General features: G+C 72.5%; 51 protein-coding genes. 15 read left to right on the top strand and 36 right to left on the bottom strand.

Annotated elements, in window-relative coordinates:
* From E1292_RS18690 to E1292_RS51185, 4 genes are all read right to left on the bottom strand, one after another.
* A partial coding sequence (locus tag E1292_RS18690; protein ID WP_132596496.1) for an MFS transporter occupies positions 1-1,157 on the bottom strand: 1,157 nt, incomplete at its 3' end.
* Positions 1,158-1,253: 96 nt separating this feature from the next.
* A complete protein-coding gene (locus E1292_RS18685; RefSeq protein WP_132596495.1) occupies positions 1,254-2,654 on the bottom strand; it encodes an FAD-binding oxidoreductase in 1,401 nt (466 codons plus the stop codon).
* 42 nt (positions 2,655-2,696) lie between these two features.
* Positions 2,697-3,035, bottom strand: a complete 339-nt coding sequence (locus tag E1292_RS18680; protein WP_132596494.1) for a hypothetical protein — start codon at positions 3,033-3,035, stop codon at positions 2,697-2,699.
* 69 nt (positions 3,036-3,104) lie between these two features.
* The gene (locus E1292_RS51185) at positions 3,105-4,004 is read right to left on the bottom strand and encodes a hypothetical protein (protein WP_165974614.1); all 900 of its coding nucleotides are present in this window, start codon (positions 4,002-4,004) and stop codon (positions 3,105-3,107) included.
* 232 nt (positions 4,005-4,236) lie between these two features.
* Here E1292_RS51185 and E1292_RS51180 point away from each other — a divergent pair, with 232 nt between their 5' ends.
* Positions 4,237-5,997: an exo-alpha-sialidase gene (locus tag E1292_RS51180; protein WP_165974613.1), complete on the top strand. Its 1,761-nt coding sequence runs from the start codon at positions 4,237-4,239 to the stop codon at positions 5,995-5,997.
* A 73-nt stretch (positions 5,998-6,070) separates the two neighbouring features.
* Here E1292_RS51180 and E1292_RS18670 read toward each other — a convergent pair whose 3' ends face one another.
* Both E1292_RS18670 and fxlM read right to left on the bottom strand, forming a co-directional pair.
* The gene (locus E1292_RS18670) at positions 6,071-7,009 is read right to left on the bottom strand and encodes a DUF2382 domain-containing protein (protein WP_165974612.1); all 939 of its coding nucleotides are present in this window, start codon (positions 7,007-7,009) and stop codon (positions 6,071-6,073) included.
* A gap of 489 nt (positions 7,010-7,498) precedes the next feature.
* Entirely contained in the window at positions 7,499-8,641 is a 1,143-nt protein-coding gene (gene fxlM, locus E1292_RS18665; protein WP_220446917.1) for a methyltransferase, FxLD system, read from the bottom strand.
* Positions 8,642-8,779: 138 nt separating this feature from the next.
* Between fxlM and E1292_RS18660 the strand changes: the two genes are divergently transcribed.
* Positions 8,780-9,067, top strand: coding sequence for a HesB/IscA family protein (locus tag E1292_RS18660; protein WP_132596490.1), 288 nt, complete (start codon positions 8,780-8,782; stop codon positions 9,065-9,067).
* A gap of 54 nt (positions 9,068-9,121) precedes the next feature.
* Here the strand turns inward: E1292_RS18660 and E1292_RS18655 are convergent, their stop codons facing one another.
* On the bottom strand, positions 9,122-10,102 hold the full coding sequence (locus E1292_RS18655) for an acetylxylan esterase (RefSeq protein ID WP_165974611.1): 981 nt from the start codon (positions 10,100-10,102) through the stop codon (positions 9,122-9,124).
* Between the two features lie 108 nt (positions 10,103-10,210).
* On the opposite strand from E1292_RS18655, the gene E1292_RS18650 reads away from it, so the two are divergent.
* A complete protein-coding gene (locus tag E1292_RS18650) occupies positions 10,211-10,486 on the top strand; it encodes a hypothetical protein (RefSeq protein WP_132596488.1) in 276 nt (91 codons plus the stop codon).
* Between the two features lie 21 nt (positions 10,487-10,507).
* Here E1292_RS18650 and E1292_RS18645 read toward each other — a convergent pair whose 3' ends face one another.
* The 9 genes from E1292_RS18645 to E1292_RS18600 form a co-directional block, all read right to left on the bottom strand.
* Positions 10,508-14,404 (bottom strand): hypothetical protein, encoded by a 3,897-nt coding sequence (locus E1292_RS18645; protein WP_132596487.1) that lies wholly within the window; start codon positions 14,402-14,404, stop codon positions 10,508-10,510.
* A 326-nt stretch (positions 14,405-14,730) separates the two neighbouring features.
* Entirely contained in the window at positions 14,731-15,237 is a 507-nt protein-coding gene (locus E1292_RS18640) for a methyltransferase family protein (protein ID WP_132596486.1), read from the bottom strand.
* Between the two features lie 103 nt (positions 15,238-15,340).
* A complete protein-coding gene (locus E1292_RS18635; RefSeq protein ID WP_220446916.1) occupies positions 15,341-16,381 on the bottom strand; it encodes an ABC transporter ATP-binding protein in 1,041 nt (346 codons plus the stop codon).
* 13 nt (positions 16,382-16,394) lie between these two features.
* Positions 16,395-18,089, bottom strand: coding sequence for an ABC transporter permease (locus tag E1292_RS18630; RefSeq protein WP_132596484.1), 1,695 nt, complete (start codon positions 18,087-18,089; stop codon positions 16,395-16,397).
* The gene (locus tag E1292_RS18625; RefSeq protein WP_132596483.1) at positions 18,089-19,099 is read right to left on the bottom strand and encodes an extracellular solute-binding protein; all 1,011 of its coding nucleotides are present in this window, start codon (positions 19,097-19,099) and stop codon (positions 18,089-18,091) included. Before E1292_RS18625 ends, E1292_RS18630 begins: the two co-directional genes overlap by 1 nt.
* Before the next feature lie 27 nt (positions 19,100-19,126).
* Positions 19,127-20,629 (bottom strand): CehA/McbA family metallohydrolase, encoded by a 1,503-nt coding sequence (locus tag E1292_RS51175; protein WP_165974610.1) that lies wholly within the window; start codon positions 20,627-20,629, stop codon positions 19,127-19,129.
* 98 nt (positions 20,630-20,727) lie between these two features.
* Positions 20,728-21,780, bottom strand: a complete 1,053-nt coding sequence (locus tag E1292_RS18610) for an alpha/beta fold hydrolase (protein ID WP_132596481.1) — start codon at positions 21,778-21,780, stop codon at positions 20,728-20,730.
* Positions 21,781-21,853: 73 nt separating this feature from the next.
* Entirely contained in the window at positions 21,854-22,690 is an 837-nt protein-coding gene (locus tag E1292_RS18605) for an alpha/beta fold hydrolase (RefSeq protein WP_132596480.1), read from the bottom strand.
* Between the two features lie 241 nt (positions 22,691-22,931).
* Entirely contained in the window at positions 22,932-23,594 is a 663-nt protein-coding gene (locus E1292_RS18600) for a TetR/AcrR family transcriptional regulator (protein WP_132596479.1), read from the bottom strand.
* 60 nt (positions 23,595-23,654) lie between these two features.
* Here E1292_RS18600 and E1292_RS54965 point away from each other — a divergent pair, with 60 nt between their 5' ends.
* Together E1292_RS54965 and E1292_RS18590 are read left to right on the top strand one after the other, a co-directional pair.
* Positions 23,655-24,521, top strand: a complete 867-nt coding sequence (locus tag E1292_RS54965) for an NAD(P)-dependent oxidoreductase (RefSeq protein WP_132596478.1) — start codon at positions 23,655-23,657, stop codon at positions 24,519-24,521.
* Positions 24,522-24,612: 91 nt separating this feature from the next.
* Complete coding sequence (locus E1292_RS18590; protein ID WP_132596477.1) at positions 24,613-24,795, top strand: DUF1918 domain-containing protein; 183 nt, start codon at positions 24,613-24,615, stop codon at positions 24,793-24,795.
* Here E1292_RS18590 and E1292_RS18585 read toward each other — a convergent pair whose 3' ends face one another.
* The 3 genes from E1292_RS18585 to E1292_RS18575 form a co-directional block, all read right to left on the bottom strand.
* A complete protein-coding gene (locus E1292_RS18585) occupies positions 24,796-25,323 on the bottom strand; it encodes a type II toxin-antitoxin system prevent-host-death family antitoxin (protein WP_132596476.1) in 528 nt (175 codons plus the stop codon). It abuts the gene before it with no gap.
* A 156-nt stretch (positions 25,324-25,479) separates the two neighbouring features.
* Entirely contained in the window at positions 25,480-26,328 is an 849-nt protein-coding gene (locus tag E1292_RS18580; RefSeq protein WP_132596475.1) for an aldo/keto reductase, read from the bottom strand.
* A gap of 12 nt (positions 26,329-26,340) precedes the next feature.
* Entirely contained in the window at positions 26,341-27,177 is an 837-nt protein-coding gene (locus E1292_RS18575) for a MurR/RpiR family transcriptional regulator (protein WP_132596474.1), read from the bottom strand.
* Between the two features lie 126 nt (positions 27,178-27,303).
* On the opposite strand from E1292_RS18575, the gene E1292_RS18570 reads away from it, so the two are divergent.
* Both E1292_RS18570 and E1292_RS18565 read left to right on the top strand, forming a co-directional pair.
* A complete protein-coding gene (locus E1292_RS18570; RefSeq protein ID WP_132596473.1) occupies positions 27,304-27,843 on the top strand; it encodes a GNAT family N-acetyltransferase in 540 nt (179 codons plus the stop codon).
* A gap of 94 nt (positions 27,844-27,937) precedes the next feature.
* Positions 27,938-28,699 (top strand): SDR family NAD(P)-dependent oxidoreductase, encoded by a 762-nt coding sequence (locus E1292_RS18565; RefSeq protein WP_132596472.1) that lies wholly within the window; start codon positions 27,938-27,940, stop codon positions 28,697-28,699.
* 47 nt (positions 28,700-28,746) lie between these two features.
* Here E1292_RS18565 and E1292_RS18560 read toward each other — a convergent pair whose 3' ends face one another.
* Together E1292_RS18560 and E1292_RS18555 are read right to left on the bottom strand one after the other, a co-directional pair.
* Positions 28,747-29,361 (bottom strand): response regulator, encoded by a 615-nt coding sequence (locus E1292_RS18560; protein ID WP_132596471.1) that lies wholly within the window; start codon positions 29,359-29,361, stop codon positions 28,747-28,749.
* Positions 29,358-30,596, bottom strand: a complete 1,239-nt coding sequence (locus tag E1292_RS18555) for a sensor histidine kinase (RefSeq protein ID WP_246090184.1) — start codon at positions 30,594-30,596, stop codon at positions 29,358-29,360. Before E1292_RS18555 ends, E1292_RS18560 begins: the two co-directional genes overlap by 4 nt.
* A 137-nt stretch (positions 30,597-30,733) precedes the next feature.
* Here E1292_RS18555 and E1292_RS18550 point away from each other — a divergent pair, with 137 nt between their 5' ends.
* Positions 30,734-31,690 carry a CPBP family intramembrane glutamic endopeptidase gene (locus E1292_RS18550; protein WP_132596470.1) on the top strand — a complete coding sequence of 319 codons (957 nt, stop codon included), beginning with the start codon at positions 30,734-30,736 and terminating at the stop codon, positions 31,688-31,690.
* On the opposite strand, the gene E1292_RS18545 is transcribed toward E1292_RS18550, so the two are convergent.
* The 8 genes from E1292_RS18545 to E1292_RS18510 are packed head-to-tail and all read right to left on the bottom strand — an operon-like array spanning position 31,671 to position 40,517.
* The gene (locus tag E1292_RS18545) at positions 31,671-33,113 is read right to left on the bottom strand and encodes an aldehyde dehydrogenase family protein (RefSeq protein WP_132596469.1); all 1,443 of its coding nucleotides are present in this window, start codon (positions 33,111-33,113) and stop codon (positions 31,671-31,673) included. The two genes, E1292_RS18550 and E1292_RS18545, sit on opposite strands and share 20 nt — an antisense overlap.
* Positions 33,110-34,378 carry a P1 family peptidase gene (locus E1292_RS18540; protein WP_132596468.1) on the bottom strand — a complete coding sequence of 423 codons (1,269 nt, stop codon included), beginning with the start codon at positions 34,376-34,378 and terminating at the stop codon, positions 33,110-33,112. The genes E1292_RS18545 and E1292_RS18540 overlap by 4 nt, the downstream gene beginning before the upstream one ends.
* The gene (locus tag E1292_RS18535) at positions 34,378-35,556 is read right to left on the bottom strand and encodes a M20 family metallopeptidase (protein ID WP_246090183.1); all 1,179 of its coding nucleotides are present in this window, start codon (positions 35,554-35,556) and stop codon (positions 34,378-34,380) included. The genes E1292_RS18540 and E1292_RS18535 overlap by 1 nt, the downstream gene beginning before the upstream one ends.
* Positions 35,553-36,353 (bottom strand): ATP-binding cassette domain-containing protein, encoded by an 801-nt coding sequence (locus E1292_RS18530; protein WP_132596467.1) that lies wholly within the window; start codon positions 36,351-36,353, stop codon positions 35,553-35,555. The genes E1292_RS18535 and E1292_RS18530 overlap by 4 nt, the downstream gene beginning before the upstream one ends.
* Positions 36,322-37,254, bottom strand: coding sequence for an ABC transporter ATP-binding protein (locus tag E1292_RS18525; RefSeq protein ID WP_246090182.1), 933 nt, complete (start codon positions 37,252-37,254; stop codon positions 36,322-36,324). Before E1292_RS18525 ends, E1292_RS18530 begins: the two co-directional genes overlap by 32 nt.
* Positions 37,251-38,075 (bottom strand): ABC transporter permease, encoded by an 825-nt coding sequence (locus tag E1292_RS18520; protein WP_132596466.1) that lies wholly within the window; start codon positions 38,073-38,075, stop codon positions 37,251-37,253. The genes E1292_RS18525 and E1292_RS18520 overlap by 4 nt, the downstream gene beginning before the upstream one ends.
* A gap of 13 nt (positions 38,076-38,088) precedes the next feature.
* A complete protein-coding gene (locus E1292_RS18515; RefSeq protein WP_132596465.1) occupies positions 38,089-39,027 on the bottom strand; it encodes an ABC transporter permease in 939 nt (312 codons plus the stop codon).
* Positions 39,024-40,517 (bottom strand): ABC transporter substrate-binding protein, encoded by a 1,494-nt coding sequence (locus E1292_RS18510; RefSeq protein WP_132596464.1) that lies wholly within the window; start codon positions 40,515-40,517, stop codon positions 39,024-39,026. Before E1292_RS18510 ends, E1292_RS18515 begins: the two co-directional genes overlap by 4 nt.
* Before the next feature lie 85 nt (positions 40,518-40,602).
* Here E1292_RS18510 and E1292_RS18505 point away from each other — a divergent pair, with 85 nt between their 5' ends.
* The 4 genes from E1292_RS18505 to E1292_RS18490 all read left to right on the top strand — a co-directional run bounded on the left by E1292_RS18505 (position 40,603) and on the right by E1292_RS18490 (position 43,972).
* On the top strand, positions 40,603-41,349 hold the full coding sequence (locus E1292_RS18505; protein ID WP_132596463.1) for a FadR/GntR family transcriptional regulator: 747 nt from the start codon (positions 40,603-40,605) through the stop codon (positions 41,347-41,349).
* Positions 41,350-41,407: 58 nt separating this feature from the next.
* A complete protein-coding gene (locus E1292_RS18500; RefSeq protein ID WP_132596462.1) occupies positions 41,408-42,373 on the top strand; it encodes an adenylate/guanylate cyclase domain-containing protein in 966 nt (321 codons plus the stop codon).
* A gap of 67 nt (positions 42,374-42,440) precedes the next feature.
* Positions 42,441-42,965 (top strand): SigE family RNA polymerase sigma factor, encoded by a 525-nt coding sequence (locus tag E1292_RS18495; RefSeq protein WP_132596461.1) that lies wholly within the window; start codon positions 42,441-42,443, stop codon positions 42,963-42,965.
* Entirely contained in the window at positions 42,962-43,972 is a 1,011-nt protein-coding gene (locus E1292_RS18490; protein WP_132596460.1) for a hypothetical protein, read from the top strand. Before E1292_RS18495 ends, E1292_RS18490 begins: the two co-directional genes overlap by 4 nt.
* A gap of 44 nt (positions 43,973-44,016) precedes the next feature.
* Here the strand turns inward: E1292_RS18490 and E1292_RS18485 are convergent, their stop codons facing one another.
* Positions 44,017-45,534 (bottom strand): acyl-CoA synthetase, encoded by a 1,518-nt coding sequence (locus E1292_RS18485; protein WP_132596459.1) that lies wholly within the window; start codon positions 45,532-45,534, stop codon positions 44,017-44,019.
* A 218-nt stretch (positions 45,535-45,752) separates the two neighbouring features.
* Here E1292_RS18485 and E1292_RS18480 point away from each other — a divergent pair, with 218 nt between their 5' ends.
* Complete coding sequence (locus E1292_RS18480) at positions 45,753-46,388, top strand: class I SAM-dependent methyltransferase (protein WP_165974609.1); 636 nt, start codon at positions 45,753-45,755, stop codon at positions 46,386-46,388.
* A 1-nt stretch (position 46,389) separates the two neighbouring features.
* On the opposite strand, the gene E1292_RS18475 is transcribed toward E1292_RS18480, so the two are convergent.
* Positions 46,390-47,988: a benzoate-CoA ligase family protein gene (locus E1292_RS18475; RefSeq protein ID WP_132596457.1), complete on the bottom strand. Its 1,599-nt coding sequence runs from the start codon at positions 47,986-47,988 to the stop codon at positions 46,390-46,392.
* Between the two features lie 121 nt (positions 47,989-48,109).
* Between E1292_RS18475 and E1292_RS18470 the strand changes: the two genes are divergently transcribed.
* On the top strand, positions 48,110-48,934 hold the full coding sequence (locus tag E1292_RS18470; protein ID WP_220446914.1) for a PaaX family transcriptional regulator: 825 nt from the start codon (positions 48,110-48,112) through the stop codon (positions 48,932-48,934).
* Between the two features lie 27 nt (positions 48,935-48,961).
* Here the strand turns inward: E1292_RS18470 and boxB are convergent, their stop codons facing one another.
* From boxB to E1292_RS18445, 5 genes are all read right to left on the bottom strand, one after another.
* Complete coding sequence (boxB, locus tag E1292_RS18465) at positions 48,962-50,371, bottom strand: benzoyl-CoA 2,3-epoxidase subunit BoxB (RefSeq protein ID WP_132596456.1); 1,410 nt, start codon at positions 50,369-50,371, stop codon at positions 48,962-48,964.
* A gap of 1 nt (position 50,372) precedes the next feature.
* On the bottom strand, positions 50,373-52,034 hold the full coding sequence (boxC, locus tag E1292_RS18460) for a 2,3-epoxybenzoyl-CoA dihydrolase (protein WP_132596455.1): 1,662 nt from the start codon (positions 52,032-52,034) through the stop codon (positions 50,373-50,375).
* Positions 52,035-52,065: 31 nt separating this feature from the next.
* Positions 52,066-52,926, bottom strand: a complete 861-nt coding sequence (locus E1292_RS18455; RefSeq protein WP_132596454.1) for an amidohydrolase family protein — start codon at positions 52,924-52,926, stop codon at positions 52,066-52,068.
* 98 nt (positions 52,927-53,024) lie between these two features.
* Positions 53,025-53,417: a hypothetical protein gene (locus tag E1292_RS18450; protein ID WP_181958254.1), complete on the bottom strand. Its 393-nt coding sequence runs from the start codon at positions 53,415-53,417 to the stop codon at positions 53,025-53,027.
* Positions 53,418-53,470: 53 nt separating this feature from the next.
* Positions 53,471-54,439: a LysR family transcriptional regulator gene (locus tag E1292_RS18445; protein WP_246090185.1), complete on the bottom strand. Its 969-nt coding sequence runs from the start codon at positions 54,437-54,439 to the stop codon at positions 53,471-53,473.
* A gap of 65 nt (positions 54,440-54,504) precedes the next feature.
* On the opposite strand from E1292_RS18445, the gene E1292_RS18440 reads away from it, so the two are divergent.
* The coding region (locus E1292_RS18440) for an MFS transporter (protein WP_132596452.1) at positions 54,505-55,049 on the top strand (545 nt) is incomplete at its 3' end.

Here is a 55,049-nt window from a genome sequence, read left to right as displayed (position 1 = left end):
GAGGTGCCGGGGGCGAGCGCGCCGACGCCGACCCCGACCACGACGCTGGCGATCAGGCCCCACACGGTGGGCCCTGACTGCGTCAGCACGAGCACGCAGGCGCCGCCGCAGAGCAGGGAGCCCGCGTAGATCAGCCCGTACGGGCCGATGCGCTTGACGAGCCGTCCGGCCAGGAAGCTCGACACGACGACGGCCACCGACGTGGGCGTCAGCCACATGGCCACCTCGAGCATGGGGTAGCCGAGGTGCAGCAGGTAGAGCGGCTGCACGGTCAGCAGCCCGTACGACAGCGCGCCGAAGCCCCAGGTCGCCAGCCAGCCCCAGACGAAGCGGGGCCGCCGCCACAGGGCCAGGTCGATCGCGGGAAGCCGGTGGTGCCTGGCCTGCGCGAGCGCGCCGCCCAGCAGGGCCAGCGCGGCGAGCGCGAGCCACAACACGTCCGTGCCCCAGGCCATCGCCTTGGAGATGGCCAGCACGATGATCGCGATGCCGGCCGCGAGCAGCCAGGCGCCCAGCACGTCAGGGACGCCCTTGGCGCCGGCCCGCCTGCCGGACGGGAGCCAGGCGCAGGCGATCAGCAGCGCGATGCCGATGACGACGTCGGGGATGAACAGCGCCCGCCATCCGACGGAGGCGGCCAGCCAGCCGCCGCCCGCCTGCATGAGCAGGCAGCCGAGGCCGGACGCGGAGCTCCACAACGCGATCGCGCCGCGCCGCTCCGACTCCGGCAGCTCTCCCAGCAGCAAGCCGAGGCTGGCCGGGATCATCGCGGCCGCTCCCGCTCCCTGGACGGCGCGCGCCGCCAGCACGTACGACCAGGGTTCCACGGTGACGGCGGCGATCCCGCCCAGCACGAACACCACAAGGCCGACGGCCAGCACCCGCCGGCGGCCGAACAGGTCGGCCCACCGACCCGCGGTGGCCAGCAGCGCCGCGATCGGGATGAACGCCGCGCTGGTCAGCCAGACCAGGTCACCGAGCGGCATGCCCGCGCCGGCGGGCGTGTACCGCAGCACTCCGACTGCCAGGGTGGTGGCCGTGGTGTCGGCCATCACCGTCAACATGACACCCGCACCGACCAGCCGCAGCATCACGCCGTGACGGCGGTCCGCGCCGGCCGTGCTCGTTCCCCGGACGGCCGCTGGTGACGAACGCACGTGGTCCCTCCCTGTCAATCTTCGGTGTGGATCTTCGGGTTGCCCCGCCGCCTGGCACACTCCGGCTGTGCGGGCGGCGGATCAGGATGGGTGGGGTCAGGCGCCGTACCGGCCGGGCGAGAGCAGGCCGTCCGGGTCGAGCGCCGTCTTGAGCCGGTGCAGCATGCCGAGGCTGGCGGTGCTGGTCTCGGACCAGACGTCGGCGGCCGCGTGGTCGATGTCGGAGCGGTAGATGGCGCAGCCGTTGGCGCGCAGGACGCAGCTGCCGTCGTTGCGGAGCTGGTGTGCCCGGTAGGAGGCGTCGGGCGCCCCGCGGTCGAAGAAGATCTGCATGACGCCGTTGGCCATGTGCCTGCTGACCAGGTTCCACTCGACCATGAGGGCGGTGGTGTGCGCGTCGACGGCCGTCTGCAGGGCGGCCAGGACGTGCTCGGTCTTCCGCGCGTGCATGGGCATCAGCGGCAGCAGCGCGAGGAAGCCCATCGGGCCCTCGTCGATCTGGTCGCAGGAGGTCGTGCCGAGCGCGTTGTGCACGCCCATGCAGGTGGGGACGCCCTGGGACATGAGCGCTCTGGGGTAGAGCGGGTCGCCGGCGTCCACCTCGGCGGCGTCGACCACGCGCAGCGCCTCGGCGCCCTCGACCTCGATCAGCGCCTTGCGCAGCAGCTCCTCGGCCAGTTCGACCGTGGCGTCGCTGCCCATGAGCGGCCCGAGGATGGTGAACAGGCCGGGGTCGACGCCGGCGGGCAGCACCCAGTCGCCGTGGCCGGGCGTGAGCGACAGCTCGCGCACGCGCATCAGTCCCTCCGCCGGGTTGCCGCGCCGCAGGAACCCGGTCATCGCGCCGACCGCGATGCCGACCTGGTCGCGCGGGATGCGGCCGTGCACCAGGGCGATGGTCTGCGGGCGCGGCACGAGCGCGACGGCCATGGCGGTGACGATGCCCAGGTTGTGCTGGACGAACGAGGACGTCAGGTCCGGCCCGGCGACCCGCCCGTGGTAGCGCCCCGCGGGGTCGAGCCCGCCCGTGGTGACGACGCTGCCGTCGGCCAGCACGGCCTCGATCCCGGCGACGTCGTGGACGCGGGAGCGGATGCAGCCGTCGCCGCGGTCGAGCGCGTTGCCGATGACGGAGGTGTCGGCGCACGAGGCGGTGACGTTCAGCATCCATGGGGTGCCGCGCAGCACCTCGGCGAGCTGTGCCTGGGTCACTCCCGGCTCGATGACCGCGAAGCCGGCCTCGAGGTCGAGGCTGCGGACGCGGTTCATGCCGCCGAGGTCGACGACCAGGTTGTCGTCGGTGACCGGCATGGCCGAGCCCATGCCCCAGTTCCTGCCGGTGCTGATCGGGTAGAGGCGGCGCCTGGCCGTCATGGCCTGGCGTACGAGAGCGCGTACCTCGTCGAGCGTGCGCGGCGTCTCGATGCCCGCCAGGGAGCGTGGCTGGTGTCCCCCGACGTCACGCGACCTCAGCTCCGGTCGCGACAGATCCTGCATGACTCTCCTCAAAGATCAGATATCGCTCGATGGGGGCACACTTCAGGCAGTGTGCTGGAGCAGGTCGTCGATGGAGCCGATGGCCTGGTTGGACATCTCCCTGATCTCGAGCAGCCGCTGCTCGACGTACTCGTCGGGCTCGTCGGGGGGGAGGGTGTCGGGAAAGGCGAGCGTGCCGTGCGGCCCGGCCTGCGCGGGGATCTCGTGCAGGCCGTACGGGTGGCGCCGGACGTGCCCAGTGTCTCGGTGCCCGGTGTCTCGGTGCCCGGTGTCTCGGTGCCCGGTGTCTCGGTGCTCGGTGTCTCGGTGGTCGGCGTCTCGGTGGTCGGCGTCTCGGTGGTCGCGCCTGGCGCGGGCGGGAAGGTGCGGGGGGGTTCGCATGACGGGAGCTCTCCTACCGGACTCGTGTGGGGTCTTCCGGGTGACCGCTCGCCGTTGAGCGGATCGAGGTCAGCGTGCGTCCTCCGTACGGCCGAGGTGTTCGGCCCGTGGAGCGGCGGCCGCGCGGGTCACGCGTGGCACGCCGTGGTTGATGACGCTCGCGGCGATGCGGCGTTCCGCCAGCCCCATGTGAGGGCGGCCGACGCCTGGGGTGCTCGGCCGGGCGCCGGCCGAGCCACGGATCATGGTGCTGGCGTGCACCCAGCGGCGCGACTCCGCCAGCACGTCCTGCTGCGCGCGGGGCAGGTCGCGGTGCCGCGCGTACTGCTCGCAGACGGCCCGGGCGAGCACCCGCGCCATGACGAGGTGCTCCTCGCACGCGCGGGCGACCTTCGACTCCAGGCCGGCGACCTGCGCGAGGAGAAGCTGCAGGTGCGGCAGCTCGGAGCTGCGCTCGAATCCGGCGAGCTCGGCCAGCCGCTCCGGCCAGCGCAGCCGCCGCTCGATCGAGGCGCAGACGGCCGTGGCCACCTGCGCGGGCGGCTCGTCGTCCGGGTCCTGCCCGTCGAGCTGCACGGCCCGCTGGGCGGTGTGCTCGAAGTCGGCCAACCGGCGCAGCCCGCTCTGCAGCAGGCGTACGCGGTTGTGCAGGCAGGCGGCGCTCCAGCCGAGGACCAGCAGGCGGTCGGCGTCCGCCTCGCAGTGCCAGCCGACCAGCGCCACTTCCCGGGCCATGCGGTGGTGCAGCACCCACGACTCCGGCGCGGCGCCGGCGTCCACCGGCGTCTCGATCCACACCTGCAACCCGCCGGGCGGCAGGTCGCCGACGCCGATCTCCATGCCCGCGGGGGCCACCCTGGCGCAGATCCGCTGGACCACGCGCTGCTGCGCGGCCGCCTCCGGCGCCACGGGCACCGGGCCTGGCAGCACGCGCTCTGGGGCCACTTGCGCCCTGGGCTCGATGCTCATCTGGGGGCCACCTCCCGACCCGTGGTCTTTCGACCTACGTAAATTCCCACTTAATGGTGCCGCCTCGATCGTCGTCAGACAGGGGTTCCATGTCAACTGTCAGTTTACGAATGGCATGAATCCATCAGCTGTCCCGGCGTTGACCGGCGACTCCCCGCAGGTGAATGCCGGGTTACCGGCGCTGGGTGATCTAGAGTCCGTACCGTTGGCATACGGGGGGAAGGCGGGGCCGGTGCTGGTGCACACAACCATGGTCACGGCCCTGTCGGTGACCATGACGCTGCCCGCCGCGCACACGCCGGCGCCGGCGCGGGCCGGCTACTGCCTGCTGCCCGACCAGCCCGCCGCGAGCGAGGGTTACCTGATCGCCAGTGCTTCCTCACCCGATCTCGTCCATCCCTTTCCGCGGCCGCCCGCGCGGGAGCCGACGGACTCCGAGCGGCTCGACTTCGCCGGCTTCCCGAACGTGTCGGTGCTCGACGTGACCGGCCGCGGCGGCGCTCCGGAGCGAAAGGTGATCGTCACCTACACCACGAACGTCGACGAGGTCGTGACCCTCACCAACGCGGCGGCGATCTCGGACGACGGCGGCGCCGGCTTCGGCCCGCCGAGCCGGACGCCGCTGCGCGAATCGCCCATCGAACTGCACGACGGCCGCTTCTTCGCCACCGAGTACTACCCGGCCAGGACGGGCGAGCACACGGCCGCTCTGGGCGTGCTCACCTCGTCCTCGCTGGACGACGGCGAGAGCTGGCTGCGTTCCGAGGCGACCCTGACCACGCCGGACGACCTGCTGCCGGGCGGGGCCGTGCACGGGACGCCGATCCAGCTCGCCGGCGGCACCATCCTGATCACGCTCTACGCCCGTTACAGCGGCACGGGGGCGTACCAGGCCGAGGTGTACGCCAGCGAGGACGGCGGGAGGACGTTCACGCGGCGCGGGGTGATCGCCACGCCGGCCGAGGGGTTCGCCTACACCGAGGCGGCCGTCGCGCAGACCGTGGACGGCAGCCTGCTGGCCGTGTTGCGCCACGACGGCGGGAAATACTCCACCCTGCGCCAGAGCCGTTCGGTGGACGGCGGACGCACCTGGTCGCCGGCGCGCGAGCTGCGCTTCACCGGCCCCTCCGGCGGCCCCTTCACCGGCGGGGACTGCGTGGTGCGCGGGGTGGCGCCGAGACTGCTGCTGACCCCGGCGGGCGTCCTCGTGCTGAGCGCGGGGCGGCCGGACAACTGGCTGGCCGTGTCCCCCGACGGGCGTGGCGAGGCGTGGCGGGAGCCGCGGGTGACCTACCACAACCGCGACGGCGTCTGGGACACGCACGGATCGTCCGGCTACACCGGCGTGGCCGCCGTCGGCCCGCACCGGCTGATCCAGGTCTTCGACAACTGCAAGCTTCCGGGCGTGCGGCCCGACGGGCTGCTCAACGAGACGGCCTGCCCGGCGCACGGCCGGTTCGAGCACGGAGGCTGGTACGCGATCAAGCGCCGCCTGTTCACCGTGGCCACGCCCGGCCCCGGCCTGCTGGACCTGGCGGCGCTGCGCCGGCGCGGCGACCTCACGCTCGACACCACCATGACGTGGGCCAGCCCATACCGGCCCAGGACACGGCCAACCGCGGCCTTCGACGGCAGCACGGCCTACTGGTCGGGCGCGGTGGCCGCCGGCCGCGGCCGGTACGTCCTGCATTTCGACCGGCCGCACGCCTTCACCCGGATCGGCCTCGGCCTGCGCCCCGGGCATCCGGCCGGAGCCCGCGTGTACATCTCACGGGACGGCCGCTCCTGGGGCGAGCCGGCGCTCACCGTCACCGGGAGAACCGACTACGCGATGCGCTACTCGGAGGTCGAGCGCACGGGCCGGCACGTCAAGATCATCCTCACGCGCACGCGTGACTGCGACCCTGAGATCGGCCGCACGTGCAGCATGCTGAACGAGGTGGAGCTGTACGCGGGCCCGGGCCTGGACGGCACGGAAAAGCCCGGGCGCTGATGCCTCTCACCAGCGACCGGGGCTTTTGCCTGCAAGGTCCGCAGCGGCGCGTCCGGCGCCACTGCCCCGTATGTCACCGTTCCGGGGGAAGGTCACTCCCGCGGCGGCCGAACATCCCGTCGTCGTCCCTGTCGCTGGTCACCCCGTCCTCGTCGATCTCCAGCCGCTCCTTGCGGATCTGGCCCTCGACGGTCTCCTCGTGCTGCACGTCCCGCTTGTGAACGTGGATCCGCTCGACCGGCCTGCTCTCCTTGCCGACGACCGGACGCTCCTCGTGCAGGATCATCTCGCGAGCTTCCTCGCCGATCTCCTGCGTCGCCGTCGCGTCCCCTTCACGGATGGGCTCGCGCTCGATCACGACCTCCTCGCGCGAGAGCGGCACCGTCTCGCGGACGGTCTCGGTGTCGACGTACTTGTGGACGCGGACGCGGCCGGTCTCCCTGCTCTCCTTGCCGATGCGCAACCGCTCTTCCGACCTGGTCATGGAGATGTCGTTCTCGTCGGCGAGGTCGCCGGTGAGCCTCTCGCCGGCGAAGTCCCGCCGGCCCGTCTCCCCCGCGGCGTTTCCTCCGGCCATCCCCTTGCCCGCCGCGCCTCCGGTGATGAGGTCGTCGCGGGGCGCGCCCGCGGGCCCGCCGGACCGCTCCCCCGTGACCGGGGTCCTTCCGGTACGCGGTTCGCCGGCGCGCTGCTGCGGGACACTCGACGGCCGCATGCCGTAGTAGCGGTAGAGGTTGGCCTCCTCGTCGATCGTGAGGCGGTCATCGACGTCGATGTTCGGTGCGCCTTTGATCATCTCCTTGTCGAAGGGGACCCTGATCTCCTCTCCCGAGCGACGGGCGTTGGCCAGAGGCACGAAGGTCTGCTTCATACCGAAAAGCCCGGTGCGTACGGTCACCCACTCCGGCTCGCCCGAGCGATCATTGAGGTAGACCTGGCCCACCTTGCCGATCGACTGACCGTCCGACCCCACCACGTGGCAGTCGAGCAGGTTGCGGATCTCTGTTTCCATTGCCACGACGATCCCCCAATGTGCTCGTCCTGGTTTCAAACAGGATAAATACCCCATATCGCCATAAACCCACGTTTTGTCGGCCAGTTTTTGGCCTCACACAGGCATTACTCAAGAGACACCCCGCGCCCTCCGCGACCGTCCGCACCCCCCTTCGCATGCCCTCCCCTTTCAGGCCGCTCACGCCCCGCACCCATTCACGCCCGCCTCCGTGCCCCCTCCTCGGCCCCATCGCGTACGTGGGCGCCCTCTTGCGTCCGCTCGAGGCCGTGCAAGACCGTCCGAGGCTGCTTGAAGCCGTGCAAGACCGTCCGACGCCATCGTGGGCATTCGTGGCCGTTCGGGGCCACTCGGGGCCACTCGTGGCTGTTCGTGGCCGTTCGAGGCCGTTCGAGGCCGCTCGTGGCGGTTCATGCCCGTTCGTGAGGCGCGTCGGCCGTCGCGGGTGCGTCGGCCGCACTCGGGTTCGGCGGGCGGGCGCGGGAGCCCCTACGGAAAGCTCAGTGCCAGGGTGGTGTGGCGCTTCTCGATGACGGCGGCCCCGCCGCCGGGAGCGGGCCCCTGGTACGCCCGGACGCGCAGCGCGCCCGCGTCCGGGCGACCGGCCGCGTCCCATGCCCGTACGTGCCCGGCCAGGTCGGCCGCCAGTCCGGCGCCGCCGGGTCCGTGGCCGCGAGCCACCAGCGGCCCTTCCTGCACGGCGAGCAGAGCGATGCCACCGTCGCCGAGAATGCCCGCCGTGGCGCCGTATCCCGCGCCCAGCCTGCCGCTCAGCGCGCACCAGCGGGGTTCGTGCAGCGCCAGCCACAACGAGACGCCCAGCCCCGCCATGAACGGCGGCGCGTGCTCGATCACGCCGGTGTCGATCTCGGTGGGCGCGGCCTGTAGCGCGGCCGCCACGTCGCCGACCTCCCGCGGCTCCGGCAGGGTCAGCGTCAGCTCGGGTTCGCGGCGCACCGTCAGGAGAGCCTCCGTGCCGGCGAACGGGCCGCGCATCCGCATGAACCCGCACGGCACCACCGACACGCTCTCCCAGCAGCCCTCAGCGCGTTCCATGGCCACCGACACCTGCACGCCGCGCAGATCGAGCGGCACCACCAGCCGCCCTGCCGGCCCCAGCTGCTCCAGCCAGGCCGGGGCCAGGTCCCAGACGCCCACCGTGGCGATCACGCGGTCGTAGGGAGCGAGCGGCGGGTGCCCCTGGGCGCCGTCGGCGCACACCACCTCGACCTCGGTCGTCCCGGCGGCGGCGAGGTGGCTCCTGGCCTGGGCCACGATGTCGGCGTCGATGTCGACGCTCACCACCCGGCCGCCGGGACCGGTCAGGCGGGCGAGCAGCGCGGCGTTGTAGCCGGTGCCCGCGCCGATCTCCAGCACCCGGTGGCCGGGCAGCACGCCGAGCTGGTCGAGCATGGTCGCCATGATCGCGGGCTGGGAGGACGAGCTGATCGGCCGGCCCTCCGCGTCGCGTTTGGTGACGATGGGCTCGTCGCGGTAGGCGTCCTCGGGGTCGACGCCGGGCACGAAGAGGTGGCGGGGCACCGCGCGGAGCGCGGCGGCCACGGGCTCGCCGACGTGCCGGCGCTCGCGCAGGGCCGCCACCATGCCTTCCCGCAGGGCCGCGAATTCCATGGGCTCCATTGTCCACGGGCGGCGTGCCGCACGCGCCCTTCCTGAGAAGTTGGTAAAGAAATGGTCACGAAGGGTTGAGCCGGAGTGAGGAGGGAAGGGCAGGCAACTCGTGAACGTCGAACGTGAGGAGGAGCCGTAGTGCTCACCCTGACAGCCAACGCAGCCCAGGCGATCCGCGACCTGACCGCGGCCGCGCCCGAGCCCTCCCAGAGCGGGATCCGCATCTCGTCTCAGGGCGAGGGCGCGAGCTCGCTCACCCTTTCCCTGGCCACCGCCCCGGAACCGGCGGACGAGGTGGTCGAGTCGGAAGGAGCTCGGGTCTACCTCGATCCGGTGGCTGCCACTGTGCTGGAGGACAAGTCTCTGGACGCCGGAGCCGACGACCAGGGGAGCGTGTCCTTCCTGGTCACCGAGCAGAGCGCCTGACGCGGCCTCCGCCGTGCCGGACCCGATCGGCGGTCCGGCACGGCGGGCGTCCGCTCAGCCGTCGCCGAGCAGCTTGTCCAGATAGCGCAGCTGCTCCTCGGACTGGAAGCCGCCGCCGCCCTCGTGGCTGTTCCAGGGCCACACCGTGATCTCCTTGGGGCCCTGCCAGTGGTTGTACGCGGCGAACACCGTGGACGGCGGGCACACGTCGTCCATCAACGCCACCGAGTACAACGCCGGGACCCGCCCCCGCGCCGCGAAGTTCAGGCCGTCGAAGTACGACAGCGTGCGGAACACCCGGTCCGCGGTGTCGCGCCGGGTGGCGAGGAAACGCACCAGCTCCTGATACGGATCGCGCCCGGTGATCTCGACGGCCCGCCTGAAGTGGGTCAGGAACGGCACGTCGATGAGCGCGGCCTTGACCGACGGGTGCAGCGCGGCGGTGGCCTGCGCGATGCCGCCGCCCTGGCTGCCGCCCGAGACGATGATGCGCGCGGCGTCGACCGACGGGTGCTCGATCGCCGCGTCCACGGCCCTGACGGCGTCGGTGAAGACACGCCGGTAGTAGTAGTCGTCCGGGTCGAGGATGCCCCGGGTCATCATGCCCGGCGCCTGCGGTCCCGCGCTGCCGTGCGGGTCGCCGGTGGTGCCGGGGCTGCCCACGTTGCCGCCGCCGTGGCCGCGCGTCTCCATCACGAACACGGCGTACCCGGCGGCCGGCCACATCAGGTGGTCCTTGGGGAACCCGCGCCCGCCGCTGTAGCCGATGTAGTGCATCACGCACGGCACCGGGCCGTCCGCGCCCTTCGGCAGCAGGAACCAGCCGTTGATCCGGTGACCGCCCCAGCCGGCGAACGAGACGTCGAACACGTCCACGGCGGCGAAGGGCAGGTCGTACGGGACATATTCGGCGGCCGGGCCGGAGTCCCCGGCCTCGGCCAGGGTACGGGACCAGAACGTGTCGAAGTCGGCGGGCTCGTCGCGGTCGGGGAGGTAGCCGCGGAGTTGCTCAAGGGGCATGTCGAACAGGGGCACGAGGTCTCCAACCTGTAGCGGGATCAATGACATTCCATCGCATAGCACTGGAAAGCGCTATCCCGTCCCCCTTGTTCGAACGCGCCTCCGCCGGGTAGGCGATCAACCGTGACTGAACACGTTGTCGAAGTCCCCTACTCGCACCTCTATCCCGGCCTGGTCCTGGACGCCCCCGCCGGTGCCTTCGACTTCCTCGTGCTGTTCGGGGACGATTCCGAGTCGCGGGCGCAGCTGGTGAGCGACGACACCGGGCGCCCGGTGCTCAGGATGGGCGGCTACATGACGGCCAGGGGCACCGTCATCGAGGAGCGCGTGTGGACCGTACGCGAAAGTGTGCGGCACGGCAACCGCGTCCGGCTGCGCCTGGGCCGCTCCCTCCCCTGACCGCTCCCCCTGGCGTGGGCCTCAGCGAGATTCCGGCCGCGAGGAGTCGCCGCCGGCGTCGCAGGCGCCCGCCCTGGTGTTCGCCACCTTCCACTCCGCGCCCGGGAACGGGCTCATGAAGTGGGTCAGCAGGTCCACCGCGTAGTCCGGCACCTGGCCGCCGGGGTCGAGCAGCGAGACCATCTGGGGCCCGTCGGCGCCGCGCAGGGTGATGGAGTTCTTGCCGCCCCCGGCGACGAAGCCGGGTTTGGCGTCCACTGTCAGGCAGGCCACGCTGAACCCGGCGGCCTTGATCTCCTGCTTGGCCCCGATACGCCTCATCCGCTGGTCGTAGCGGCGCATGGCGAGCGCCTTGGTGCCGCCGATCCGTACCGACTCGTGAAAGAGGTCGTTGCCGATGTCCCTGCCCAGCCTGACGTCCAGGGAGACGTCCGGCCGCAGGTCGACACCGTCGGCGGACAGCTTCAGCCGTCCGTAGTTCCCCTCGAAGGCGGGCGTCACGTAGCCGAGGGCGGGTGGCGCCTTCATCCCGAACGGGATCTTGCCCGGCCTGATCCGCAACCGCGACATGCCCTGCACCGACAGCGCGACGTCGTCGACCGCGCTCTTGCCGAGCCCGAACTGGCCGGCCACCTGGTAGGTGAGGAAGCCCTTGGTGTGCGGGACCTCCTTGCTCACCGCGATGCGCTGCTTGGCGACCGGGTCCATCCGCAGCCCGGCGCGCAGCGTGATGCGGCCGGTGGCGACGGGTTTCGAGACGAGGTTGAGCGACTGGTCGGGGTTCATGCGGATGGTGGTGTCCGAGGCCAGGTTCTTGACCGCGACCGCCACGTCCCCGAGGCGGCCCTTCGGGTCGATCAGGCCGCCTTCCACGCCCAGGTAGCCGTCGAGGGTGTTGACGCCGCCCAGCGCCTTGTACGTGACGGCCGGCACGCTGAACCCGGCGCCCGAGGCGTCGGCGTCCACCCCGAACCGGGCGGGCACGTCGGAGAAACGCAGCTCGCCGGTGCCCTTGCCGGGCAGGGTGACCTTGGCGCTGAGGCGCTCGACGGCCGCGGAGTTCGTCACGCGGATCCGGGTCTTGGCGCCGTACGTGCCCTGGACGGCGACGGCGGCGGGGACCGGGTCGACCGCGACCCTGCCGCGTACCCCGCCCGACTCCGCGTGCACGTCGAGGCTGCCCAGGGTGGCGGCGGGCTCGATGCGGTATCCGGCGTTCACGGCGTTGCCCTTGGCCACGTCGAACGGCCCCAGCGACATGCTGGTGATCTTGGAGGGCAGCCCGGTCAGGGTGGCCCTGGCCTTGATCGGGACGGGTGCCAGCACGCTGCTGGCCAGGTAGACGCCCAGGCTCTCGCGCTTGGGGTTGAACCCGGAGAAGCCGAACGTCTTGCCCGCCAGGTCGACGGAGACCTGCTGGGGCAGCCCGGTCACGTCCAGGTAGCCCTGGAGCCCGTAGCAGCCGCGCTGCGGCGTGCAGAAGGGCCCTGGGGAGCAGCCCTTCGACCCGGTGGCGCAGCCTCCGTCCACCAGGGACACGCCGCCGCCGGGCAGGGCGGGGGCGGCCCGCATGCGGTCGAGCGCCGCGACCTTGCCCAGCCAGGCGCGGGCGCGCACGTCGAGCCGGGAGCCCTCGTACGTGAGCTTGCCGCCTGCGGAGGTGACGGCCAGGCGGCCGGGCGCGGGGCCGAGCGTGCCGATCAGGCCGAAGCGGGTGTCGCCCCGGGTGACGTCGGCGTCGACGGCGAGGGTCTGCTTGGCCGAGCGGAAGTCGGCGGTGAAGCCTTCGGCCGCCGGGGTGAACTCGACGTGTTCGAGGCCGTTGACCAGCACGCTGGCGTCCATGTCGCCGGAGGCCTGGTCGTAGTGCGCGGCCAGGTGGGGGCCGGTGGGCGACTTGGCGCCGTCGTGGTTGGTGAAGGCCAGCTCGGCCGTCCCGACGGGGCCCGACCGGCCGCGGAAGCGGTAGGACGTGGCGTTCCACGAGGCGTCGAAGCGGGCCGGCACGTCGCGTACGTCGGCGGCGGCCCTGACGTAGCGGTCGCCGAGCTTGACCCTGGCCCGCGCCGTCACCTTGTCGATCGGGGAGGCGGCGGTCCAGGTGAGCGTGCCCGCCTTCGTGTCGGCGACGAGCTCGGCCTGCTTGCTCAGGCCCTTGGCGGTCACCTGCAGGTCCTCGCCGGTCGGCTGCTGCACGTACGCTTTATTGGCATAAATCCGCAGTTCGTCGAGCTTCTTGGACGCGGCGATCTGCATCGTGGACCGCTCGCCCAGCTCCCATGACGCCTTCACGTCGTCACGCACGCCCATGAGCGTGCCGTCCACGGTGGGGCCGGACTTCAGGTTGGCGTAGGCGGCGTGGATGCGCTTGATCTCACCGCTGGCCCGGAAGGCCGCCTTCCTGGCGGCCGGGTCGAGCGTGACGTCCACGGTGGCGGGCGTGTTCGAGATCTCCATCCTGGCCACGTGGGTGCCGTCGAGGCTGGCCGCGCCGATGAACGAGCCGTCGCTGGAGTCGACCTCCAGATGGGCGTGCGGGTTGCCGCCGTACGTGACGTCGAACGCGGACAGGCCGGACAGCAGCGCGGAGACCCCGACCGCGGCACCGTTCTTGATCATGGTGACGTGGCCGCCGCGCGGGCTGGAGATGGCGCCCCCGTTACGCTGCAGCACCGCCTCGAACTTGCCGACCGGCGAGCTCGTCCTGTGCGTGACGCGATGCTTGGTCAGGTCGTTGACCAGGCGCACCTTGGCCGGCAGAGCGCTCAGCTCCGTCTTGACCACGGTCTGGGACGCGTTCCTGTCGTAATAGAGCAGGCTGGCGGCCCCGGCGCGCGATCGGCCCGAGCCGGCGTTGACCGACACGGTCTGCTTGCTCTTGCCGGAGCCGTACTTGGCCACGAAGGAACGCGGGACACGTTCGAGCTCGGCGCTGACCACCTTCGACAGCCGGCCGTCGCGGTAGGTGAAGGAGTTCAGGCGGGCGCGCGCGACGGCCGACGAGCTGGAGAAGCGGATCTGGCCGCCGGAAAGGCGCACCTCGGCGCGGGCGGCCATCTTGTCGAGCACCGCGTGGACGAACCGGTGGCCGTTCACGGCGAGCGCGTCCAGCGTGGCGGGCGAGGAGGCGGCGACGTCCAGCGTGGGCGTGTCGAGCGCGGCGTTGACGGTCAGCTTCTCGGTGGCGGGCGTCTGGCGCAGGCTCACCGCGCTGCGCCCGGTCATGCCGGCGATCATGGCCGCGGACTCGCCGGGCTCCTTGCGCGTGATGCTCGCCTTGACCCGCCTGCCCTCCATGTCGACGGTGAAGTTCCCCCAGTCGCTGGCCGACAGGGACGATCCGCGCTTCAGCCCGTCGAACCCGACCGACACCTTGCCGTCGTACTCGGCCCAGACCCGGGCCCTGAGGTTCTCCTGCGACAGCCGCCTGACGGCGAATCCGAGCCCGACGGACCCGTTGCCGGGGCTGGCCGTGGGCACGAGGTCGGCGGCCAGGTCGGGCTTGACGTCCCCCGTGACGTCGGCGGCGACCGGCACGCCGACGGGCTTGGAGATCGAGCAGGACACCGGCACGCTCTCGCTCTCGACGCAGAGCCGGTACGTCAGCCCCGGCACGGCCTTGCCGAGCGTGCCGAACGTCTTGAGCACGGACGCCAGTGGCTTGATGAGCGTCAGCGTCTCGGCCTGGGAGGTGTCGGGCAGCACGTCACGCGTGTCGGGTGCCTTGGCGCCGAGACCCTGCTCCTTCTGGACGGCCGCGGCCTGGGCGGTGATCTCTTGAACGAGCCCGGGACCGGCGGAGGTGGTCACCTCGGGCGCCCGGGGCCCCACCCCGTCGTCGCCGGCGGGCCGGAGCGCGAGCGACTCCCGGGTGGGCACGGTGACCGTGGCGGGCGCCGGCTCCTCCACGGCGGGCACGGGACGGACCTTCGCCGCTTCCCTCTGGACTGCGGCTGATGCGACCCCAGCTGGGGCCATCTCGGCTTCTGCGACGGCCGGCGGCACGGCAACCAGGACCGTGGCACTTGCAATGGACGTCGAGACGAGCACGCGCAGGAGGGCGTGCGGCATGTAGCGTTCTCCCCGTACCGGTCTAATTCAACCCATCAGAAACATAGGGCACGAGCCGACCACATCCCCTCACTGGCCGTCAAACTGGTTCCGACATTGGAACTCCAGTTTTCTGACCCGGACGATCACTCATGGTGACCACCACGAGGACAGGGAGACTTCTCTGGGGCACGTCAGCGCTGGTAGGGGTGGAGCCGCGGCCACCAGCCGGGCACGTGCGAGCGGTAATCCTCGTATTCGGCGCCGAACCTCCTGCGCAGCTCCGGCTCCTCGTACCAGCGGACGAACGCGACGACCGGGATCGCCACGACGGCGGCGTAGACCAGCAACCCGGGGTCCCCGAACACCATGGCCTGCCCGATGATGGCGGCGAGGATCGCCACGTACATGGGGTTGCGGACATACCTATAGAAACCGCCCACCACCAAACGGTCGGGCGCGGCGACCGGGATCGGCGTCCCCCACCCCTCCACCACGAACTCGAGGAACGCGCCCACCACCACGACACCCCCTGCCAGCACGAGCACCGCGCCGAGCACCCTGATCGGGAGCATGGCGGCGCCGGGAAAGGGGTCGTGGACCCGCCAGCCGTTGATCCAGTAGGGGACGAGGCCCGCGACGGTGCCGGGCCCGGCGGCGAGGAACAGGGAGCTGACGACGGCGGCGGGACTTCTGCGCATGTGACCGCTCCTCACCCAATTCACTATGTGATGAGTTTAGGAAGCGGGACGAAGGCCGTCAACGGACCGGGCGCGGATCCCCGTGGACTTCGCGGGCGAACCCTCAGGCGACGCCGGTGTCCCTGCCGACGACGGTGAACCTTTCGGCCACCAGGCCCACGGTGGCGCCGGTGGGCAGGGAACGGCGGTGCTCGAAGGCGAGCAGCTCCCCTCCGGGCAGCTCGGCGACCGACTCCCTGGTGCCGCCCTGGAAGCTGCTGCGCACGACCTTGCCGGTGAACTGGGCCCGACCGTCCTCGACGATGCGCAGGTCCTCGGGACGCAGCGCCACGTGCACGGCGGCCCCCGCAGGGCCGAGCGGCCGGCCGAACCCGACCTTGCCGCCGCTGCCGAGCGCGAGCTCGCCGTCGTCGGTGACCTGGCCGCGCAGCAGGGTGACGCTGCCGACGAACGAGGCCACGAACGTGGTCTCCGGCCGTTCGTAGACGTCCTCGGGGGCGCCGACCTGCTCGACCCGCCCGCCGTTCATGACGGCGACCAGGTCGGAGATCTCCAGGGCCTCGTCCTGGTCGTGGGTGACGTAGACGGCGGTGATGCCGGTCTCCTGCTGGATGCGGCGGATCTCCCTGCGCATCTCGACGCGGAGCTTGGCGTCGAGGTTGGACAGGGGCTCGTCCATGAGCAGCACGTCGGGTTCGAGGGCGAGCGCCCTGGCCAGGGCCACGCGCTGCTGCTGGCCGCCGGAGAGCTGGCCGGGCCGGCGCTGCTCCCTGCCGGTGAGCCCGACCATGGCCAGGCCCGTGGCGACCTTGTCCGCGACGGCCTCCTTCGACAATCTGCGCAGGCGCAGCCCGTACGCGACGTTCTCGGCGACCGTCATGTGCGGCCAGAGCGCGTAACTCTGGAAGACGAACCCGATGCGGCGCTTCCACACGGGGACCTTGGCGATGTCGCGCTCGCCGAAGCGGATGGCGCCGGTGTCGGCGGTCTCGAACCCGGCGATGATCCGCAGCAGCGTGGTCTTGCCGCAGCCGGACGCGCCGAGCAGGGTGGCCAGCCGCCCCGACGGCACGGACAGGTCGACCGACTCGAGCGCGGTGGTCTCCCCGAACGCCTTGGAGATCCCTTCGATGCTGATGTCCATGATGAGCTCCGGATCACAGGGAGACCGTCTTGTAGCGACGGCGCAGCAGGTAGAGCGGGACGTAGACAGAGACCAGCAGCACCGTGGTCATGGCCGAGGCGACGCCGAACGGGCTGCCCGGCTGCATCGCGTTGGTGAAGATGACCACGGTCATGGTCACCCAGGGCACCGCGTACAACATGACGGTGGCCGACAGCTCGGTGATCATCTGCAGGAACCCGACGGTGCCGCCGGAGATGACGGCGGGCCTGATGATCGGCACGACGATGTCGCGGAAGCTGCGCCGCGGCGGCGCGCCCACGCTCATCGCGGCCTCCTCCAGCGACGGGTGCACCTGCCCGAGCGCGGTCTCGATCGACTTCATCACGTACGGCAGCCGCCGGATGAAGTAGGCCACCACGATGATCAGCGCGGTGCCGGTGAGGATGACGGGCAGGTGGTTGAAGGCCAGGATGAACCCGATCGCGAAGACCGTGCCCGGCAGGATGTACGGCACCATGACGAGGTTGTTCAGCAGCGGGCCTGAGATCATGAACCGCTTGCGCGCCACGATGTAGGCCACCACGACGCCCAGCACGAGCGCGATCAGGCAGGCGATGCCGGCGAAGACGAAGCTCAGCACGATGGGCTGCAGCGACTCCTCGAACAGCCGCCGGTAGTTCTCCAGCGTCGGCTCCCACTGCAGGATGCCCGACTGCCAGCGCAGGAAGCTGGTGAGCACCACCACCAGGTGCGGCACGAACCCGAGCAGCAGCGCCGCCCAGATGCCGGTCAGCACCAGCGCCCTGGGGCCGCGGCGCAGCTCGCGCAGCGGCTGGTCCCTGCCTCCCGTCACGGCGAACGACCGCCTGGCCACGATCCTGCGCTGGGCCACCAGCGCCAGCCCGGAGACGAGCACCATCATGAGGCTGGCCGTGGCGGCCACGCCCGGGCTGGCGGCGACCTCGGACATGAAGTTCTGGTACACCACGACCGGCAACATCGAGTAGCCGCCGCCGATCAGCATCGGCGTGCCGAAGTCGGCGAAGATCCGCATCGCGGCCAGGTAGCAGCCGGTGGCGATGGCGGGCACGGCGAGGGGCAGGGTCACCTTCGCGTGGGTGCGCCACGGCGTCGACCCGACGGACGCCGCGGCCTCCTCCAGCGCCGGGTCCACCGCCCTGAACGCGTCGTACACCATGAGGAAGATCAGCGCGAAGGTGAACCACACGCCGACCCAGATGATCCCGCCGACGCCGAGAATCGACTCGAACGGCAGGGGCAGGCCGGCCTCCCTGGCGGCCTTGGTGATGATGCCGCCGCTGCCGAGCAGCAGCAGCCACGCGTACGCGCCGAGGAACGGCGGCGAGGTGGTGGCCATCGTGAGCATGGTGAGCACGCCCTGCCGGCCGGGGATGCGGTAACGCGCCATGACGAACGCGAGCGGCACCGCCACCAGCGCCGCGCCCGCGCCCACCGCCAGGCTGACGACGACGCTGTGCAGCAGCGGCTCGGTGAACCGCGCGTCGGTGACGAACGCGCCGAACCTGGCCAGCGTGAACGCGCCCGCGTCGTCGGTGAACGCCGCCCTGACGATCCACAACTGCGGGTAGACGATGAAGATCAGCAGGATGAGCAGCGCGATCAGCCCGGCGAGCCGCCACGGGTCGCGCCAGCCCGACCGGGACCGCCGGCCCGGCCGTCCCCGCGCGGTCGTGGAGGCCGCCATCAGCCCGCGCTCTTGACGGCGTCGTCGAACTTGGCGAGGATCTCGTCCTTCTTCTCCGCCGCCCACTTCTCGTCGACGTCGGCCCGCTTGAGCTCCTCGACCGCCGGCAGGCCCTTCGGCGCGGGCACGTCGCCACGCGACGAGCGGCGCTGCACCTGGTCCACCATGATCTGCTGGGCCTCCTTCGACATGAGGAAGTCCACGAGGGTCTTGGCGGGCGCCTCGTGCTTGGCGCCCTTGATGATGCCGGCGGAGCCGATCTGGCCGGACACGCCGTCCTCGGGGTAGATGAGCTTGATCTTCACGCCGGCGTCGATCCACTTGGCGCCCAGGTCCTCGTTGATGAACGACGTGCCGACCTCGCCGTCCTTGACCATGTTGAACATCGCGGTCGAACCGTCGAGCATGCGGGCGTTCTTGACGAAGCGGTCGACGTAGTCCCAGTCATGCAGGGTGACCATGGTGGTGAGCAGGCTGTAGGACGTGCCCGACGACTTGGGCGTGGCGAAGGCCACCTTCCCACCCGCGTACCCCGGCTCCGCCAGGTCCTCGAACGTCTTCGGGTGCTTGGCCGCGTCGGGGAACTTGTCGGTGTTCACGGCGATCGCCTGGAAGAGCAGGTCGGTGGCGTGCCAGATGTGGTTGGGGTCCTTGGCCACGGTGGCGGCGTCGTTCGGCAGCTCGACGGGGGCGATGAGGTCGGCGTTGGCGGTGTACAGCTCCGACGAGCCGCCCCAGATCACGTCGCCGAGCGGCCGGTCCTTCTCGGCGCGCACCCGGGCGAACGCCTCTCCGGTGCCCGGCAGGCCGATCTTGTTGACCTTGATGTCGGGGTGCTTGGCCTTGAACGCGCCGAGGATCGGATCGGTCACCTCGGGGCCGCTCACCGAGTAGAGCGTCACCGTCTTGTCATCGCTCTTGCCCGCGGTGGCGTTGTTGGTCAGCACGCCCGAGCAGCCCGTGAGGACCAGCGCGAGCACGCCGGCGCCGAGCGTGGTGGCATACCGCATGAACTCTCTCCTGACACGTGGGGGGTTTCAACCGTCAGGGCGCACCCAGACCGGGTTGCCCGCGGCCCGCAGCGAGCTGTGGTCCCTGAGGGAGCTCGCCCAGAACTGGGGGTCGTTCCTGCCGGGGTCGGCGTGAACCTCCGCCCGGTAGTAGGCGCCAGGGGCGCCGAGCCGGTCCTCGACGGTGATCCGCTGCCACTCCCCTGGCTTGTCGGCGGCAGGGACGACGTCGATCAGCAGCCCGTCGCGCAGCACGAACACCACGACGGGCTCGTCCGCCCGCACGTCCACGTCGACCTGGACCCGCCCGCCGGGCGCCGCGGCGGTCCCGCCCATGGGGGCGCCGTTGACGTGCATGTCGATGCCCGCTCCCCGCCAGACGCTGACGCGCCCCCTCCGCAGGCCCTCGACGATGCCGCGCTCGCTGCCCTCGTCCGCGTGCACGACGGTGACCACCCGGCCGAGCGCCTGCCCGGGGTCGGCCGGGTCGTGGCAGTCGCTGCCCGCCACGCCGATCACCCGGTGGCCCGAGGTCAGCAGGCGGTCCCACAGGCCGATCTGGGCGTCGTTGTTGGCGCCCTGCTGGAGGTGGGCGATCTCGATGAGGTCGACGGCGTCCCAGGGGGTGTCGAAGCGCCGCCACGCCTGGTCGCCGCTGAAGGCGTGGTTGACGCAGACCAGGCCGCCCTGCTCGTGCACGTCAGCCGCGACGTCGACCATGGTGTGTCCTGGACGGTCGACGTACGTGTCGACCCAGCGGGTCAGGCCGTGCAGGTTGGCGTGGCCGCGGTGGCTGGTCAGCTCCATGGAGTGCAGCAGCACGATGTCGTCATGGGCGTCGAGATCGGGCCAGTGGGCGGCGGTGAAGTGGTCGGTGACGGCCAGGAAGCCGAGGCCCGCCTCCTTGGCGGCGCGCACCAGGTCGGCTACCGGCCGTCGGCCGTCGGAGTGCGCGGAGTGGCTGTGCAACTCGCCGCGGTACCAGCCGGGCCCGCCGACTGGCGCCCGCGCGCCCGCCTCACGCCCTCCCGGTCCTGCCGCCGGTCCTGCCGCCGGTCCTGTGGCCGGTCCTGTGGCCGGTCCTGTGGCCGGTCCTGTCGCCTCGCCGCGCGCCGGTTCGGTCCCCGCATCGCGCGCCGGTTCGGTCGCCGCAGGGGTCCGCGCCGCGCGTACGGTCAGCGTGTACGGCGCCGCCGCCTTGTGCCGGTCGAGATCGAGCCGCACCGTCCAGCGGCCGGCCGGGACGGGACCGGCGACGCAGCCGGGACCGGCGCCGTCCGCGCCCACCCTGATCACCAGCCGGCGGGGGCCAGGGCCTCCCGGGCACTGGACGTGGCCGCGAAAGGTGCCGTCGGGCTCCAGCAGCACCGCGTAGATCTGCACGACGTCGACGACCTTGTCGTACTCCAGCACCAGCTCCAGCTCGCTCACCCCGCCGGGGACGTCGAGCGGATAGTGCAGATAGTGCAGGTCGAACGCCGGCTCCGGCAGGGTGGTCGTCACCGAGAGCAGCTCGGTCCCCCCGATCATGCGGTGCCCGCCTCCGTCTGTCTGAATGGTTAATGCTTTCTATCCATCAGATGAACGGCATGTCAACGCTTTGTTAAGACATAAGGGCAATCTGTTGTCTACCCGTGAGCCGGGCGTGCGCCGGGACCGCCCTGCCCTTGGCCGCTCATGAGGTGGGTGCGGATGAGCTCGCCCACCGCGGCGGGAGCCTGGAGGTGCAGCAGGTGCCCGGCCCCGGCCACGCGTTCCAGTCTGGGGCCCCGCAAGGTGGCGAGTTCGCGCTCGACTCCGGCGATGAGGGCCTCGCTCAGTTCGCGGAACCCGTCCGGCAGCTGGGCGAGCGGGGGCGCCTGGCCGCCCTGGACGAGCAGCACCGGACACCGGGTCCGCCGGAGCACGTCGAAGACGCTCCAGCCGTCCAGCGGCGCCAGCAGCGCGGCCTGGGCGCCGGGCCCCGGTTTGGGCCGCCACGCCGACGGGCCGTCGGGGGTCAGGCAGCGGCGGGCGCCCGCCTCCTCCAGGTCCGCGTCGATGCCCATGGCCTGGGCGCGCAGCCGTACGTGCTCGATCATCGTCTCCACCTGGTCGGCGGTGAGCACGGCCGGCGCCGCAGCCAGCGCCGCGGTCTGCGCGGCCCGGCGGCGGGCGACCTCTTCCGCGGGCAACCCGGGGTAGAGCTCGGGCCGTCCGCCGCCGAACCCGTCGAGGTCCGCCACTCCGGGACAGTCCGGCCGCCGCGCGCCATGGCAGACGGCGATCATGCCGCCCAGGGAGTGGCCGATGACGTACGGGTCGGTCAGGCGCAGGGCGTCGATGACCGCGTCGAGGTCGGCGAGGTGCGCGTCCCAGCCGTACCCGGCACCGGTGGAAGCGCCCGCGGGAGAGCCGGTGGGAGCGCCCGCAGGAGCGCCGGTGGGGGCAACGGTGGGGGCGTCGGTGAGGGCGTCGGTGAGGGCGTCGGTGGGGGCGTCGGAGTGGCCGTGACCGCGCAGGTCGTAGGCGACCAGCCGGGCTTCCGGCAGGTGGCGGCGCAGCGGCTCCCAGTCGAGCAGGGAGCGGTTGGCGCCGTGGATCAGCACCACGTCGGGGCCGTGCCCGCCGTGGTCGGCCACGGCGATGCGGCCGGACGGGCCGTCGATGACGGTCGTTGCCAGGTCGGGGAGATCTCTCACGGTGTGTCTCTCAGCTCGGTGCGGGTGATGTCGTCGGCTCTGCGGCGGGCTGCCGCCGGGTGCCGCGCGGTGTTCAGGCGCGCAGGGTCTTGAGAAGGAGCTCGCAGAACTCGGCGGGGTGCGTGGTCAGGCCGGTGTGCCCGCCGGGGAAATGCACGAGTTCGATGCCGAGCCGCTCGGCCAGGAACGCGGCCGGGCGGTAGGGCAGTTCGCCGCGCGAGTCGTGGCCGCACGCGAGCACGAGCCGGTCGGACAGCGCCGCCAGCCGGTCGACGTCCGGGGCGTAGGACATGAAACCGGGCACGATGCGCCCGATGAAGTACGGCAGGCCGGCCATCGTCTGCTCGGCCCTGGCCGCCGCCTGCGGCGGGAGCTCGATCTCGGCCGGCGGCTCGATGGCGGCGCCGTCCTTCTTCAGCCCGGCCGCGAACACCGCCACGGCGCGCATCGGTCCCTCCGTCTTGAACGTCTCCCGCACGCGGGCGATCAGCGCGCGATGATCGGCGGCGTCGGGCAGGACCTCCACCACCGGCGGCTCGTGCGCGACGACGCGTCCGACGCGTTCGGGATGGGTGGTGAGCAGGTGCAAAGAGACGATCGCGCCGGAGCTGGCGCCGAAGACGCGGGCGGGCTCGCCGGGCGACAGCAGGTCCAGCATCCGCAGCGCGTCGTCGGCGTGCTCCGCCACCCGCTGTTCGGCCCCGGGGTCGTCCAGCGTGCTCCGGGACATGCCGCGCGGGTCGTAGGTCGCGACCGTGTGGTGAGCGGCCAGGTCACCGGCGACGCCGTCGAAGGACGCCGCGCCGCCTGACCCTCCGGCGATGAGAAGCAGGAGCGGGCCCTCGCCGCGCACCTCGTAGTGCAGGCTCGCGCCGTTGACGCGCAGCCTGCCGGTCGTCGGGTCTGTCATGGCGGTACTCCTTCACGGGGCGGGAACAGTGCCGCAGCGGGCGGGACAGCACATCCTAGGGCATCTAGGTCCAAACCTAGGACTCCTAGGTATACCTTGGGAGCCGCAGAAAGGGAAACCGGGTTTCGCCGAAACCGCCGGGTCGGGGGTGAGGGCCTTGGGCTGCCAGGAGCAGCACGGCGAAGCGGACCCCGGGTCACCATCCGGGGCCGCCGGGGCGCTGAAGGCGGGAGCCGGGCGGCTACCCGTGGGCGGCGTGGGTCCGCGGATCGCCCGCGACCTCGCGGCTGTGCGCCAGCAGGGCCGGGTAGTCGGTGGCGATCCCGCCCAGCACCGCCGCGACGGCGCTCTCCACCTGGCCCCCGGTGATCGGCGCGTGCCCGAAGAGCGCGCGGTAGTGCACCAGCGAGCCCAGCATGTCCAGCACCAGCTCGCGGTCGAGGTCGGCCCGCAGGTCGCCGCGCGCCACCGCCCGCTCGATCATCTCGGCCACCGCCGCCCGTGGCGGGTCGAACAACGTCGTCATGAACGTCTCGCGCGCCTCCGGCTCGGCCGCGCAGTCGGCGAACAGCGGCCCCAGCACGCCGGGCCTGATCCGGCGGAACGCCGAGACGAAGACGTTGATCCCCTCGTTGAGATCGCAGAGCGTGCAGCCGGTGTCGGGCGTGCGGGCGGTGCCGAGCCGGGTCGCCAGCGCGGCCAGGACGAGACGCCGCCGGTCGGGCCAGCGGCGGTAGATCGCCGGCTTGGTCGCGCCCGCGCGCCGGGCGACCTCCTCGATGGTGAGCCGGGTGTAGCCGGCCTCGTCGAGCACGGCCAGCGTCGCGTCCAGCACGGTCCGGCCGATCTGCGGGTCGCGCGGGCGGCCCGCACGCGGGGCCCGCCCCTCCTGACGTGGTTGCACGAGCCCGAGTCTACCCCTTATGTTACGTTGCGTCCCGTAACGTAATAAGGAGGCTCCCCCATGAACGATCTCTCCGTGACGGTGCTCGGCCTCGGCGCCATGGGCGGCGCCCTGGCCCGCACGTTCCTGGAGCACGGGCACCCGACCACGGTCTGGAACCGCTCCCCCGCGAAGGCCGGCCCCCTCGTGACGAGCGGAGCACGGCACGCGGGCACGGTCGCGGACGCCATGGCCGCGAGCGACCTCGTCGTCCTCTGCCTGACCGGCCACGACGCGGTCATGGAAGTGCTGGGCGCCGGGGGCGCGGCCGCGGCCGGCCGTACGCTGGCCGACTTCACCACCGGCACCCCCGACGAGGCCCGCGAGAGCGCCGCGTGGGCCCGCGAGCACGGCGCCGTCCACCTCGACGCCGTCGTCCAGGCGAGTCCCGCGGACATCGGCACCCCGGCCGCCACGCTGATCTACAGCGGCCCGGCGCGGGCGTTCGAGTCCTGCCGTCCGGCACTGGAGCCGCTCGGGGCGACCCACCACGTCGGCGAGGACCCCGGCCAGGCCGGGCTGTACGACCTCGCACTGCTCGGCCTCTGGTACGACACCACGCTCGCCTACCTGAACGCCCTCGCGCTGGCGGGCGGGACCGGTGGCGTCGACCCGGAGACGTTCGCGCCGTTCGCGGCCAAGCAGATGGGCTACGTCGTGGCGGCGGCCCAGGAGACGGCCCGCGAGGTGCGCGACCGCTCCTACCCGCGGGGCCCGGCCTCCCTGACCGAGCACGCCCCGGTGCTGGAGCACCTCGTCCGGCTACGCGGCGCCGCCAAGCTCGGCACCGCCCAGTTCGAGCACCTCCTGGCCCTCGTCAACCGGCGCATCGCCGACGGCCGCGGCGACGAGGGCTTCACCGGCATCGTGGAAGAGCTCGCACGCTGACCCCGCCCGCTCGGCCAGTCGTCTTTGCGCAGACGCCCTCCTGGTGCAGTGTGGGAGTGAGCCTCCAAGAGCCGGCCGAGGGGAAGTCACCATGCAGGCGAACGTCGGCGACACGCTGATCGTCCACGGGCATGTCGTGGGCCAGGGAGACAGGAAGGGCGAGATCATCGAGATCCGCGGCCCTGACGGCACTCCGCCCTACGTCGTCAGGTTCGAGGACGGGAGCGAGCATCTCATCTTCCCCGGACCCGACGCGGTGATCAGCCCGGCCTGATCAGTCGTCCTCCAGCGCGTCGAGCGCCTGGCGGATGCTGTCGCCCGAGCCGAACGCGACCTCGGTGCCCTCCTGGTCGTGCACGCCGGCGGTGGTCCGCCCGTGCGCGTCGAGGGCGAGGACGATGGTGCCGCCGCCGAGCAGCATCACGTCGGCGGTGGGCAGCTGGCGGGGAGCGGGGGCGTCGATCAACCGCGCGGCCGCGATCAGGGCGGCGACGGGCCGGCGGTGCCGCGACAGCAGCACCGGCTCGTGCTCGTACGGATGGGCGACCTGGCGTACGAGGTCGCCGAGCTTGCCGCGGGCCGTCGACACGGGCACCAGCGGCAGGCCGCTCAGCAGCCCGGACACCTTCGACAGCGGCACCAGCGCGGCCCATTCCGAGCGCTCCCGGGTGATCAGCGTGATGGCGCCGCTCCTGGCCTCCCGCACGAGCGAGCCCCAGCGGGCGCGGGCGTCCTCCACGCCGAGCGGCGCGCCGAGGCGCGCCGCGAGCTCGTCGTACGCGGGCCGTGCCGTGTTGATCATCCGCAGATCGTAAGCCTCCTTACGAAACTCCCGCAAGCCGCCTGACCAGATCCGTGCGGAACCGGCACCTGCGGGCCGTCCTCGTGTCCGGGACGTGAAGCGGAACCGGCACCTGCGGGCCGTCCTCGTGCCCGGGACGTGAACGCGCGGTGACCGTCATCCGCCGAGCCGGTCCAGGGCCGCGAGATCGTCGGGGGTCAGCGAGACGTCCGCCGCGCCGAGGTTGTCCTCCAGGTGGGCGAGGGAACCCGTACCGGGCGTGGGCAACATGACCGGCGAACGGTGCGGCAGCCACGCCAGCGCCACCTGCCCGGGGGTGGCACCGTGCCGCCTGGCCACCCTCGCCGTTTCCGCCGCGCCCGGCCCGGCCAGCGCGCCGTTGCCCAGCGGGAACCACGGCAGGAACGCCAGCCCTCGCTCCTCGCACATCCGCAGCACCGGTTCGGACTCCCGGTCGAGCAGGTTGTAGCGGTTCTGTACGGAGGCGATCTCCGTGATCTCCAGCCCCCGCGCCAGCTCCCCGGCGGTGACCGTGTCGAGGCCGATGTGCCGGATCTTGCCCTCACGCCGCAGCTCGGCCAGCGTGCCCAGCTGGTCGGCCATCGGCACCTCCGGGTCGAGCCGGTGGAGCTGGTAGAGGTCGATCGTCTCGGTCCGCAGGCGGCGCAGGCTCGCCTCGCACATGGCCCGCAGCCGCTCGGGCCGCCCGGCGACGTGCCAGACGTTCGGCGCCGTACGGACCACGCCGCCCTTCGTCGCCAGCACCAGCCCGACGGGGTACGGGTGCAGCGCCCTCGCGACCAGCTCCTCCGCCAGGCCGGGACCGTAGTTGTCGGCCGTGTCGATGAGCGTGACGCCGCGCTCCACGGCGCGGCGCAGCAGGGCCACCGCCTGGCCTGGCTCCATGCGCGGCCCCCAGTAGCCGGGACCGGTGAGCATGCCGGTGCCGTATCCGAGGCGTCTGACGCGCAGCTCACCCGCGATGTCGAAGCTCTTGCCGGTCAACCCGGCCCCCTCTCAGTAGCTGTGGCTCGCCGTGACCTCGGCGGAGGCCGACACCGCCCGCTCGGCCGGGCCGCCGCGCAGCCCGAGCACGAGCATCGACAGCGTGTCGACGATGGTGAGGTGGGCCAGGCGGCTGGCGACCGCCTCCATGCCGAAGACGAGGTCCTGCCCGCCGCCGACGAGCGCCCACGTGCTCAGCTCGGTCAGCGGCGAGCGGGCGTAGCTGGTGATCGCCACCACCCGCGCCCCCGCCGCCGCGGCGCGGCGGGCGGTGTCGACGGTGGAGCGGGTGGCTCCGCTGTGGCTGATGGCGAGGCAGACGGAAGGCTCGGGCAGCAACTCGGCCGCCAGCTGGGCGGTGAGCGGGTCGGGCGGCAGATCCACCGGCAGGCCGAGGGCACGCAGCCGGTAGGCGGCGTCGGTGGCCGTGGCCCCGGACAGGCCGGTGCCCGCGACGAGCACCCTGGAGGCCCGGCTGAGCGCCCCGGCCGCGTCGCGCAGGCTCGCGTGCGACAGCGTGACGCCGAGCCCGCCGAGCGCCTCCTGAGCGGCACGGACGGTGGCGGCCAGCACCTGGGCGGCGGGATCGGGGTCGTCCTGCGGGTCGGCGCTCCGCGGCGTGTCCCGCGCGGCGGTGATCTTCAGCTCCTGGAAGCCCCGGAACCCCAGCCGCCGGCACGCCCGCACCACCGTGGACGCCGACGTGCCGGCCAGCCTCGCCACGTCGATCACGCTCAGGTGCACGAGGTGAACACCCTGGTCGAGCACCACCCGCGCGACCCGCGCCTCGGCCGCGTGCAGCCCTGGCACACGGGCGCGCACCGCCGCGGACAGAGAATTCCGTTCCACGGTGGAAGGCTATCAGGGAACGAAATTCCGCCAGGCCGACACGTCCCCCGGCCGGCGACCCGCGCCCGCCGCCGGCCGCGCGAAAACCCGTCGAGCCCGTACGAGCCGGCTGGATACCGTGTTCGCGTGCACGTTCACCTGGAGACCGAGCGGCTGATCCTGCGCCGCTTCACCGAGTCCGACGCCGACCTGCTTTTCGCCCTGCACAACGACCCCGACGTCATGCGCTACCTCAACGGCGGCAAGCCGACGCCGCGCGAGGTGATCGTCGGCGAGACGCTGCCCAGGTTCATCGGGACGGGCTTCTTCGCCGCCCTCGAGAAGCCCTCGGGAGAGTTCATCGGCTGGTTCCACCTGCGCGCGCCCGAGGGCAAGCCGGCCGACGAACCCGAGCTGGGCTACCGGCTGCACAAGCGGGCCTGGGGCAAGGGGTACGCGACCGAGGGCTCGCTGGCGCTGATCCGCGAGGCGTTCGAGAGCCTGGGCGCCCGCCGGGTGTTCGCCCAGACGATGACCGTCAACCTCGGCTCCCGGCGCGTCATGGAGAGGTGCGGGCTGAGGTTCGTCCGCACGTTCTTCGAGGACTGGCCCGACCCTCTCCCGGGTTCCGACCAGGGCGAGGTGGAGTACGAACTGCTGCGCTCCGACTGGCGGGCGGCCCGCTGAGCGGCCTCAGGGCGCGAGCCCGTGCTCGCCAGGCGTGGACGGCCGCGTGCCCCAACCTGGTGTACTGGTCTGACCAGTCGTTAGGGTGCCTCATATGAGATATGACGCGCTGTTCCGCCTGGACGGGCGGCGGGCCGTGGTGATCGGAGCGGGAAGCGGGATCGGCAGGGAGGCGGCGCTGGCGCTGGCCGCGCACGGGGCGTCCGTGGTGTGCGCAGACCGTGACCTGGCCGCGGCCGAGGAGACCGCCGGGCGGTGCGCGGGCCGTGCGCGGCTGGTCGACGTGCTGGACTCCGCCGCCGTGCGCCGGCTCGCCGGCGAGGAGCCTGCCGACGTCCTGGTGTTCACCGCCGCGACCAACGTGCGCAAGCGGCTGCTCGACTACACCGGCGAGGAGTTCGACCGGGTGGTGGGGCTGAACCTGCGAGGCTCGTTCGACGTGGTGCGGGCGTTCGGGGCGGGCATGGTGGAACGGGGGCGCGGCTCGATCATCGGGTTCGCCTCCATCCGGGCGTCCGTCACCGAGCCGGGACAGAGCGTCTACTCCGCCACCAAGGCCGGGCTGGTGCAGCTGCTGCGGACCGCCGCGGCCGAGTTCGGGCCGCACGGGGTGCGGGTGAACGCGATCGCGCCCGGCGTGGTGGAGACGCCGCTGACGGAGCAGATCAAGAACGACCCCGGCTGGTACGACGCGTACGCCGCCAAGAGCGCGCTCGGCCGGTGGGCGGCGGCGGAGGAGATGGCCGGCGCCGTGGTCTACCTGGCGGGCGACGCGGCCAGCTTCGTCACCGGCTCGGTCCTGTACGTCGACGGCGGCTGGACCGCCGTGGACGGCCGCTTCGACCCCCCGAACTGACCCGGCCGACGCGCCAGGCCGACGCGCCGCCGGGTCGGTTCGGGCGGTCAGGAGGATCTGGCGATGTGGATGGCGAGCTGGGTGCGGTCGCGCAGGCGGAGCTTGCGCAGGATGCTGGAGATGTGGTTCTTCACCGTGCCCTCGGTGATGAACAGCCGCCTGGCGATCTCGCGGTTGGTGGCGCCCTGGCCCACCAGCACCGCCACCTCGCGCTCGCGTTCGGACAGCTCCTGGCCGGGGTCGCGGGCGGCGGGCGCCCGCCGCAACTCGGCGACCACGCGCTCCGCCGCGACCCCGCCGAGCACCGTCTCCCCGCGGGCCGCCTTGCGGATGGCGGCCACCAGCTCGTGCGGAGGGGTGTCCTTCAGCAGGTAACCGCGGGCGCCGGCGCGCAGGCCGCCGAAGATGTAGTCGTCGTCGTCGAACGTCGTCAGGATGATCGCGGGCACGTCGAGCCGGGCGATCAGCTCGATGCCGTCCATGCGCGGCATCCGGGCGTCGACCAGCACCACGTCGGGCCGGGCGGCGTCGAGCAGGTCGAGCGCGGCCACGCCGTCGGCGGCCTCGCCCACCACCTCGATACCCGGCTCCAGCTCCAGCAGCTTGCGCAGCCCCTCGCGCATGAGGACCTGATCGTCCACGATCAGCACCCGCACGGTCACACGCGCACCTCCGCCCGCGCGGGCAGGCTCACCCGCAGCACGAACCCGCCCTCCGGCGCGCCCCCGGCCGTGAGCGTGCCGCCCAGGGCTCCGATCCGGTGCCGCAGCCCCGCGAGCCCGCGCTCCCCGCGCGCCGCCCCGCGATCACCACCGCCACCCGCCACGCCCACGCCGGTGGCGGCGCCGCGGCCGTCGTCGGTGATGGACAGCTCCACCCGGTCGTCGGCGGAGGACAACACGACCTCGACCTTGCGCGCGCCCGAGTGGCGTACCGCGTTCGTCAGGCCTTCCTGCAGCGTGCGGTAGAGGGCCAGCTCGGCCTCCTCGTCCAGCATGAGCTCGGCTCCCGGCGCGCGGAACGTGACCTCGAGGCCCGTGCCCCCGAACGACCTGGCCAGCTCCGCCATGGCCGCGGGACCGGCCCGCCCTTCGAGGGCCAGCGGTTTCAGCGCCCGCACCCAGCGCCTGGTGTCGGCCAGCGCCTCCATGGTGAGCCGCTGGGCCTGCCGCACCTCGGCCCACGCGTCGCCGGGCCGGGCCTCCCGGTAGCGCCGGGCGTTCTCCAGGCCGAGGTTGATCACCGTCAGGTAGTGGCCGACGGAGTCGTGCATCTCGCGTGACATGCGGGCGCGTTCCTCGGCCACGGTCAGCTCGCGCACTCTGGCCGCGTAGCGCCCCAGCTCCGCGTGTGCCTCGCCGAGCTCGCCGAGCAGGCGTTCCGTCTCGCGGGCACGCTCGCGCGCGGCGAGGAGGATGCGCGCGGTGACCAGCGCCCAGACGGCGAACACCCCCATCACGGCCGTCTCCGCGACCGCCCACCCTGCTCCGCCCTCGCCCCGCACCAGCAGGCCGGCGACGAGCGTGGTCGCGACCAGCACCACGCTGAACCCGGCGCCTCCCGGGACACCGAACACGCAGACGGATTGCACGATCGTGACAGCGATCAGCGGGACGCTCGTCGCGCCGCTGCCGACGGCCGCCCCTCCTATCGCCGCCAGCATGAAGAGCAGGCCGGCCGCCTTGCGGGCGGGCGAGGCCCGGCGGTTCCACTGCAGGAACGGCCACAGGACCAGCAGCGCCACGGGAGGCACGACGTACAGCCACGATGCCTCGCGCGCGGCGACCAGCTGCAGCGTGCTCCACAACAACACCAGACTCGCGAAAGCGAACAGCGCGATCAGCACGTACGGGGCCCGCGTGTCCGTGCCGTGGGTCCAGCGATCACCTCCAGCCACGGCTTCACGCTAACACCGGGGCCGGGCCGTCCTCCGCTGCCGGGAGGGGAACATGACCTGCGGCATATCCCACGGTCGTACCCGGATAGGCCGCCGGCGGGATTCGCCTCGCGCGGCGTTTGCCTACCTTCGGCGGCATGACTTCTCCCGCCGTCACCTCCAGGGGCACCGGACGTGACACCCATCCCCTGCTCACCGTTCTGCTGGCGCAACTGATCTACGCGGCGGGCCTGCTCGCGGGCATGCTCCTGGTCCAGGCGCTGGGGGCGATGCTGGCGGGGACGCGGCCGTCGCCGCCGCTCATCGCCGTCTTCGCCGTCCTGCAGTCCGTGGTCGGGCACGCGCCCATCTTCCTGCTGCTCTGGGCCTGGATGCGGTTCTACGAGCGGCGGCCGTTCGCCGCCTCGCTCGGCCTCACGTGGGACCGGCTCGCCTGGAGGCAGCACGCGGCCGGCTTCGGCCTGGGGGTGGCGTTCATCGCGGGATGGCTGGCGTCGCAGGCCGCCATCGGGAACCTGCGGGTGGACGACACGCTGGTGGTCTCCGGCATGGCGCCGGCGGCGCCGGCGTACCTGCTGCCGGCGTTCTACCTGGGCAGGATCGTGATGATCTCGATCGAGGAGATCCTCTACCGGGGCTGGATCCTGCGCAGCGCCACCACGCGCTGGGGGGCGACGGCGGGCATCGCGATCTCCTCGGGGGCGTTCGCGCTGTTCCACTTCGCCGGCCCGCTGATGCTGATCTTCCCCCTGCACCGGTTCACCTGGGTGCTGGCCGCCAACCTGGTGCTCTGGTCGGTGCTGGCGGCGCTGCTCACGCTGATGGGCGGCAGCCTGTGGGCGGCCATGGCCTTCCACGCGACGCCGCTCTGGCTGGCGACCCATGTCTTCGTGGTGGCCGTCCCCGGGCAGCGCCCGCCGCAGCTCGCCATGGTGCTGCTCTCCCAGCCGCGGGCGAGCCCGCTGCTGGGAGAGCCCGCCACGGCCGGGCCGTTCACGGGGCTGCCGACCACCTTGCTGCTCGTGCTCCTGTGCGGCGCCGCCTTCGCCGCCTACCGGAGGCGGGGCCGGCGGGTCACGCCTGTGGCCGGATGACGGCCATCCTGGTGACGGTCAGCTCCTCGATGGCGAACCGCGGGCCCTCGCGGCCGGCGCCCGAGTCCTTCACGCCGCCGTACGGCATGTTGTCCGCCCTGAAGCCGGGCACGTCGTTGACCACCACCCCCCCGGCCTCGATCCGCTCGATGGCCGCGAACGCCGTGGCCAGCGACCGGGTGTAGACCGCCGCGTGCAGGCCGTACCGTGAGGCGTTGACCGCGGCGAAGGCGGCGTCGAGGTCGGGCACCGAGCGCACGCACACCACAGGACCGAAGATTTCCTCGTCCCAGGCGGCGGCCCCGTCGGGGACGTCGGCGAGCACGGTGGGCGCCAGGGCGCGGCCGCCGGGCTGCTCGCGGTGCCCGCCGATGATCGGCTCCGCTCCCGAGGCGGAGATCCACGCGAGCACGCGGTCGGTGGCCGCCTCGTCGATGAGCGGGGCGACGCGGGTGCCCGGCAGGCGCGGATCGCCGACGGTGACGCTCTTGACGCGCTCGGCCAGCAGGGCGAGGAACCGGTCGCGTACGGGCTCCTCGACCAGCACCCGCTGCACGGAGATGCACGCCTGGCCGGAGGCGTAGTAGCCGCCGCGCACGACCGCGTCGGCGGCGGCCTCCAGGTCGGCGTCGGCCGCCACCACGAGCGCCGCGTTCGAGCCGAGCTCCAGCAGCACCTTCGTGGGGGCGGCGCTGCGCGCGATGGCGTGGCCCGCCGCGGCCGAGCCGGTGAACGAGACCGCGCCGATCCGCCGGTCCTCCACCAGCGTCCTGCCGACCTCGACGTCCCCCGTGACGAGCTGGACGGCGGCGGGGGGCAGCGCGCCGGCCGAGCGCAGCAGGTGGACCAGCCAGAGCGTGGCCAGCGGGGTCGCGGGCGCCGGCTTGACGATCACGGGACAGCCGGCGGCCACGGCCGGCGCGATCTTGTGCGCGGCGAGGAGCAGCGGGTAGTTGAAACCCGTGATGCCGACGACGACGCCGATCGGCCGGCGCGTCCAGTACCCGATCAGACCCTCCCCCGTCGGCAGCAGGTCGAGCGGCACGGTCTCCCCGTGCAGCCTGGCGACCTCCTCGGCGGCCGTGGCCAGGGTGACCAGCGTTCTCGCGACCTCGACCTTGCAGTCGGCCAGCGGTTTGCCGGTCTCCAGGACGAGGAGCCGCTCGAACAGCTCGCGGGCCGCCTCCAGCGCGTCGTGGGCGTGCATGAGGGCGGCACGCCGGGCGTGCGAGGGCAGCCCCGCCATGGCGGGGGCGGCGGCCAGCGCCGCGTCGAGGGCCTGCCGGGCGTGCGCCGGCGTGCCCAGCGGGGCCGCGGCGACCCGGGTGCCGTCGTAGGGGAAGATCACGTCGGTGGTGGCCGCGGTCTCCGTCCATCCGTCGCCGATGGGCAGTCCGGTGGGCCAGGCTTGCTCGATGCTCATGGCTCTTTCCGTAGGGCGCTGGGAAACACGTCGAGGTACGCGGGCGCGCCCTCGCGGCCGGTCGCGGCCAGGACGGCGTGCGCCACCGCGCGGCTGAACACGTCGGCCGCCGCCGCCAGGGCGTCCTGGAGCACGTCGTGGTCAGGGGCGGGGCCGGCGCAGGTGGCCAGGGCGAAGATGGTGTCGCCGTCGGTCATGGTGTGCGCCGGCCTGATCGCCCTGGCCAGGCCGTCGTGGGCGACCGCGGCCAGCTTGCCGCACTGGGCCTTGGTGAGGGTGAGGTCGGTGGCCACCACGCCGATGGTGGTGTTGAACGACGGGGCCTTCTCCGGACGCCAGGCCGCGGCCTCCTCCGGCGTGGGCGGCTCGAGGGCGAACTCTCCGGGGAGGCCGTACCTCGCGCCGGCGAGGGTGGCGTCGGCGGGGTCGAGAACGGAGCCCGCGGCGTTCACGACGGCCAGGGCGGCCACCGTCGTGCCGTCGGGGAGCACGGCGCTGGCCGTCCCCACGCCTCCGGCCAGCCCGCCCGCCACCGCGCCGGTCCCGGCCCCGACCGACCCGTTCGCCGTCGCCGGCGCCGTCGTGCACGACACCCCGCCGTCCTGGGCCACCGCAGGCGGGCCGCCGGGAGCCGAGACCTCCGCGGCGGACGCGAACGACCTGCCGGGACGGTGGAGGCGTTCTGCGGGCCCGGACGCTCCGGGATCCGACGCCCCGGCGGGCGCGGACGCTCCTTCACCGAGCCCTTCACGGGTGCCTTCGCGCGGCCGGAAGGCCGATCGTTCGTCGGAAGGGGCGGTCGCGGGCGGGCGGGAAGCGGCCGTCGCTTCGCGGGGCGCCGGGGAGAGGGCGGCGTCGTAGGCGGCGGCGCCCAGCGCGGCGTCGGGGACGGCGCGGAACGTGCCGCCCCGTCCGAGGTCGAAGATGACGGCCGCCGGGACGATCGGTACGGCGCCGCCCGCCACGGGATAGCCGACGCCCGCGTCGGCGAGCCGGTCCACCACCCCGCACGCCGCCCCGAGCCCGAACGCGCTCCCGCCCGACAGCACCACGGCGTGCACGCGCTCCACCAGGTTGCGCGGGTCGAGCAGCTCCGTCTCCCTGGTGCCGGGCGCGGCCCCGCGCACGTCGACCCCGGCCACCGCGCCTCCGGCGGGCGCCACGACCACGGTGGTGCCGGTGCGGTGACCGCCGCCGATCCGCTGCGCGTGGCCGACGCGCAGGCCGGGGACGTCCACCAGCGAGTTGGCCGGGCCCGCGGGCATCAGTGGTCCCCGGTCAGGAACCGGCGGGCGGCCTCGGCGAAGACCTCGGCGCACTGGACGATCTCGGCGACCTCGACGAACTCGTCCGCCTGGTGCGCGATCCACTTGCCGCCCGGCCCGTACACGACGGAGGGGATGCCGCCCCAGTGGGTCAGCACGGTCCCGTCGGTCGAGCCGGGCACCCCGCCGTACACCGGTTCCCGCCCCGTCACGGTGCGGTGCGCGGCGGCCAGCGCGGCCACGACCGGGTTGGAAACGGGCACGTCCACCGGCGGCCGGTCCACCAGCGTCGACACCTCGGCGGTGATCCCGTCGCGGGAGGCGAGGGCCGCCACCCGGTCGGCGATGACCTTGTGCTCGACGCCGGGGACGGTCCGCACGTCGACGAAGACGGAGGCGACCGCGGGGATGACGTTGACCTGCTCCTCGGACCCGGCCCGCAGCACGGTCGGCGTCACGTACACCTCGCCGAGGTGCTCGTGCGCCGGATGCAGCGCCTGGAGCTCGTCCTGCAGGGACCGCAGGCCGGCGAGGAGCTCGCCCACGGCCTGGACGGGGTTGCGGCCGTGCTGCGGCATCGCGCCGTGCGCCATCTTGCCAGTGAGGTCGACGCGGAGCCGCAGCGCGCCCTTGGCGACGGCGCAGATCTCGCCCGCCTCGGGCTCGGCGACGATCGCGCCGTCCACGTCGGCCGCCAGGCCTTCGGAGACGAAGTGGTGCGCGCCGATCATGAGGCCTTCCTCGTCGGCCAGCGCGCACACCTTGATCCGGCCCGGGAACGGTCCAGCGAGTTGCAGGGCGCGGGTGGCGTAGAGGGTGGCGGCCAGGCCGGACTTCATGTCGGCGCTGCCCCGGCCCCACAGCCGCCCGTCGCGGATCTCGCCGCCGAACGGGTCGACGGTCCAGGTGGACAGGTCGCCCTCGGTCACCACGTCGGTGTGGCCCTCGAACATGAGGGTCGGCCCGTCGCCGCCGCCGCCCTCGACGACCGCCACGACGTTGGGCCGTCCGGGCGCGGCCTCGTACACGACGGGCTCCCAACCCCACTCGCGCATCTTCGCCGCGACGAGCTCGGCGGCGGGCCGCTCGTCGCGGCCGCGCGCCGGGTCGTTGGTGCTGGGGATCCGCACCAGCGCCTGCGTGAACTCCACCACGCCGTCGGCGTCGACCTCGATCACCACAAACCCTCCAATGTCGGTACGGCCCGCAGCAGCTCCTGCGTGTACGGGTGGGCGGGCGCCTCCCAGACGTCGTCCACGGGCCCGGTCTCCACGATCTCGCCCGCGCTCATGACCGCGACCGTCTCGCACACGTGCCGCACCACGGACAGGTCGTGCGAGACGAAGACGAGCGTGAGGCCCAGCTCGTCGACGAGGTCGGCCAGCAGGTTGAGGATCTGCCCGCGTACGGACACGTCCAGGGCGCTCACCGGCTCGTCGGCGACCAGCACCTTCGGCCGGGGCGCGAGCGCGCGGGCGATGGCGATGCGCTGGCGCTGCCCGCCGGAGAACTGGTGCGGGTAGCGGTCGGCCGCCTCGGGCGGCAGCCCGACCTCGGCCAGCAGTTCGCTCACGCGGTCGCCGGCCGGCAGGCCGAGGGCGACGAGCGGCTCGGCGACGAGGTCGCGTACGCGCATGCGGGGGTCGAGCGAGCTCATCGGGTCCTGGAAGACGATCTGGAGGTTCTCGCGCAGGAACCGCAGCCGTCTCTCCGGCCGGCCGGAGACCTCCTGCCCGTCGAAGCGGATGGAGCCGCTGGTGGGCCGGTCGAGCGCGCACAGCAGGCGCAGGAGCGTGGACTTGCCCGATCCCGACTCGCCGACGATGCCGAACCGCTCCCCGCGCCGGATGGTCAGCGACACGTCGCGCAGCGCGTGGACGGCGGCGCCCGGCCTGGTGAGCGAGGTGCGGGGCCGGTGGTAGACGCGGTTGAGGCCGGTCGCCTCAATCAGCGGGGTGCCAGCATGCGAAGGCATGTCCGTCTCCTGTCAGCGCCGGCGCGGTCTCGCACGTGGGGGTGGCGTGCGGGCAGCGGTTCCTGAACACGCAGCCGTCGGGGAACTGGCCCGCCGACGGGACGCTGCCCTGGACGGTGGGCAGGCGGGTGCCGCGCGGGGTGAGCTTGGAGGCGGCCAGCAGCCCTTCGGTGTAGCGGTGGCGGGGGCGGGTGAAGACCTCCCGGATGGGGCCGCTCTCGACGACGCGGCCGCCGTACATGACGAGGACCCGCTCGCAGACGGAGGCGACGACGGCGAGGTCGTGGGTGATGAACAGCAGCGCGGGCGCGACCTCGGCGATCAGCTCGAGCATCTGCTTCTGCACGGTGACGTCGAGCGCGGTGGTGGGCTCGTCGCAGATGAGCAGGCCGGGTCCGTTGGCCAGGGCGATGGCGAGCATGACGCGCTGCCGCTGGCCGCCGGAGAGCTGGTGGGGGTACGCGCGGGCGACCTGTCCTGGTTCGGGAAGGCGTACGCGTTCCAGCATCGCGACGGCGCGTTCGCGGGCCTCATGGCGCGGCGTGCCGTGCAGCGTCATGACCTCGGCCACCTGGGCGCCGACGCGCATGAGCGGGTTGAGCGCGGTCATGGGCTCCTGGAAGACCATGGACACGTCGCGCCCGCGCAGGTCCTTGACGCGGTTCTCCGGCACGCCGACCAGGTCGCGATCGCCCAGCCGGGCCGTGCCCGAGGCGGTGACGGCCTCGGGGAGCAGGCCCATGAGCGACAGCGCGGTCAGCGACTTGCCCGACCCCGACTCGCCGATGAGGCCGACCCGCTCGCCGGGCGCGATCGTGAACGACACCTCGCGTACGAGCTCCAGCGATTCGGCCCTGACGGTCAGCCCTTCGACCCTCAGCGTGCTCACCGGGTCGCTCACCGGATCCTCCTGAGCTTCGGGTCCAGGTAGTCGCGCAGGCCGTCGCCGAGGAGGTTGAAGCCGAGCACCGCGAGCGCGATGGCCAAACCGGGCCAGAGCGCCAGGCGCGGGGTGGAGAACAGCAGTTCCTGCGACTCCTGCAGCATCCGCCCCCACGACGGCGTGGGCGGGCGGGTGCCGAAGCCGAGGAACGACAGCGCCGCCTCGGCCAGGATCGCGATCGCGAACGACACCGACGCCTGCACGATCAGCATCGAGCCGATGTTCGGCAGCACGTGCCGCACGGCGATGGCGGGCCGCCGGCGCCCCGCGGCCCTGGCGGCCAGGACGTAGTCGGTCACCATGACCTGCAGGGTGGCGGCGCGGGCCACCCGGGCGAACGCGGGCACGGTCGCCACCCCGATCGCGATCATGGCGGTGAGCGTGCCGGCCCCGTAGACCGCGCCGAACATGACGGCGAGCAGCAGCGCGGGGAACGCGAACACCAGGTCGTTGACCCGCATGATCAGCTCGGAGAGCCAGCCGCGCGGCGTCATCCCGGCGATCATGCCGAGCGGGACGCCGAGCACGGCGGCGATGCCGACGGCCACGACGCCGACGTAGAGGGTGGTGCGCGCGCCGACCATGAGCTGGCTGAAGGTGTCACGGCCGAACTTGTCGGCGCCGAGCGGGTAGCCGCCGCCCGGCTCGCGCAGCTTCTGCGCGGCGTCCACGAGCGTCGGGTCGTGCGGCGTCCAGAAGAACGACGCCACGGCCGTCAGCACCACGAGCCCGACGAGCGCGCCGCCGGCGACCAGCCCGGCGTTCGTCCTGCCCCTCATCGCACCCTCCGGTTCACCGCAGCCTCGGGTCGAGCAGGTGGTAGGCGACGTCCACCACGAAATTGATCACCAGGACGGCCGCCACCAGCACCATCACCACACCCTGGACGAGCAGCAGGTCGCGCCCGGCGACCCCGTTGAGCAGCAGGTCGCCGAGCCCGGGGATGACGAAGACCCGCTCGACCACGACCGCGCCGATCAGCAGCGTGGCCAGTTGCAGCCCGAGCACGGTGACGACGGGGACGGAGGCGTTGCGCAGCCCGTGCCGCCACAGCGCGCCGGTGCTGCCGCGGCCCTTGGCGCGGGCGGTGCGCAGGTAGTCCTCCCGCATGACGTCGAGCACGGCGCTGCGCACGTAGCGGGTGAGCACCGCGCCCTGGACGAGCCCCAGCGACGCCCACGGCAGCAGGAGGCCGCGCAACCACTCCCCCGGGTCCTCCGCGAAGGGCACGTAGCCGCCGGACGGCAGCACCTGGGCCTGCACCGCGAAGACGAACACCAGCAGGATGCCGGCCAGGAACGCCGGGATCGCGATGCCGACCTGGCTGACCGCGCTGATCGCCGCGCCGAGCGGGTCGCGGTGACGCACGGCGGCGTACGTGCCCAGCGGCACCGCGACGGCCAGCGCCACGGCCATGCCGCCGAGCACGAGCACGGCCGTCACGCCGAGCCGGTCGCCGATCTGCGGGCCGATGGGCGAGCTGGTCACGTAGGAGGTGCCGAAGTCGCCCTGGAGGAGACCTCCGGACCAGTCGAGGAACTGCGCGACGGGCGGCCGGTCGGTGCCGAACTGCTGGCGCAGCGCGGCCACCGCCTCGGGCGTGGCGTTGACGCCGAGCGCGATCTCGGCCGGGTCGCCGGGCAGCAGCGCCATGAACGCGAACACCACGACAGCGGCCACGGCGGTGCTGGCGAGCAGCACCGCCAGGCGTTTGAGCAGGTAAAGGGTCACTGCTTGGCGAGTGCGGTGAAGTCGAAGGACTCCGAGATGGCGTTCTCCGGCAGGCCGGTGACGCCCTTCTTCGCCACGATCAGGTTGGGGAAGAGGAAGAGCCAGTCGGCGGCGGCGTCGTCGGACAGGAGCTTCGCGGCCTGCTTGAGGTCGTCGGTCTGCTCCTGCTCGGTGCCCTGGTCGGCGGAGGCGAGGAGCTTGCCGAACTCGGGATTGTCGTAACCGAAGTAATAGGACTTATCGGCGAAAATCCCCATGTCGCGGGGTTCGACGTGGTTGATGATCGACAGGTCGTAGTCGCCCTTCGTGAACACCTGGTCCAGCCAGCGGGCGGGGAACTCCAGCGGCTCGATCTCGGCCGTGATGCCCACCTGGGCCAGCTGCGACTTGACGACCTGGGCGCTCGCCACCGCGTACGGCAGGTTGGGGATGCGCATCTTGACGTTGTACGTCTTGCCGCCGAGCAACTGCTTGGCCTTGGCCGGGTCGTACGGGTAGTCGCCGGTGCGGTCCTCGTACCAGGGGTCGGTGGGCGGCACCATCGAGCCGATCAGCCCGCCGCGCCCGGCCCAGGCGGTGTCGAGCAGCGCCTTGTGGTCGATGGCGTGCCGGACGGCCTGCCTGGCCTTCTTGTCGTTGAACGGCGGGCGGCCGTTGTTCATCGACAACACGACCTCGCCGTTGGTGGTGCCCTCGATGACCTCGAAGCGGTTGGGGTCGGCGAACTGTTGCAGCGACTCGGGCGCCTGCACGCTGGAGATGACGTCGATGCCGCCGGTGAGCAGCGCGTTGTTCATCGCCGTCGCGTCCTTGAAGTATTTCAGCGTGATCGACGACAGCGGCGGCTTCGTGCCCCAGTAGGAGGGGTTGGCGTCGAGCTGGATGGAGTCGCCGCGCCGCCACGAGCCGAGCACGTACGGGCCGGTGCCGACGGGCTTGTTGGCCAGGTCGGACACCCCCGTGCGGCTGAACATCGCGCCCAGCCTGGTGGCCATCGAGTAGAGGAAGCCGTTGCTCGGCTGCTTGAGCGTGATCACGGCGGTGGAGTCGTCCTTCTTCTCCACCTTGTCGACGACGTCGAGCTGCGACTTGATCTTGAGCTTCCAGTCGGACTTCACCCGATCGAGCGAGAACACCACGTCGTCGGCGGTGAACGGCGCGCCGCTGGAGAACTTCACGTTCTCCCGGAGCTTGAACGTGTAGGTCTTCCGGTCGTCGGAGACCTCCCACTTCTCGGCCAGCAGCGGCACGATCTCGCCGGCCTGGTCGAGCTTGACCAGGCCCTCGTAGACGTTGACGAGCAGCGCCTGCGGGATCGCGGCGCCCTCGGTGGAGGTGAAGTCGAGGTTCGCCGGCTCGGCCACGAACCCGACGGCCAGCGACTGGGCCTTGGGGGTGCCGGACGCGGATCCACCGCTGTCGCCGCCACCGCAGGCGGCCGTGGCCAGCAGGAGACCGCCGACGGCGATCCAGATGCCGATGCGCCTCATGTCTTCAGCCTCCTGGCTAGTGCACTGGTCGGACCAGTAGGCTGCACATTGCCAGTCGTCGGCGGCTCGGGTCAAGGGGGATTGCATGGGTGGTCCGCGGTTCGAGCCGGTGCGTACCGTACGCGCCTACGAGCGGGTCGTGGAGCAGGTCGAGGAGGCCATCGAGAGCGGCGCGCTCAGCCCTGGCGAGCGGCTGCCGAGCGAACGCGACCTGATGGTGCAGTTCTCGGTCAGCCGGTCCACCGTGCGCGAGGCGCTGCGAGTGCTGCAGGCGCGCGGCCTGGTCCGGTCGCGTCCCGGCGATCCGCACGGCGCGGAGGTGCTGCCGTTCACGCCCGCCGCCCTGCACAAGTCGATGACCACGCTGGCCAGGGTGGCGGAGCTGTCGCTGGCCGAGCTGGTGCAGTTCAGGATGGTGCTCGACTCGTCGGCCAGCCTGCTGGCCGCCCGGCTGCGCACCGACGGGCAGCTCGCCGAGATGGGGGCGGCCGTCGCGCGCATGCGCGCCGCGACGGACCACGACGCGTTCGTGGCCGAGGACGTCTCCTTCCACGACGTGGTGGCGCGGGCCAGCGGCAACAAGTTGATCCAGATCTGCACGGACGTCGTGCGCTCGATCGTGCTCGGGCTGATCTCGGAGAAGCTCGCCGCCGCCCACGACCGGCAGGCGCTGATGCGGCAGACGATCAAGCACCACGAAGAGGTGCTGGCCGCGGTGCGCGCGGGCGACGGGCCGCTGGCCGCCCGGCTGACCCGCAAGGCGATGTACGACTATTACGCCGACTACGTGCCGGACGGTGAACGTCCGGCACTGCGGGCCCTGCTGGAGTGATCGTGCTGACCCCGCACTGGCCACCTGACCCGGGGCTGACGAATGTTATCTTGCCCACGTGCCGCTCGATGATGGGGACGCGTTGCGCGAGGCGTTCCTGCGTGAGCCGCGCCGCTACACCAGCCACCAGGTCGCCGACATGGCGGGGGTGCCGGTCTACCGCGCGCGGCGGCTCTGGCGCGCCCTCGGGTTCCCCAACGTGGCCGACGACGCGGTCGAGTTCACCGACTCCGACGTCGAGGCGCTCAGGACGATGCTGCGCATGGTCGGCTCCGGCGCCTACGACGAGGAGCACATGCTGCTGATCGCCCGCTCCATCGGCCGGGCCACGACCAGGCTGGCCGAGTCTCAGGCCGAGGTGGGCGTGGAGTCGCTCGACCAGGCGGGCGTGCCGCTGGAGGAGCGTTCGCGGGCGTGGCGCAGGCGGGCCGAGCTCGTGGTGCCCGACCTGGCACGGCTGCTGGTCTACGCCTGGCAGCGCCAGCTCGCCGCCGCCGCGGGGCGCATCGCGGGCCAGGACATGAGCGCCGTGCGGCTGTCCGTCGGGTTCGCCGACCTGGTCGCGTTCACCCGGCTGAGCCGGCAGATCACCCTCGGCCAGCTGGCCCGGCTGGTCGACAGGTTCGAGGGGCGCTCGGCCGACATCGTGACCTCGTCCGGCGGGCGGGTGGTCAAGACGCTGGGCGACTCGGTGTTGTTCGTGGCCGACCAGGCGCACGTGGCGGCGGACATCGCGATGCGGCTGGTGGAGACCCACGCGCGCGGCAAGGACATGCCGGAGCTGCGGGTGGGGCTGGCGGCGGGGCCGGTGATGTGGCGCATGGGCGACGTGTTCGGCACCACGGTCAACCTGGCCAGCCGGCTCACCGCGCTGTCGCTGCCCGGCACGATCCTGGCCGATCCGCAGCTGGCGGAGGAGCTCGAGGGTGACCGGGCGTTCCGGCTGCGGGCGGTCGACCGGCTGTCGGTGCGGGGGCTGGGCGAGCTCGTGCCGTTCACGGTCACGCGCGCCGGCACCGCCTGACCCCGGTTCTGCCGACCGGGTGACGCCGGTGCCCGGCGGGGCGCCGGGCAACCTGACGTCACGCTCGATGCGTCACTACCGTCAGCAAGCTTCGAGGAGGCATCTCACGTTGGCGGATAGGGCGATATTTCAGGACTTTGTGGCGACCAGGTCCGATCGGCTGCTGCGCACCGCGTACCTGCTGACCCACGACTGGGGAGTCGCGGAGGACCTGCTGCAGGAGTCACTGGCCAAGGCCTGGTTCGCCTGGCCGGGCATCGACGAGCCCGAGGCGTACGTGCGCAGGGTCCTGGTGACCACGTACACGTCCTGGTGGCGGCGCAGGTGGCGCAGGGAACTCCCCAGCGACGACCTGCCCCACGCCGTGTCGCATGACCCTCCCTGCGGCGAGCGGGAGGAACTCTGGCAGGCGGTCGGCCGCCTGCCGGCCCGGCAGCGCGCGGTGGTCGTGTTGCGCTTCTACGAGGACCTGCCGGTGGCCGAGGTGGCCACGATCCTGGGCTGCCAGGAGGGCACGGTCAAGAGCCAGTGCGCCAAGGCGCTGGCCAAGCTGCGAGTGGACGAATCGATCGTGAAGGAGCTGCACCGATGAGCGCGCACGACCTGCGTGACGTCCTGCGGGAGCGGGCCGAGGCCCCGGCTCCCCTGAACCCGCACCGCCACGACCAGATCCGCTCCCGCATCCGCAGGACCCGCATCCGCCGGGGCGCGATGGCCGGCGCGGCGGTGGCGGCTGCCGTGGTGGTCGGCGTCTCCCTCATCCCCGGCGCGGCCGATGCCCCCGCCCGGGAGATCACCGCGGCGGCCAAGCCGGCGGCCTCGCTGCCCGAGACGTTCACCTCCGGCGACGGCACCGAGTACCGGCGGGTGGCCACGGCCGGGCTGGCGGCCGAGGGCGGTCAGAAAGCGTCGGTCACCGTCCCGGTCACCGGCAAGCCGCTGGACGTGGCCGGATTGTGCGAGGGCAGGCCCGGGAGCCAGCCGCCGAGCATCACCGTGAACGGCGGGCGGCCCAACCAGGCCGGCTCCCTGACCTGCGGCAAGGACATGGAACTCACCCCGCTGGTCGTGCCGGAGGGCGCCACGGAGGTCACCGTCACCTTCGACACGGACGTGTCCGCGTACGGCTGCCTGCGAGACGGAAAAGGCGGGTCGTGCGAGCCGCTCAAGCCGCACTGGGCCGCCTGGAGCCTGGCCGTCTACGAGTGGACGCCGCCCGCCGAGCCGGTCGAGCCCGACGACCTGCGCGCCGCGCCTGCCAGGCTGGCCGGCATGAAGCTGGCCGCCAGGACGGGCGGCATGTGGAAGGAGGAACGCTCGTTCGAGCTGGTGGTCAAGAGCCCCGGCGGGAAGGTGGGCCTGGAACAGCTCTGCGCGGGCGACCTGGCCGGGCGCATGTGGTTCACCTACCGGATCAACGGCAAGGACACCGGCACGACCGCGGACTGCGCCACCTGGAAGGGCGGCCCCTTCCCGCTGGCCATGGGCGAGCACACGGTGCCCAAGGGCGAGAAGGTGACGATCACCGGTGAGGTGGGCCTGCGGGGCGAGGCAACCAACCGGCCGGTCCGCTGGGAGGTGGCGGCGTACGTGAAGTGACCGCCCCGGGCGTGCCCCGCTGACCGGCCGCCGGCGGCGGCCGGTCAGAACCTGTCGCGCAGCTCCCGTTTGAGCACCTTGCCCGAGGCGTTCTTGGGCAGGGACTCCACGAACACCACCCGCTTCGGCGTCTTGAAGGCGGCCAGCCGCTCCCGCAGGAACGCGATCAGCTCCTCGGCCGTCACCCCGGCGCCCTCGCGCAGCACCACGGCGGCCGTCACCGCCTCGATCCACCGCTCGTCCCGCACGCCGAACACGGCCGCCTCCGCGACCCCAGGATGCTGGTAGACGGCCTCCTCCACCTCGCGGCTCGACACGTTCTCGCCGCCCGACTTGATCATGTCCTTCTTCCTGTCGACCACGGACAGGTAGCCGTCGGCGTCCATGACGCCCAGGTCTCCGCTGTGGAACCAGCCGCCGCGGAACGCCTCCTCCGTCTTGCCGGGGTCGTTCCAGTAGCCGAGCATGGCGTGCGGGCTGCGGTGCACGATCTCGCCGACCACGCCGGGCGGCACCGGCCTGTCCTCGTCGTCGACGATCCTGGTCTCGACGTTCAGGGCGGGTCTGCCCGCCGAGCCCAGCCGGGTGAGCTGCTCGTCGGGGCCGAGGATCGTGGCGACCGGGGCCATCTCGGTCTGGCCGTAGAAGTTGAACAGGCGCACCTCGGGCAGGCGGGTGGCGATCTCCTTCAGCACCTCCACGGGCATGATCGAGGCGCCGTAATAGCCCTTGCGCAGCGACGACAGGTCGCGGCGGCCGAAGTCGGGGTGGCGGAGCAGGCCGATCCAGACGGTGGGCGGGCAGAAGAGCTTCGTCGCGCGCTCGCCCGCGATCGTGGCCAGGATCACCGCGGGGCTGGCCCCGGGCAGGATGATGTTGGTGGCGCCCAGATAGATGCCGGGCGTGAGGAAGCAGTGCAGCTGCGCGCAGTGGTAGAGGGGCAGCGCGTGCACCTCGACGTCGTCGGGGCTCATCTCGCCGTCGGCCACGCACGTGACGTACTGGGAGATCAGGCTGCGGCTCGACAGCGTGGCGCCCTTGGGGCGCGACTCGGTGCCGCTGGTGTACATGAGCTGGATCGGGTCGTCGTCGGCGATGTCCACCTGCGGCTCCGACGCGTCGTCGCAGGCCGTCCAGTCGGCGAACGGCTCCCAGCCGTCCGCCGCCGCGCCGATCACGCCGCGCACGGCGACCCGCGGGCCCGCCGCCGCCGCGGCCACCGGCAGCAGCTCCTCCTCCACCAGCATCCCGGTCGCGCCGGAATGCTCCAGGATGTACGCGACCTCGTCGCTGCCCAGCATGAAGTTGATCGGCACGGAGATCGCGCCCAGCCGGGCCAGCGCGAAATACGCGACCACGAACGCGTGATTGTTATGGCTCAGCACCGCGAACCGGTCGCCCTTGCCGACGCCCCGCGCCGCCAGCGCGTTCGCGGTGCGGTTGACCATCAGATCGAGGTCGGCGTAGCTCTGCCGCACGTCTCCGTAGACGACGGCGGTCTTGGCGGGATGGCGGGCGGCCGAGCGCCGCAGCAGGTCACCGATGGTATGCCGGCGGATCATGGGGACATCCTTCAGTCGCGCAGAACCATGTTCGGGTGATCCTAACCGTTCCCCGTCTCCCGCGCCCGTGCGTGATGCCGTCACCGTCGGATGGCGGGCATAGACGGTGGTCATCCGGGAACTCGCTTCGGAGACGACGTCATCTCAGTTCACGGAGACGCTCACGCGTCTCATCCGAGAGAGGCCGCGCCACCGCCATGCCGCCGATTCCAGAGATCATGCACCGTACGTTGTTCCGCGCCCTGTCGTTGCTCCCGCCGCAGGCCCAGGGCATGGTCCTCGGCCGTTTCTTCGACTGGCGGCACCGGGTCCCCGACCCGTGGAAGTTGTCGTCCGACAGCTACGAGCGGCAGAAGTACGAGGCCACGCTGAAACACGTGCCGCCGAAGCCGTACCGGCGCATCATCGAGGTCGGGTGCAGCGAGGGCGCCTTCACCCGCGCGCTGGCCGCCGCCTATCCCGACGCCGAGATCGTCGGGGTCGACGTCTCCGCGCGGGCGCTGGCGCGGGCCCGCCGGCGGGTCCCCGACAGCGGCCGGGTGCGCTTCGTCCAGGCCGACATCCTCACCCATGTGCCCGAGCAGCGCTTCGACCTCGTGTTCTGCTCGGAGACCCTCTACTACCTGGGCCGGCACGAACGCCTGCGCCGGGCCAGCGCCCGCCTCGGGCGGCTGCTCATGCCCGGCGACGGGGTGCTCGTGGCCGTGCACCCATGGCCGGAGGCCGGGCGGCTGCACCGCTACCTCGACGCCGACGCGGCGCTGTCGCGGCTGGCCGAAGAGGTCTACCTGGCGCCTCCCCGCCCGTACGCCGTCACGATCTACACCACGAGGGCCGGCCCGCCGGCCGCGTGACTCATGGCGTCTTCCCCAGCAGGTCGGCGGCCAGCTGACGGACCACCCCCCGCTGGATCTTACCCGTGGCCGTCTTCGGCAGCCCGTCGAGCACCAGCACCTCGCGCGGGCGTTTGAAGGAGGCCAGTCCCTCCCGGCAGAAGGCGACCAGCTCGGCGGCGTCCACCGTGCGGCCCGGCGCCGGCACCACGCACGCCACCGGCTTCTCCAGCCCTTCGGCGTCGATGTAGGCCACGACGGCGCACTCGCCGACGGCGTCGTGCTCGTGCAGCCTGGCCTCGACCTCCATGGGCGACACCCAGATGCCGCCCGCCTTGATCATGTCGTTGGAGCGTCCGAGGCAGTGGTAGTAACCGTCCTGCCCGCGGACGTAGGTGTCTCCTGTGCGCAGCCACTCGCCCTGGAACACCTGGCGGGTGGTGGCCGTGCGGCACCAGTAGCCGCTGGCCAGCGAATCGCCGCGGACGTACAGGTGTCCGGGCTCGCCGTCGGCGACGGGGGCGCCGGCGTCGTCGAGCAGCTTGGCCTCGTAGCCGGGCACGACCGTGCCCGAGCTGCCCGGCCGCACCTGGCCGGGGCGGTTGGAGATGAAGATGTGCAGCGCCTCGGTGGAGCCGAGGCCGTCGAGGATGTCGACCCCGAAGCGCTCGGCGAAGCGGCGGTGGATCTCGGCGGGCAGGGCCTCGCCCGCGGAGACGGCCAGCCGTACCGACGAGAAGGCGTCGCCCGGGGCGTCGGTCGCGAGCAGGGCCGCGAAGAACGTCGGGCCCGCGAAGAACAACGTCGGCCGCTCCTCCCGCACCCGGGCGAGCACCCCCGCGGGTGTGGGCCTCGCCGGGTCGAGGATGGCCGTGGCCCCCGCGGCCAGCGGGAAGAAGGCGGAGTTGCCGATCCCGTACGCGAAGAACAGCCGCGCGACGGAGAAGCACCTGTCGTCCGGGCGGATGCCGAGCACCTGCCGCCCGTATCCCTCGTGGACGTCACGGATAGCGCCGTGGCGGTGCATGGCCGCCTTGGGCGCTCCGGTGGTGCCGGAGGTGTAGAGCCAGAGCGCGGGCGAGTCGCGCCAGCTGTCGTAGGGCGCGGCCGCCGTCCTGCCCGCCGCCCTGCCCGCTGCGGGGACCTCCTGCCACGGGTACTCGTCCCGTGCGGTCGCCGGGTCCTCAGGGGCGGGCGCGGCCTCCCCGCGATCCCCCGTGCGGATGAGCACCGTCACCTCGGGGGCGCTCCGCAGCGCCGCCCGCACGACCTGCTCGAACTCCGGGGTGCACACCACCACCCGCGCCCGGGAGTCGCGGATCAGCGCGCCGAGCTCGGCGCCGTTGTACATGGTGGAGACCGGCACCGCGACGGCGCCCATGCGCATGGCGGCCAGGATCGTGATCAGCGTCTCGGGACGGTCCGGCATGACGAGCAGGATCCGCTCCTCCGGGCGGACCCCGAGCGCCCGCAGGCCGGCGGCGAACTCGGCGACGCGGGCGGCGAGCTGGGTGTAGGTGAGCGTCCCCGCCGGGCCGGTCACCGCGACGCGGTCTCCCCGGCCGGCCTCGACGTGACGGTCCACGAGATGGACGCTGGCGTTGAAGGACTCGGACGTCATGGTCGTCCCCATCCGCAGGCGGCTTCCGTAGGCAAATCTTCTACACAGAAGTGATGTGCCGTCAATGACTTGTAGCATTGATGGCTGAGGGCCGATCAGGCCCCCGCGGAGAGGAGAGGTCGTGACGGGGCCGTCCCGTTCCCTGCGGCGCCAGGCGAGTGCCAGGTCGCTGCTGCTGACCGTGTTCGGCGAGCACGTGCTGCCGGACGACCGGCCGGCGTGGACGTCGGCGCTGCTGCACGTGCTCGGCGGCCTCGGCGTGGAGGACAAGTCCGCCCGGCAGGCCCTGGCGCGGATGGCCGCCGACGGCTGGATCGCCTCCGAGCGCGACGGGCGGCGGGTGCGCTGGGCGCTCACCGGGCGCGGCCGCGAGCTGCTGACGGAGGGCGCCGAGCGCATCTACGCCTTCGGCCGGGGCCGCGAGTCGTGGGACGGCCGGTGGGTCGTGCTGATCGCGACCGTGCCCGAGTCGAAGCGGGAGCTGCGCCACCGCCTGCGCACCGGCCTGACCTGGGCCGGGTTCGGCAGCCCCGTGCCGGGGGTGTGGGTGAGCCCGCACGCCTCCCGCGAGGCGGAGGCCAAACAGGTGGTGACCGGGCTCGGGCTCGATTCCTCCGCCTACTCCTTCAACGGGCCGTTCGCGGGCATCGGCTCCGAGCGCACGCTCGTCGACCAGGCCTGGCATCTCGGCGACCTGGCGGCGCAGTACGAGCGCTTCATCCGGGAGTTCGCCGGGATGCGCCCCGCGGCGGGCGACCCGGTGCTGCTGGCCCAGATCCGCCTGGTGCACGCGTGGCGCCGCTTCCCCATGCTCGACCCCGAGCTGCCGCTGGAGCTGCTGCCGCCCGACTGGATCGGGGTGCGGGCGGCCAACGTCTTCACCGACCTGCACGCCACCTGGCGCGAGGCCGCGCAGGACCGCTGGGCCGCCCTCCGCTCCGCGTGACCCGCCACCTGACCCGCCGCGATCCGGTCAGAGGTGGACGTACACGTAGTCGAGCGGCCGGCCGTTGATGCCGTTGCGGGGCGGCGTCACCCAGGCGGCGATCCTCCCCGGCTCGTACACCGGGCGCATCAGCGACAGCACGTACGCCTTGTCCTGCGCCGTGGGCAGCCACCGGTCGCGGCCCGCCGCCCAGGCCACGGGGTCGACGACCCGCCCGTCCGGGGTGAGATGGTGCCCGGCGAAGATGCCCACGTGGCGGTTGAACCCGGGGTGCGGCAGGTAGAGCGCCGGGTCCAGCCCGTGGTCGGCGAGGATGCGGTTCCACCGGTTCACGCCGGTGGAGCAGTCGGCGACGTACTCTTCGCGCAGGTCCGCGTTGAGCGCGGTGAGCGCGGGCAGCCGCACGTCGGCGACCCGCCCGTCCTCCACCCGCGGCACGACGGAGTACGCCTCGGTGAGCACGTGGTCGTCCTTGCGCCGCTCCTCCTGCCAGCGCCCCTTGAGACCGGCGGTGAAATAGTTGGCCACGTTGGTGGACGTCTCGCTCCCGAACAGGTCGAGGCTCACGCTGTAGTGGAAGTTGATGTACTTCTGGATGACCCCGAGCGGGATCCCGCCATGCGCCCGGATGTCGTCGGTGTCGTGCTCCCGCATCAGCTGCGCGGTCCGCTCGACCACCCGGTCCACGCCCGTGGTGCCCACGAACATGTGGTGGGCCTCCTCCTTCAGCATGAACTCGCAGGTACGGCTCAGCGGGTCGAAGGCCGACTCCTTCAACGTCCCGAGCTGGTATTTCCCGTCGCGGTCCGTGAAGTACGTGAACATGTAGAACGACAGCCAGTCGGGCGTCTCCTCGTTGAAGGCGCCCAGGATGCGGGGGGAGTCCTCGCTGCCCGAGTTGCGCAGCAGCAGCGCCTCTGCCTCGTCGCGCCCCGACCGGCCGAAGTAGGCGTGCAGCAGGTAGACCATCGCCCACAGGTGCCGCCCTTCCTCGACGTTCACCTGGAACAGGTTGCGCAGGTCGTAGAGCGACGGGGCGGTCAGCCCGAGCCGGCGTTGCTGCTCGACGCTGGCGGGCTCGGTGTCGCCCTGGATGACGATGAGCCGCTGCAGGTCGGCGCGGTACTCTCCGGGCACCTGCTGCCAGACCGGCCGTCCCTTGTTCTGGCCGAACGCGATGCGCCGGTCGGTGTCTCGCTCGGCCAGGAAGATGCCCCACCGGTATTCCGGCAGCGGCACGTGGCCGAAGTGCGCCCAGCCCTCGCGGCCGACCGCGACGGCGGTGCGGAGGTAGACGTCCTGGGTGGGCAGCGCGGGACCCATCTCGGCCCACCACTGGAGGAAACGCGGCTGCCACGATTCGAGCGCCCGCTGCAGCCGCCGGTCGTCCGACAGGCCGACGTTGTTGGGGATGCGCTCGGAGTAGTCGATGGACATGTCAGGCTCGCCTCCGGTCGTACGCGGGCCGCCGTCCGGTGCCGTAGCGCCGCAGCGCGCCGTCCGGTCCGGACGCGTTGGGACGGGTGAAGATCCAGTTCTGCCAGGCGGCCAGCCGCGCGAAGATCTTGGTCTCCATGGTCTCCGGCCCGGCGAAACGGTGGTTGGCCTCCATGCCGGTGAGCGCGTCAGGGCTGAGCGCGGCCCGCTCCTCGAGAGCCAGGCGCACCTCGTCGTCCCAGTCGATGTCGTCCGGCGCGAACGTGACCAGCCCCAGCTCCAGCGCCTCGGCGGCGTCGATCCGCCTGCCCGTCTCCTGCTCCAGCTTGGCCACCCGGTCGGGCTCGGCGAGGAAGCGCGCGGCCAGCCGGGACAGGCCGTTGCCCATCGGGTAGTCGCCGAAGTTGGCTCGCGACAGCCGCACGGCGTTGGGCCGGTCGGGATCGTCCAGCATGTACTGGCGGTCGCAGGCCATGGCCAGCTCCAGGAGGGGCCCGGCGAAGCAGCTGCCCGGCTCGATGAGGGCGACCAGGCTGCGGCTGGTGACGTCGAGGCGTTTGAGCGTGCGCTTAAAGTAGTGGCGCAGCTCGCCGAAGGGCCACGCGTCGCTCCCGACGTCGTGGGCGAGCACCGCGTCGAGGTCGCCCTCCGTCCTGATCACCCAGGTGCCGCGGTCCGGTTCGTTGGTGCGCAGCCGCAGGATGAGGTCGTCGAGCTCCCTGGTCATCCGCAGGAACCAGTGGTGTTCGTCCACCAGGCGCGGGTCCGCGTCCGCCGCCGGCCCGCGGACCGTGACGGCCACCTGGTCGCCGTCCGGCTCGGCCCGGACCGTCGAGTACGTGTATCCGTCGGGGCGCAGCGGGGGCAGGGGCACCGGCGCGGCGGCGACGGAGCGCTGCGGGCGGGCCCCGGGCCCGGGGCTCCGGGGGCCGGCGGCGGGCTGCTCGGGACGCTGGGAGCGGGCGGCGGCCTCCAGGGCGCGGCGGCGTACCGTCTCCTCGAATCTGCTGCGCGGCACCGCCTCGTCGACGAGCGGCCACTCCACCGCGCGCCGCCCGCGCACCCCCTCGCTGCGCGTCGCGAACACGTCGGCCAGGTCCTTGCGCACGCCGCGCTTGTCGGTGAGCCGGGTCAGGCCGCCCGTGCCCGGCAGGACGCCCAGCAACGGCACTTCCGGCAGCGACACCGCCGTGGAGCCGTCGTCGACCAGGATGATCCACTCGCAGGCCAGGGCGAGCTCGTAGCCGCCGCCGGCCGCGGTCCCGTTGACGGCGGCGAGGTAGGTCTGCCCCGAATGGGCGGTGGCGTCCTCGATGGCGTTGCGGGTTTCGTTGGTGAACTTGCAGAAGTTCACCTTCCAGGCGTGGGACGACTGCGCGAGCATGCGGATGTTCGCACCCGCGCAGAACACCTTGTCCAGCCCACCCGTGATGACGACCGCGCGGACTCCCGGGTGCTCGAAGCGCAGCCGCTGGACGGCATCGTGCAGCTCGATGTCCACGCCGAGGTCGTACGAGTTGAGCTTGAGGTCGTATCCGGGGGCGATGCCGCCGTTCTCGTCGACCTTGAGCACGATCCTGGCGATCTCGCCGTCCACCTCCAGCCGGATGTGGCGGTACCGCCCGGGATCGGTGTCGAACGACACCTCTGGCTGTCCGGTCATACCCCTAGTTCAACAGTGCACTGGTGTGCCGTCAACCCTGTGTAGAGCTTCCGAAGTAGATCCGCATGGCGTTGCCACCGAGCACGAGGTCCAGCGTCTCGTCGTCCAGGCCGAGCCGCGCCAGGGCGCGGGCGTTGCGGGCGATGCCGGGGACTCCCGGCCAGTCGGTGGCGAAGACGAACGCACGGGCCAGGCGCCGCAGGTCGAACCGCTGGTAGTAGTCGGGCAGCCGGGCGGGCGGCAGGCCGGACAGCTCGATCCAGACGTCGTCGTGCATGAGAGCGAGGAACGCCGCCTGGTCGTACCACCAGCCGCGCCCGCCGTGCGCGAGGACCAGCGTGAGGCCGGGGAAGTCACGCAGGACCGGGCCGAGCAGCTCGGGCGCTCCCATCGTGACGGACGAACCGGGGAAGGTGCTGGTGCCGCAGTGGACGACGACGGGCAGGCCGCGCTCCGCGCAGACCTGGTACGCCGGGTACAGCATCGGATCGGCGGGCGAGAACCCGCCGTGCACGGGATGGATCTTGAGCCCGATCGCGCCGAGCCCCACCTGCCGCAGCAGCTCCGCGGCGATCGGGTGGTGCAGGTGCGGGTTGACGTTGGCCAGGAACGCGAACCGGCCGGGATTGTGCTCGACGATCGGCAGCAGGTCCTCGACCGGCTGGATGCCGGTGACCTTCGGGCTGTACTCGCACAGCAGGATCGCCCGGTCCACGCCCTCGGCGGCCAGCAGCTCGTCGAACGCCGACGGGATCACCACGCCGTCGCCGTCGAAGGCCGAGCGCCAGCCTGGGGCGCCGTACTGCTCCGCCCACCGCGTCCAGGCGGGCTTGAGCGTGGACAGCCTGGGCGGATGGAGGTGGGCGTCGACCAGCAGTCGTCCGTCGATCATGCGCTCGACTGTATACATGCCTACGTCGCGACATCAACGAACTGTAGACCATCCCCTCCTCCACGCCGGGTGGCCCAGGCTCAGCACGCGCGCTCGGCCTACCCCGCACCGTTCGGGTCCCGCGCCTGGGAGAGGCCGGGAGCCGTGCTTCGTGGTCGTCCGGACGGGCGGCGGTCGAGGGCCTGGGCCCATTTGACGGCGACGGCGGCCACCTGGACGAGCTCGGCGCGCAACCGGTCCGGCTCGGTCTCCGCGAACGCCTCCATCACCTCCTCTGCCAGGACGTGCCGCCACGTCAGCGCGCCGGCGCGGGCCGCCGTGTCCGTCGCGTGCCGAGCCGCGTCCGACTCGGCCGCCGCCCGCTCGCCTCCAGTGCCGTCGGGCAGGACCTGCATGCCCCACCGCACGTCCTGCGCCGCCCGCTCCGCCGCCACGTCGGCGAGCACCCTCGCCAGCGAGCCCGGCACGCCCGCATCACCGTCCTCAGTCATCTCACCAGTCTGGCCCATGGCCCCTCAGGCCTCATCCGGCCCATTGACCCCCCTCAGGCCCATCGGTCATGTGGAACTCCAGGCGGCGGCCCACCACGGAAGCCCGGCCCCAGGTCCGTCATACCGGCGCACACGTGATCCCTGAACGCCCGCGCCGCAGGGGTCAGCCGCTCGCCCGCCGGCCAGCTCACGCCGATCGTCCTGAGCACCGGCGGCGACAGCGGGATCTCCATGACCCCGGCGACCGAGCCGGGCGGCCCGGAGCGGGGCAGGATCGCCACCCCCAGCCCCGCCGCCACGAGCCCGCGCACGGTTTCCGACTCCTGCCCCTCGAACACGATCCGTGGCTCGATCCCCGCCCTGGCGCACAGGTCGTCGGTGATCTGGCGCAGGCCGTAGCCGCGTTCGAGCGTCACCAGCTCCTCCCCCGCCAGCTCGGCGGCCCGCACCCGCCTCCTGGCCGAGAACCGGTGGGAGCGCGGCACGGACAGCACCAGCTCCTGGTCGGCGAGCGGCCTGCTGACCAGGCCGGGGTCGTCCAGCGGCATGGGCGCGAGGAACACCAGGTCGATCTCGCCCTCGCGCGCGGCCCGCAACATGTTCTGCCGCGAGCCCTGCACCAGGCTGAACCGGATCCCGGGATGGCGCTCGCGGAAGTCGCGGATGAGGGACGGGACGAGCGTACGGCCGAGCAGGTGCAGGAAGCCGAGGACGACGCGGCCCGTGCCCGGGTCGATCTCCTCGCGCACCTCGCGGACGGCGGCGGTCACCGAGCCCAGCGCGCGGGCGGAGGCGGCGGCGAGCACGCGCCCGGCCCTGGTCAGGCGGATGCCGCGGCCGGCGGGGAGCACGAGTGGCGCGCCGACCAGGTCGGCGAGCGCGGCGAGGCGGCGGCTGGCGGTCGGCTGGGGGATGCCGAGCAGCTCGGCCGCGCGTGTCACGTGCCCGGTCTCGCCGACCGCCGCGATCAGCGCGAGGTCGGAAGCGAGGCGTGCGGCCAGCTGCTCGTCGGATTCATCCATCACAGTATGAATCATCGCCCATTTCCGCATTAGACGTATCTATGAGCCGTGCTTAGCGTGGCCGTGTGGTGGTCACTCAGGATCGGGCTCTGCCCGCGGCCACGCGGCGGGCCAGCGCGGCCGTGGCGGCGGCCGGAGTGTCGTCGTTCGCCCTGCTGTACGCTCCCCAGCCGGTGCTGCCGCAGCTCGCCGGGGCGTTCCGGCTGGATCCCGGGAGCGCGTCGCTGGCGATCGGCGTGGCCACGACCGCGCTCGCCGTGAGTGTGCTGCCGCTGGCCTGGCTCGCCGGGGTGGCGGGGCGGCGGCGGGTGATCCTCTGGTCGGTGCTGGTGTCGGCGGTGATCGGGCTGCTGCTGCCGCTGGCTCCGTCGTTCCCCGTGCTGCTGGCGATGCGGGCGGTCCAGGGGGTGGCGGTCGCGGGGTTCGCCGGGGTGGCGGCGGCGTACCTGGCCGACCGGCTCGGCACGGCGCGGTTGCCGGGCGCGGTGGGCGCGATGATCGCGGGCAACACGATGGGCGGGATGCTCGGCCGGCTGGGCGCGGGCTTCGCCGCCGACCCGCTGGGCTGGCACGGCGCGCTGCTCGCCGTGGCGAGCGTCGCCCTGCTGTG

Origin of the sequence: Nonomuraea deserti (genome assembly GCF_004348685.1) — a bacterium.
Taxonomy (GTDB): domain Bacteria; phylum Actinomycetota; class Actinomycetes; order Streptosporangiales; family Streptosporangiaceae; genus Nonomuraea; species Nonomuraea deserti.
Note: the sequence above shows the minus strand (reverse complement) of the source record. Positions and strands in the feature narration are given on the sequence as shown.

Excerpts from the sequence above, each read along its gene's own strand:
- E1292_RS18530 (WP_132596467.1), bottom strand. The coding sequence starts at position 36,353 with ATGCCTTCGCATGCTGGCACCCCGCTGATTGAGGCGACCGGCCTCAAC.
- E1292_RS18605 (WP_132596480.1), bottom strand. The coding sequence starts at position 22,690 with ATGACAGACCCGACGACCGGCAGGCTGCGCGTCAACGGCGCGAGCCTG.
- E1292_RS18680 (WP_132596494.1), bottom strand. The coding sequence starts at position 3,035 with ATGCGAACCCCCCCGCACCTTCCCGCCCGCGCCAGGCGCGACCACCGA.
- E1292_RS18450 (WP_181958254.1), bottom strand. The coding sequence starts at position 53,417 with ATGACTGAGGACGGTGATGCGGGCGTGCCGGGCTCGCTGGCGAGGGTG.
- E1292_RS18455 (WP_132596454.1), bottom strand. The coding sequence starts at position 52,926 with ATGATCGACGGACGACTGCTGGTCGACGCCCACCTCCATCCGCCCAGG.
- E1292_RS18550 (WP_132596470.1), top strand. The coding sequence starts at position 30,734 with ATGACTTCTCCCGCCGTCACCTCCAGGGGCACCGGACGTGACACCCAT.
- E1292_RS18475 (WP_132596457.1), bottom strand. The coding sequence starts at position 47,988 with ATGACGTCCGAGTCCTTCAACGCCAGCGTCCATCTCGTGGACCGTCAC.
- E1292_RS18490 (WP_132596460.1), top strand. The coding sequence starts at position 42,962 with ATGAGCGCGCACGACCTGCGTGACGTCCTGCGGGAGCGGGCCGAGGCC.
- boxC (WP_132596455.1), bottom strand. The coding sequence starts at position 52,034 with ATGACCGGACAGCCAGAGGTGTCGTTCGACACCGATCCCGGGCGGTAC.
- E1292_RS51175 (WP_165974610.1), bottom strand. The coding sequence starts at position 20,629 with ATGATCGGGGGGACCGAGCTGCTCTCGGTGACGACCACCCTGCCGGAG.
- E1292_RS18545 (WP_132596469.1), bottom strand. The coding sequence starts at position 33,113 with ATGAGCATCGAGCAAGCCTGGCCCACCGGACTGCCCATCGGCGACGGA.
- E1292_RS18585 (WP_132596476.1), bottom strand. The coding sequence starts at position 25,323 with ATGATCAACACGGCACGGCCCGCGTACGACGAGCTCGCGGCGCGCCTC.
- E1292_RS18520 (WP_132596466.1), bottom strand. The coding sequence starts at position 38,075 with ATGAGGGGCAGGACGAACGCCGGGCTGGTCGCCGGCGGCGCGCTCGTC.
- E1292_RS18590 (WP_132596477.1), top strand. The coding sequence starts at position 24,613 with ATGCAGGCGAACGTCGGCGACACGCTGATCGTCCACGGGCATGTCGTG.
- E1292_RS54965 (WP_132596478.1), top strand. The coding sequence starts at position 23,655 with ATGAACGATCTCTCCGTGACGGTGCTCGGCCTCGGCGCCATGGGCGGC.
- E1292_RS18540 (WP_132596468.1), bottom strand. The coding sequence starts at position 34,378 with ATGCCCGCGGGCCCGGCCAACTCGCTGGTGGACGTCCCCGGCCTGCGC.
- E1292_RS51185 (WP_165974614.1), bottom strand. The coding sequence starts at position 4,004 with ATGAGCATCGAGCCCAGGGCGCAAGTGGCCCCAGAGCGCGTGCTGCCA.
- E1292_RS18625 (WP_132596483.1), bottom strand. The coding sequence starts at position 19,099 with ATGCGGTATGCCACCACGCTCGGCGCCGGCGTGCTCGCGCTGGTCCTC.
- E1292_RS18510 (WP_132596464.1), bottom strand. The coding sequence starts at position 40,517 with ATGAGGCGCATCGGCATCTGGATCGCCGTCGGCGGTCTCCTGCTGGCC.
- E1292_RS18630 (WP_132596484.1), bottom strand. The coding sequence starts at position 18,089 with ATGGCGGCCTCCACGACCGCGCGGGGACGGCCGGGCCGGCGGTCCCGG.
- E1292_RS18485 (WP_132596459.1), bottom strand. The coding sequence starts at position 45,534 with ATGATCCGCCGGCATACCATCGGTGACCTGCTGCGGCGCTCGGCCGCC.
- E1292_RS18685 (WP_132596495.1), bottom strand. The coding sequence starts at position 2,654 with ATGCAGGATCTGTCGCGACCGGAGCTGAGGTCGCGTGACGTCGGGGGA.
- E1292_RS18445 (WP_246090185.1), bottom strand. The coding sequence starts at position 54,439 with ATGGATGAATCCGACGAGCAGCTGGCCGCACGCCTCGCTTCCGACCTC.
- E1292_RS18495 (WP_132596461.1), top strand. The coding sequence starts at position 42,441 with ATGCGTCACTACCGTCAGCAAGCTTCGAGGAGGCATCTCACGTTGGCG.
- E1292_RS18635 (WP_220446916.1), bottom strand. The coding sequence starts at position 16,381 with ATGGACATCAGCATCGAAGGGATCTCCAAGGCGTTCGGGGAGACCACC.
- E1292_RS18640 (WP_132596486.1), bottom strand. The coding sequence starts at position 15,237 with ATGCGCAGAAGTCCCGCCGCCGTCGTCAGCTCCCTGTTCCTCGCCGCC.
- E1292_RS18670 (WP_165974612.1), bottom strand. The coding sequence starts at position 7,009 with ATGGAAACAGAGATCCGCAACCTGCTCGACTGCCACGTGGTGGGGTCG.
- E1292_RS18480 (WP_165974609.1), top strand. The coding sequence starts at position 45,753 with ATGCACCGTACGTTGTTCCGCGCCCTGTCGTTGCTCCCGCCGCAGGCC.
- fxlM (WP_220446917.1), bottom strand. The coding sequence starts at position 8,641 with ATGGAATTCGCGGCCCTGCGGGAAGGCATGGTGGCGGCCCTGCGCGAG.
- boxB (WP_132596456.1), bottom strand. The coding sequence starts at position 50,371 with ATGTCCATCGACTACTCCGAGCGCATCCCCAACAACGTCGGCCTGTCG.
- E1292_RS18565 (WP_132596472.1), top strand. The coding sequence starts at position 27,938 with ATGAGATATGACGCGCTGTTCCGCCTGGACGGGCGGCGGGCCGTGGTG.
- E1292_RS18505 (WP_132596463.1), top strand. The coding sequence starts at position 40,603 with ATGGGTGGTCCGCGGTTCGAGCCGGTGCGTACCGTACGCGCCTACGAG.